We start from the raw sequence: 43,760 nt of genomic DNA, 5'->3' as shown, positions 1-43,760 counted from the left end.
CTGTGCGGCGGGTCTTGCGGTCGGGGCGGTCGACCTCGACCACGACGATCCCGGCGGCGGTCAGGTGCCGGGCCAGGGCGGCGCCGTAGGAGCCGGTGCCCTCCACCCCGACCGCGATCACGGTGCCATGGCCGGACAGCCAGGCAGCGCCGCGTATCCGGCGGCGGTGGCCGGGAACTCCTGGTCGCCCAGGTGCCGGCCGATCGGGTCGATGAGCGCGGCGTGGTGGGTGGCGCCGTGGGTGTCCACGCCGCCGATGACTTGGGGTGTCTGATCGGTCATGATGGTTGTGCCTTCCCCTCTTTCCGGTTCGCATCGGCAAGACGGCGGGCACGCGACCGGGCAGGGCCGGGGACAAGACAGTGACGGGACTTCTAGGCCAAGCTCCTGATTAGGTCACTCCAGCCCGGCCCGGTCGCACACCGCCGCAGACAGCCCTACCGGGCAGGGTGCCAGATCCGAAGAAAGACAGCCTGTGCAAGGCGTCGGTCGCGTCGAGAGACAACCCCACCCGGCAGAACCACCACCACCATCATTCACTGTCGCGTCGGCAGGGCTTCGCCTACAGTGCCGGTGGCCGGGGGTCAAGTTCGCGCTGCACAAAACCGCAGCTTGAGCACCCAACCGCCGCGCGCGGACTTTACCCCCGGACACCGGTGCTGTACCCCCCGGGCTGACGACGCGACCGAGGGGAACGGACCGCACCACCTCAGGAACCGCAGCCGCTGAGACTGACCCGGCCACCCTAGGGAACCGCGCTAGTTTCCCTGAGGTTGCCGAGGCCCGCCGGAGGCCCGGCCCTTCACCATGGGTTTGACCTTGATCTTGCTGTTGATCTTGCTTGTGCCGTTGATCTTGCTCTTGATCTGGCCTGTGCCGTTGATCTTGCCCTTGCTCTGACTTGCTGGAGTTGAAGAGGCCTGAGGTGGGGCGGGGTTGTGAACGCGCGAACCAGCAGCCGACACACAGACTCGCCGCCCCGAACCCCGAACCGGCACAACTACGACCGAAGGCCGTAAAAATCGCCTTTCAACCCACAGCCCAACCGCAACCCGGCCCACAAACTCCAGCCCCAGCAAACTCCACCCGCCGACGGATCCCGCCCGGCGACCGGCACGTCGCGAACAACGTCGCGAACCACGTCACGGACTCCCGGGCAAAGCGCGAACTCCCAGGCAAGCGTTGCCCGACACGGCACTAGCGCCGCCCGCGACGGTTCCGCCAGCCACGGTGCTACCAGCCACGGTGCTACCAGCCACGGTGCCGCCAGCCACAGTGCCACTCGCGGCGGTGCCGCCCGGGCTCACGCTCCGCCGGTAGGAGTAGTAGATGAGCCCGTCGTGGAACCTGCCGACCTTGTCGTAGAGCGCGCGCGCCGGGGCGTCTTCCAAGGTGTTCCAGTAGAGGCCGGGGAACCCGTGGTCCCTGGCCTCCTGCGCGACCCACTCGAGTACCGCCGTCGCCACGCCCCGCCGCCGGGCCTTCTCGTCCACGTACAGGTCAGCCAGATAGCACTTTCCGGAGTACCAGACGCTGGCGTGGAACAAGTAGTGCGCGACGCCGACCATCTCGCCGTCCAGCCGCGCCGCGATTCCGTGGACCTGACCGCCGTCGATCAGCCGGCGCCAGGTCCGCTCGTAGTCGGCGTCGGTTCGCTCGACGTCGAAGTAGGTGTCCTTGCCCCGTGCCAGGGTTTCCCACTCGGCACGGTCGGACTCGGTCAGGAAGTCGATCTCCACCATGGGCCCATTCTGTCCTCCGACGCGCCCCGCCGCATCGGCGAGCGTACGACCCGCGCCTCAGGACCGGTCCTGACCGGACTATGCCAGCGTTCTGCGAAGGCCGCCGCACCGCGGCCCGCCATCAAAACAGGAGAGAGAGGCACATGAGGACCAGAAATCGCGTCGCCGCCGTCGTCCTGGCGACCGGACTCGGGTTGTTCGGCGTCAGCTCCGCCGCCCAAGCCGTGACGGCCGCCCCCGCCACCGGGTTCTGCTCCGGATCTCCCGGCGGCAGCACCTACATCGGGCACTGCTACGGCTACGCCACCGGAAGCTGGTTCCAGTCGTACGCGCACTGTTCCAACGGCATCACCGCCATCGGCGGCCTGGCCCCCGCCGACGGCGCCGGCGGGTTCTCCTACGCCTCCTGCGGCAGCGCGACCGCCCAGTACGGCTGGAACCAGGTGACCTGACCGAACCGCACGCGGCCGCCCGAGCCGCTGTGAGGATCCACCGCGGCCTCGGCGACTGTGTCGAGGCCGCGGCTTCCTCGCCTGTCAGGTTCTTGCAGAGCGCCCCGACGCCTTACGTCAGCCGCACCTTGCGCAGCCACAGCACCCCGCCCGCGGCCAGCACCATTGAGGCGCCGAGCAGCATCGCGGTCTCGATCCCTTGGAACTCCCAGAACCGGTTCGCCGGCTGGTACCGCACGACCTGCCGCAGATCTTGCTGTGCCAGGCAGTCGTCGGTCTGCGCCATCGCCAAGTCCGAGCACTGTGACGCGCCGAGCATGCTGAAGCTGTGCCCATCGGGCTTCACGGTCCGGTCGGTGACGATCCACGCCCCGGGGATGTCGACCGGTACCGTCACCTGTCCCTCGGTCCCGAACTGCGCCGGCTGGAAGGCCGAGGCGGTCAGCACCGGGCCGGTGCGCGCGACCGGCGTGACGAGATCCGGCCGGATCCAGGTCGGCACCGCGAGCTGGATCGCCGCGACCACCACGAGCGTCGCCGCCATCGCCGGAACGGTGCGCCGGATCAGCACCCCGAGCACTACGCCGACGACGAAGCCGAGTGCCGCGTATCCCAGCGGGGCCACGCCCCGCGCGTCGAACACCACCTTCTGGAACCGGCTGAGCTGCGACCCGCCGCCGACCGGGAAGCCGCCGGCGGCGTCGATCGGCGCGGCCCACCAGCTGATCAGGAGACTGATGAGTCCGGCGAACGCCATGCTGGCCAGCCCCAGCAGCGAGATCTTCACCCGGGCCCAGCGGGTCGGCGTGACGCTCTGGTGCCAGACGAAGCGCAGCGTGCGCCCCTCCACCTCGCGCGTGATCATCGGAGCGCCCCAGAACGCGCCGATCACCGCCGGAGCCAGCAGCAGGAGCCCCAGCCCGACGAAGTACAACGCCGGGTACGTGCCGTCCGCCTTCATCGCGGTCAGGAAGTCGGTGGTCGACGTTGTGCACGAGGCGTGGCACGAAGCCAGCCCGCTCCGGGCGTAGAGCCCTGACAGACCCGCGGAGGTACTCACCACCGCGATGCCGAACGCGATCACCACACCGGCGGCTACGATCGCCGACATGCGGAACTGCCGATAGGTCAGCCAGATCATCGCTGTGTCTCCACTTCCGGGTATGCGGCTTCCCGCTGCGCGGATTCCCACTGCGCGGCGCGGCCCATGTGGGCCAGGACGAGGTCTTCGAGGTCGGCCGGCGCGCTGTCCGGACCGGCCGCGGCGTTGTGGGCGGCCAGCAGCTCGTTGACCGGACCGGCCGCCCGGATCCGGGACGCGGTGATCACGATCAGGTAGTCGCAGAACCCCTCAAGGTCTGAGACCAGGTGCGAGGAGAGCATGACGGTCGTGGCCCGCTCGGCGACCGCGTCCGCCAACTCGTCCAGGAACTCGCGCCGGGCCAGCGGATCGAGGGCGGCCACCGGTTCGTCGAGGATCAGCAGCTCGGGGCGCTTGGCGATGGCTATGGTCAGCGCCAACTGCGCCCGCTGACCGCCGGAGAGTCTGCCCGCCTTGCGTCGGGGATCCAGTCCCAGCCGCGCGATCCGTCGCTCCGCATAGGGCCGGTCCCAGTGGGGATTCAGCCGCGCGCCGAGCCGGAGGTGGTCGGCGATGGACAGGCCGAGGTACGTCGGCGTGTCCTGGGCGACGAAACCGACCCTCGCGAGCTGTCCCGAACCGCTGCCGGGCCGGCCGCCGAGGATGGCGATCGATCCGGAGTCGGGTGCCAGATGGCCGGTGGCCAGGTTCAGGAGCGTGGTCTTGCCCGCACCGTTCGGGCCGACCAGGCCGACGACGCGACCGGCCGGGATGCTCAGCGTGCAGTCGGTCAGCGCCCAGCGGCCGCGATAGCGCTTGCCCAGGTGCCGGGTTTCGATCGCGGTGGTTTCGATCGCTGTGGTCATGGGTCTTCTCCTCCTTATTGGCTGCGCACCAAAGTGCCGCTCGCGGCGTCGCGAATCGTCGGACCGGGGGATCGGACTCGGGGACCGGATCTGGCCTGAAGTACCACCGCGCGCATCGGCTCTGGGTACGACGCGGTCCACAGGTCACGCGGGTACCGTCATGGCATGGACGCACACAGCCCACCGCTGGTCACCCGCCTTGCCCGCGTGCGGCTGCGGCCGTGGCAGCGGGTCGCCGTCGACGGTGTGGTCGCCGTGCTGGCGACGACCGCGGGCAAGGTGCCCTACCTCCGCTACCCGGACTGGCTGGCCGTCGTCGTCCTGGCGCTGGCGGCGCTCCCGGTGGTCGTGCGTCAGTTCTGGCCGCGCGCTGTGCTCGCGGTGGTCGTCCTCAGCACGGCGGCGGCCATCGCCGGAACAGCGGTCAACGCGCCGGCGTTCCTTCCGCTCGGCGCTTGCTACGCGGTATCGCTGATCCCACTGCGGTTCCCGCGACGCGAAGCGCTCGGGCTGCTCTGCGGGACGTTGGCCGTGCTGGGAATCGGACTCGCCGTCTACGCCGCCGGATCCGGTTCCGGCGCCAGCGGCGACACCAGCCGATTCGCCGCGGAGTGCGGGGTCTACGTCACGGCCGCCTGGCTGGCCGGGTACGTGGTGCAGCAGCAGCGTTCTTATACAGCGAAGGCGCATGAACAAGCCGCGCAGGAGGTACGCGAACAACTCGCCGAGGCGCGCCGGATCAGCAGCGAGGAGCGGCTGGAGATCGCCCGCGAACTCCACGACGTCGTCGCGCACACCGTCAGCCTGATCGCCGTTCAGGCCGGCGTCGCCAACTATGTGGTGAAGACGAACCCCGACGAGGCGGCGCGGGCGTTGGCGTCCATCGAGACGACCAGCCGCGGCGCGCTGCGTGAGATGCGGGCGCTTCTGGCGATGCTGCGGGCCGACGGGAGCGCGGACGGCGTCGGGCGTGCTGGCGGCGTCGGCCGGGACCGCGCCGAACTGGTGCCCGTTCCGGGACTCGCCGATCTGGACGACCTTCTGGCGCGGACTGCTGAGGCGGGGCTGCTGGTGGATCTGGAAGTGCGCGGCGACCCGAGCGCGGTTTCCGCGGGGATCGACCTGGCCGCGTATCGGGTGATCCAGGAGGCGATCACCAACGTGATCAAGCACGCGGCGACGGACACGTGTCGCGTGACCGTCGGCTACGAGCGGGACGCGCTGTCGGTGGAGGTGACGGACCACGGCAACGCCGAGCCCGGCCGGATCTCGGGCCTGGGCCACGGTCTGGTCGGCATGCGTGAGCGGGTCGGCATGTATGGCGGCGAGTTCCGGGCCGGACCGCTGCCCGGACGCGGGTTCCGGGTGACCGCCCGCCTGCCGCTGACCGAGGCGACGGACCGGACGGGGACCCCCTCATGACCGTCAAGGTGCTGGTCGCGGACGACCAAGCCCTGGTCCGCGGCAGCTTCAGCCTCCTCGTGGACTCGGCGCCGGACCTGACCTCGGTCGGCCAGGCGGCGACCGGCGCCGAGGCGGTCGAGCTCGCCGGACGTCAGCACCCTGACGTCGTGCTGATGGACATCCGCATGCCCGGTATGGACGGCATCGAGGCGACCCGCAGGATCACGGCCGCGCCCGCCGACCAGACAATCAGGATCCTGATCCTCACGACCTTCGACATCGACGAGTACGTCTTCTCAGCCCTGCGCGCCGGCGCCAGCGGCTTCCTGCTGAAGGACACGCCGCCGGCCGATCTGCTGGCCGCGATCCGCGTCGTGGCGGCCGGCGAGGCATTGCTGGCGCCGACCGTCACCCGGCGCCTCATCGAGGAGTTCACACGACGACCGGAACCGGCCCGCCGCCCCCTCGCCGGACTGCCGGACACCACCGAGCGGGAACGCGAAGTGCTCACGCTCATCGGCCTGGGACTGTCGAACGACGAGATCGCGGCACATTTGCACGTCAGCTTGTCCACGGCCAAGACCCACATCGGCCGCCTGCTGATGAAGCTGGACGCCCGCGACCGTGCCCAGCTGGTCATCGCCGCCTACGACGCCGGGCTGGTCAAGCCGGGGTGAGGCTGCGGTACGGGCCCGGGCCCGTACCGTACGTCACTTAGCGGTGCAGGCGTTCTTGAACGCCGGCGTCTGGTTCTTCATGAAGAATTCCGTACCCGTGGCCGTGACGCACCAGTAATACGTGCCCTGATGGCTCGGCGTCAGCGCGGACTTGATCATGTCGTCCGAGGTGTCGTAGACCGGTGTCGGCGGCAGGCCGTGGTGCGGGGCGTAGGTCGAGTACGGGTTGTTCGGGTCCTGGACCTGCGCCGCGCTCGGGAGTTTTCCATTGGGCAGGTGCCCGATCCAGTAGAGCGCGGTCGAGTCGATGCCCAGGTAGTCGTTGTCCTTCAGGCGGGTGTAGACGCCCTCGGCGACCTTCTGGCCGTCGTCGGGGTCGGTGACTTCGCCCTCTGCGATGGAGCCGACAGTGAGCACCTGCTCCGGGGTGCAGTGGGCAGTGCCGCAAGTCAGCGCGGCGGCCTTGGTCTCGAAGTCGATGCTCTTCAGGAACGTCATCCGGTTCGCCACCATCTGGGTCAGCACCGACTGCGGGGTGTCGCTGGCCACCAGGGCGTAGGTACCCGGTTCGAGCATCCCCTCGATCGTGAACTGGCCGGTCAGCGAGTCCTTCGACCAGGCCGGCAGGCCGATGGTGTTGTTCTGGATCGCGGTGTCGAAGTCGGCCTGCTTCCACTTGCGCTTGTCGATCAGGCCGGCGATGACGTCCTTGCCCCACTCGTGGGGCTGCACGATGATCTGCGAGGCGTCGGACAGGTTCGACTTCTTCAGCAGCTCCAGCACCGCGTTGGTGCCGGAGATCCCGGGGCAGACGACGTAGGTGCCGGCGCCGATGTCGGCCGAGCCCTGGTCGTGGTTCGCGGCGTTGATGTAGGCGTCTTCGCTCTTGACGACGCCGGCCTCGAACAGCGCGTGCGCGATGGTCGTGGTGGTCGCACCGCGCGGGACGTCGACCGGCACCTTCACGTTCGCCGCGCAGGTGGCAGCCGCCGAGTAGTCCGGTGCGGATCCGTTCGCACCCGAGGCCGCGCCGGTGCCGGTGCCGTTGTCGTGCGAGAGCCCGACGTAGCCGCTGCCGAACGCCGCCCCGCCGGCTACCACCAGCGTCGCCGTCGCCCCGAGCGCCGTCCGCCGACGTCCCTTGGCCGCCCGCAGATGCCTCCTGGTCATCCCGATCGGGTCGGCGTGGTCCGGATGCCGCAGCGCCCGGGCGTGCAGCATGCGGGAGATCTCGTCCCCGAATCCGCCCGGCTCCCCGGGCTCCTGGTCCTGCATCGACGGTTCCTGCCTTCCTGCCTCAGCATCCTGACTCATCGCGCGGTCACCTCGGCCCGGGCCGCGGACAGCAGCTCGCGCATCCGTACCAGCCCGCGCGAAGCCTGGCTCTTCACCGTGCCGAGCGACTTGCCCAGCAACGCCGCGGTCTCCGCTTCGGTGAGTTCTTCGTAGTAGCGCAGGACGATCACGGCGCGCATGCCCGGCGGCAGCGTGGCCAGCGCGCGCCACAGCTCGTCCTCCCGGTCCACCGCGGCGTGGCCGTCGTGCTCGTCCGGCCGGTCCGGCGGCTGCCACGTGACGTGCGTACGGTGCCGCAGAGCACGGCGCCACCAGGAGTTCGCCAAGTTGACGATGATTCGGCGGACGTACACCTCCGGCTGGTCCGCGCGCTCGATCCGGCGCCAGTTGCGGTGGGCGCGGATCAGCGCGTCCTGGACGAAGTCCTCGGCGTGGCCGTGGTCCCCGGTGAGCAGATACGCGGTGCGCACCAGCTGCTGCCGCCGCCCCGCCACGAACTCCCAGAACGCCTGTTCCTCATGCTCGGTGAGCGCCATTCGGCGGCACCCCGCTCTCCTTTCCTCGCCCCGCGCACCGGAGAACTCGGCGCGCACACTGGGTAGAGCCTCCGGACGGGCAGGAAGTTGAAAGGTGCGCGAAGGTTTTTCCGGGCGCTTTGATTTCAGCGGATCGGGCCGCCGAGCGCGAGTCCCATACATAGCGGCGGCCCCACCGATGTATCCGGTGGAGCCGCCGCGAATCGTTCCGCTATGACAGTCAGCAGGTGGGGTCCGCCGTCAAGGCGGCGTTCCCTGTCAGCAGGTCAGGTTTCCGCCCGGATCCACACCGAGCACCCCGGTGATGCTCTCGTAGTCGTTGACCCGGTCCTGCATCTCGCCGGTGTTCCCGCCGTTGCACTCCACGCTGCCGTTGATGGCCCAGATCGTCTGCCCGAAACCGGCGCCGTTGACCATCGCGTCGTGCGCGGTCATGGTGCCGGGTCCGTTCTGCGTCATCCAGTACCACAGCGCGGTCTCCCACGAGGTGGCCGAGTCGGTGGCGGCCAGGTCGGGGTTGTCGAGCAGGTCGATGCCCAGCGCGTTGCCGGCCGCGTAGTAGTTGAAGTTCCAGCTGATCTGCAGCGGTCCGCGGCCGTAGTAGGAGTACGTGCCCGCCGGGCAGCCGTAGGACTCGCTCGCGCAGTAGTCGCCGGACTGGTCGATCTCGCGGATGTAGACCAGGCCGCCGGTCTCGTGGTCCACATTGGCCAGGAACGCCGCGGCTTCCTGCTGCTGCGTCGCGGTGCTGCCGGTGGTGGCGAAGCCGGGGTAGGCGCTCAGCGCCGCGACCAGGCCGTCGTAGGTGTAGAAGGAGTTCCGGTTCGGGAAGATCTGGTCGAACTGTGCCTCACTGACCACGAAGCCGCCGGTGGTGCCCCCGCCACCGCCGGCCGTGCACGCGCCCTGATCGACCCAGACGTCCTGGCTGTTGTTGCCGGGTATGTCGCCCTGCGTCCACCACTTGGCGGACCAGTTGTCGCCGTTGTAGGAGGCGACCTGGTTGCCGGTGTAGGCGACGGTGGAACTCCACGGCGCCGCACACGTGGTGTCGGCCCGGGCCGGTGCGGCGGGCAGCGCGATCAGCGCCAGACCCAGCACGGCGACCAGCACGGTCAGCAACGCGAGCAGGCGAGTGTGTCTTGATGCGTGAGTAAGGGACATGAGCCACTCCTGTGGGGAAGATGTCGAGTGGTGGCATTTGGAGTGAACTGAATTGGTCCATACCAGTCAAGGCTTTGAGCTGAAATTGGTCCAGACCGCTTGGTTTCGCCACCCGACCGCTACTGGTGCCCGACCGGGTTCGGGACGGGCTCTCGCCGTGCCCCGGGAGGACCTGGGCTAATCAGGGTTCGTGGAACCGCCGCGGACCGGAGGCCGCGGCCGACTGCTGGCCGTCTGGCTCGGATCCTGCGGGTGGACGATGTGCACCGGCCGTGGTGCTTGCGGGGAATCGCTGTACCGCTCGGCACCCACCAGCATCGCGTCGTAGAAGGCTGATGCCGCGGCCTCCACCGCCGGCACCGACCGGTCGGTCAGCCGTCGGCGGAACATCCGCACCAGGTAGGTGCCCGCCACTTCGAGGTCGCACAACGTCGCGCCCGGGGTCGTCGCCGCGATGTACTCCGGCAGCAGCGCCGCCCCGAGTTGTGCGGACACCATCGCGCGGGTGGTCATCTGGTGCACGGCCAGATGCTCGACGCTCGGCGTGATCCCGTGCTTCGCGGCGAACCTGCCGAACGCCCGCACCCGGGCCGAGCCGGCCGGGGCGCCCACCCAGGGACGGCCGTCGAGGTCGGCCGGGCTGGTCGGAGTCGGCCACGAAGCCGGCACCACGATGCGGTACAGCCCCTCGAAGACCACGAACGAATGCAGGCCCGGCGGCACCGGGATCGCCGTCTCCCGGTCGTCGGCCACCAACAGGATGTCGAGGTCGCCGACCCGCAGCGCGGGCAGGCCGTCGTCGGTGTAGGCCTCGACCAGGCGCGGCTCGATGCCGGGATGGTGTTCGGCCAGCCACGGCAACGCGGTCGCGGCGACCTCCGGCACGGCCGCCAGCGGCAGGCCGATGCTCACCGGCCCGGCCGCCTGCTCCGTGTACGCCACGAGTTCGTGCGCCGCGTCGGCCAGCGCCCGCTCCACCCGCTCCCCGAACCCGGCCAACAGCCGACCCGCGACCGTCAGCCGCACACTGCTCGCGCCCCGATCCACCAACGGGAGTCCCAGATCCTGCTCCAGCCGGCTCAGTTGCTGCGACACCGCGGACGGCGTCGTCCCGAGCGCCCGCGCGGCCGGGGCGATGCCGCCGTGCTCGGCTATCAGGGCCAGGGTGAGCAGTCGTTTCGGGTCCAGTTCCACAGGCCTCAGGCTAGCTAATGCCCACCCCCAGGCGGCTCCGCTACCACCGCCGGGCGGCCGGTATGCACACTTGCGCCGTCCAGCCCTCGGATCCGTTCCGCCATGTCCGACTCACCGCCAGGGAACCAGAGGCCATGCCTGCCACAGCTCAGCGTCTGCGCGAGATCGCGGCCTTCGCGCTGCTCGCGTTCGGGATGATCAGCACCCTGTTCAACACCATCACGCTCTTGTTCGGCCCCGACGGCTGCGTCGCCACCGGCATCGGTGCCATGACCCGCACCGGTTCGCAGGGCACGACGATCCCCTTCGCCTACCGGGCGCTCGGCGCGACCGGCTCGCTGTTGAACCCGGTGGTGATCGCCGCCCCGGTCGGTGCGGCCGCGCTGGTGCACGTCCAGGTGCGGCTGCGCAGCTCCAAGGGCATCGCGCTGGTGTCGCTGCTCACCGTGGTCCTGGCCGGGGTCTTCGGCCTGGTCGCGTTGTTCGCCTCCTTCGGTGCGGAGAACGCCACCGGTTACATGAAGACCACCAGCTTCTGCATCGGCCTGACCGAACTGGGCGTCACCGCTGTCGCGGCCTGGCTGATCCTCGGCTACTTCAAGCAGCACGGCCCGGCCCGCGTCGCCGCCCCCTACGGCTTGCAGCCGCCGCCGGGACCGTGGAACCAGCCGCAGCAGCAGCAGCAGTGGCAGCAGCCTCCCGGCGGTGGTCCGGCCTGGGGTCCCGGCGGTGGTCCGGGCAGTGGTCCGGCCTGGGGTCCGTCTCAGCCGCAGTGGGGTCCGCCGCAACAGCAGGGCTGAGGCCGTCGCCGCACTGGCGAGTCGGTTGGCCAATTCATGTCAGACCGGTATCGGCCAAGCAAATCAGAGGTTTTACCCCACCTTTACGGACGCCTCCCAAAGCCCGGTGTCACACTCCGGGAGGTATAGACCAACAGGTCTTCACCAGCCCCGGCCCGCATCCCGGCCGGGGTGAGACGCACCAGAACCCCCAGCTCATCCACAGTTAGGGAGGCATCCATGCGTTCATTCAGACTTCTCGGACTCTTCGCGGCGGTGGCGTTGGCCGCCGCGACGGGGATCGGGAGCGCGCAGGCCGCGGAGCCGGCCGCCGGGCACGTGAGGCCGGCCGCGCACACGCACCACCTCTCGCACGGCGTGGTCAGCCTGCCGGCCCAGCAGCTGCGGCACTTCTCGCATCTGCTGCATTCGCAGCACCCTGCTTCCGCGCACGGTGTCGCCAACCAGACCAGCACCAACTGGGCCGGCTACGCCGCCAACAGCGGGTCGTACACCAGCGTCAGCTCCAGCTGGGTCGAGCCCGACGTCTCCTGCAACTCCGGCGGCATCGTGGCGTTCTGGATCGGTCTGGACGGCTGGGGCAGCAGCACGGTCGAGCAGGACGGCACCGGCGTGGACTGCTCCAGCGGCTCGCCGCAGCAGTTCGCGTGGTGGGAGACGTACCCGGCGAACAGCATCCAGGAGTACGGCGACCCGGTGTCCGCCGGCGACTCGCTGACGTCGACCGTGACCGACACCGGCGGCGGCCAGTACCAGATGGTGCTGACCGACAACACCCAGGGCTGGACCGAGAACCAGACGGTCGGCGCGTCCGGCTCCGACGCCAGCGCCGAGGTGATCGCCGAAGCGGTCACCTCCGGGAGCAGCGTCACCCCGCTGCCGGACTTCTCCTCGGTCAACTTCAGCGGCTCCACGTTCAACGGCTCGCCGATGTCCGGTTCCGGCGCCCAGGCCATCGACATGACGGACAGCAGCGGCAACGTGATCGCCTCGACCGGTCCCGACGACGGCAACGGTGACTTCACCGTCACCTACAGCGGAGGCTGAGCTCAGGGGACGGATCAACCTTCAGAAGGCCTGATCAAGGTCCTGAAGGCCCGATCGGGCCCTATGGCTGGTGATTCTGACAGGCGGCGGACCCTCCGGGGCCCGCCGCCTGTCGGTTTCGGGCCAGTTACAGAGTGCTCACATCAGCGGTGACGTCCGTGGTCATCGAACACTTCGCAATCGCCCTGAGGGTCGAATCTCGGCCACAAGGCGACGATTTACCGCCAAACATCCATCCCTCGGACTAGTTGTATAGGCCAGCTAACCACTGTGTGGGTAAGGGTCCTTCGTCGCCGATCACCCCTGACATCAGGGGCGGGAAACCGGGCGAGGCGGAAAGGAACGACTATGTGTGGGATCACCGGCTGGGTCTCCTACGAGCGCGATCTGCGCGCCGAGGCGCACGTGCTCGACGAGATGACAGCGACGATGGCGTGCCGCGGCCCGGACGACGTGGGCACCTTCATCGACGGCCCCGGCGCGCTGGGACACCGCCGCCTGGCCATCATCGACCTGCCCGGCGGGCGGCAGCCGATGACCGTCGAGGTCGGCGGGCACAAGGTCGCCATCGTCTACTCCGGCGAGGCGTACAACTTCACCGAACTGCGCGCCGAGCTGGCCTCGCGCGGGCACCGCTTCACCACGGAATCGGACACCGAAGTGGTGCTGCGCGGCTACGTCGAGTGGGGGGCGGCCGTCGCCGAGCGGCTCAACGGCATGTACGCGTTCGCGATCTGGGACGGCCGGGACCGCAAGCTCCGGCTGATCCGCGACCGCATGGGAATCAAGCCCCTGTATTACTACCCGACCCCGGACGGGGTCCTGTTCGGCTCCGAGCCCAAGGCGATCCTGGCCAACCCGCTGTCCCGGCGCGCGGTCGGCCTGGACGGTCTGCGCGAGCTGTTCGTGATGGTCAAGACCCCGGGGCACGCCTTCTGGGACGGGATGCACGAGGTCCAGCCGGGCACCGTGGTCACGGTCGGACCCGAGGGCGTGCGCACCGACGTCTACTGGACGCTGTCCACCCACGAGCACCCCGACAGCCGCGAGACCAGCATCGCGCATGTCAGGGAACTGCTGGAGGACATCGTGCGCCGGCAGCTGGTCGCCGACGTCCCGCGCTGCGTCCTGCTCTCCGGCGGCCTGGACTCCTCCACGCTCACCGCGCTGTCCGCGCGGGAACTCGCCCAGACCGGGGAGAAGATCCGCAGCTTCGCCGTCGACTTCGTCGGCCAGGCCAAGAACTTCGTGCCCGACCCGATGCGCGCCGACCCCGACACCCCGTTCGTGCACGCGGTCGCCGAACACTCCAACACCGTCCACCAGGACATCGTGCTGGACGCCGAGGCGCTGACCGACCTGGACGCCCGGCGCACCGTGATCCGCGCCCACGACAAGCCGGTCGGCTTCGGCGACATGGACACCTCGCTGTACCTGCTGTTCAAGGAGATCCGCAGCCACTCCACGGTCGCGCTGTCCGGCGAGTCCGCGGACGAGGTGTTCGGCGGCTACCAGGACTTCTTCAACGAGGACGCCCGGCGCGGCGGCAACTTCCCCTGGCTGGTGCGCTACGCCGAGAACTTCGGCGACGACATGGGACTGCTGCGCCCGGAGCTGAACCAGGCACTGGACCTGCAGAACTACATCGAGAGCAGCTACAACACGGCGGTCGCGGCCGTCGAGCGGCTGCCCGGGGAGAGCGACTTCGAGTTCCGGATGCGGCGGGTCTGCTACCTGTACCTGACCCGGTTCGTGCGGATCCTGCTCGACCGCAAGGACCGGCTCAGCATGGCGGTCGGCCTGGAGGTGCGGGTGCCGTTCTGCGACCACCGGCTCGTGGACTACGTCTACAACGCGCCGTGGGCCGTCAAGTCCTTCGACGGCCGCGAGAAGTCGCTGCTGCGCGAGGCGGCGGGCGATGTGCTGCCCCGCTCGGTCTACGACCGCGTCAAGAGCCCCTACCCGTCGACCCAGGACCCGCGCTACGTCGTCGCGCTGCGCGCCCGGGTCGCCGACCTGCTGGCCGAGCCGGGCCACCCGGTCTTCGACTTCGTCGAGCCGGACACCGTGCGCCGGCTGGTCACCGATGACTCGCCGGGCATCATGCAGGCTTCGCGGCGGGAGTTGGAACGCACGCTGGATCTGGCGCTGTGGCTGGAGATGTACAAGCCGGAGGTCAGCTGGGCCTGATGCGCGAGTGAGGTCAGCCGGGCGAGAGGCGCGGGTCGTGGCCCGATCCCTAAACCGGCGCCTGATCCCTAAACTTGGGTCCTTCGGGCGACCAGGGATCGGTGGGGCGGGATGGCTTCTGACAGCGTTGCCGCGGCGGCGGCGGACTCGGTGGGCTCATCGGATTCGGCAGAATCGGTGGGCTCACCGGATGCTGCGGGCTGGGCAGATCCGGCCGACTCGGACCGTGCCGAAGCTCCGGTCCGCCTCCTGGCGCTGCTGGGATCAGCGCGCCCGGCAGACGTCCCGGCGGTCCTGGCAGCGCTTCCGGAGGGCGATCTGGCGCTCGGCGTCGAGGCCGCCCAGGGCCGGCTCGCCCTGCCGGTCCGCGAGTACATCCTCACCGAGGGCCCGAATTCGGCGCGGGTCGCGCTGGCCCGCGCGACTGCCGTCGTCGGCGGGGTGGGGTCGGTGAACACCGTGGACCGGCTGCTGACGCTCTGCGATCCGGATGTCGACGCCGTGTTCTTCGACGTCGACCCCGCCCGTGCGCTGGTCAGTGGGGCCAGACAGACGGTCCTGCGGGACCGCAAGGGACCGGACGGCCACGCGGTGATCCCGCCCAGCGTCAAGCAGCAGCTGCTCGCCGCGGTCGCCCGCCCCGGACCCTCCGCGCGGCTGCTGACCGAGGTGGCCGCGGCCGACGATCCGGACCTGGTGCTGGCGGTCGTGCCGTACGCGAAGAAGCTGCCCGGCACAGACGCCGCGCGCATCATGCACACGCTGGACACGCATGGCCGGCGGCGTGAGGCGAAGCGTCAGCGTGCGTTGTGGGCGAGGCGGGGGAGCGACTTCGCCCTTCTCGGCTTCCCCCGGTTCGGTCACCTGCTCGAACGCTTCGCGCTCGGCACGAGCTTCGAGGTCCGGGCCAGTGACGACGTCACCGCGATCTCCTTGGACCGGTTCCGTGAACTCGTCGAGCAGCGTCAGTACACTGATCATCACCGCTTCCGCAAACTCCACGAGGCGTCCCAGGTCGCTCTGCGGACCGGGACGATCACGCCCGCCGAGATGCTGGAGCACGCCCGGCCCGCCGCGCTCGGGTTCGCGTTGGCGCTGTGCGATGAGGAAGCAGCCGCGGCGCCGGGCCTGCGGCGCGCGTGCGACGACATGCTCACGCTCATCGCGCGGCACGCCACCGAGCAGCTCGGCGACGACGTGAAGCGGTGGGCCCGGGCGATCGCCTGGGCTGGCTACCATGGGGGCACTGTCCTGGAGTTCCTCGCCGATCGCGATCTGACGCCGGGGCGGCCGATCAACAAAGTCGAATACGCCGCGTTCAACCCCACGGAGTTCTCCCCGGCGAACATCCTGCTCGCGCTGGCGCCGCCGGACGTGGCCACCGCGGCGCTGGTGACCAAGCGGATGAAGAAGTCGATCACCGCCGCCGCGCGCGGGCTGCCGTTGTGCCGGGCGCTGGTGGAGTTCGTCGTCGAGCACGGCACGGTCCCGCAGCGCGGGTTGCTGGCGGCCAACGAGGCGACGCCCGATTCGGTCCTGCTGCGCTTGCTGGCGAAGCCGAAAAACGATGAGGTCATGGCCTCGATCCGGGAACGAGAGCTTGTCGGTCCGCAGATCGGCAAGGCGGCGTTCGTCGGCGTCCCACGCGACCAGAAGCTGCTGGACTGGATCATCGACCACGCGGCCACGGACCCCGTGCTGGCGCTGAACGCGATCCGCGGCACCTCGGAGGACCCGGCGTGGGTGCTCGACGCCCTGCGCGCCACCCTGGACGTATTCCGGGAAGAGGGCCAGGCAGCCGCTTACGTACTACTCGCCGAGGTGGCCGGCGTCGAGGCGGTGTGGGCCCTGGAACTGGACCGCGTCGGAAGCCTGGACTACATAGCCGACCAGGTCCGCGAGTCGATGGCCACCGGCGACGCGGCCCCCCTGCTCGCCGAGGCCGAGGCACACCCGGTCCTGGACACGATCGCGGCGTACTACGCGGAGCCACTGCGCACCGAGGCGGCACTGGACCAGCCGCTGACCGACCCGATGACGCAGCTGATCCGGAGCCGGCTCGACGGCCGTCCCGATCGGTGGCTGGCGTTGGCGGGCAAGCTCCGGGAACGGCCGCAGGCCTCGGATGCGGAGCTCGTCGGGGAGTTCTCGGAGCTGCGACCCGGATACTGAACACCAGTTGCATCCCCTTGCGGCACCCTCGTAAGATCCCCTGACCTGGACTCCGTTGAAGATCACGGTGCGAGGTCGGAGGCTGACACGGGGTGGTCGGGGTGGCAGCCGGGTCATCAAGCGTTCAATCGGGGGGTACGGTGGCAGCCGTCATCAAACTGCCGGGCCAGCGGTCTAGCGGGGACCTGGAGTCGGTCGAGTCGTCGGCCGGCGGGGTCGCAGGGCACGAAGACCCGCCGTCCTGGCGTCAACGCTTCGCGCCGCACCGTCGCGTTATCGCGGTCACCTTAGGCGTCTACACCGGGCTGCACATCGTGGCCGCTCTCGCGGTGTTGTGGATCCTGCACTCGCGCGGCGAGTCGCTCGACAAGTTTCTGCACCAGGGCTGGGACTCGGGTTTCTACCTCGACATAGCGCGTGAAGGCTACAAGCACAGCAACGAATACGCGTTCTTCCCGCTCTTTCCGATGCTGGTCCGCGGGTTCCAGGCAGTCACCGGGCTCACCTTCAACTACGCGGGCGTCCTGGTCTCCGTCGCCGCCGGTTCGACCGCGGCCGTGGGCATCCGTTACGTCGGCGCGCGTGTGGCCAACGCCAGGACGGCGCTGATCCTCGTCGCGCTGTGGGCGGTGGTACCGAGCGCCGTCATTCAGGTCTGGGCCTACGCCGACGCGCTGTTCACGGCTCTCGCCGCGTGGGCGCTGTATGCCTTGCTGCGCCGCGCATGGCTCACCGCCGGCATCCTGACTTTCTTCGCGGGCCTGACTCGGCCGACGGCTTCCGCTCTCATCATCGCGGTCTGTCTTGCCGCTCTCTTCACGATTCTCGGTCGCGGAGGCCACGAGAGCGGTGAAGCCGGCGCGAACCGCGAAGCCGGCGTGAACCGCGAAGCCCGCTGGCGTCCCTGGGTCGGTGCCGCTATCGCCCCGCTGGGCATGCTCGCCTGGATCCTGGCCGTCGGACACCACTTCGGGCGCCTCACCGGCTACTTCAAGATGCAGCACGATGTGTGGAGCAACTGGTTCGACGGCGGCCGCACCACATACGACAACTTCGCGTCCCTGGTCGACGGCCGCGGCGACAACCCGCCGGTGGTGTTCCTGATCTCCTGCGCGACCATGGTCGCCATCCCGTTCCTGCTGGTCCTGGCCTACCGCCAGCGGCTGCCCTGGCCGCTGCTCGTGTACTCCGCGGCGGTGGCCGTCCTCATCCTGGGCAGCCATCGCCAGGGCTTTGTGGTCCCGCGCGAGGTCATGCCGGCCTTCCCGCTGCTCCTGCCGCTGGCGCGGACCCTGTCCCGGTCCCGGAGCCGGGGCCTGATCGTCGCCATGGTGGTGGTCGCCGCGATGTCCGGCTGGTACGCCTGGTTCATGCCGCTCACCTACGGTGCCCCGTAGAAGTCTCATCATTCTGAGGGGCCCGTTGAACCGATCGGGTCTCCGCAACGTGTCGCTACAGCACTTGCCAATACCTCAGACACAGGAGACGACCTGACGATGGCCACCGTTGATCTCGCCGCCACCCAGACCGATGACGAAACGGCTTGCCCGGCTCACTCCGACGGCACCGGAAGGCGGGCCTTCTTCGGGATCGCCGCGGCGGTCGGAGCCGTCTGCGCGGGCTGTTCCTCCTCCAAGAGCAGCACCGCTTCGGCCGGCTCGACCGGCACCTCCACCAGCGCTGCGGGCGGCGGCTCGTCGTCTTCCACGAGCTCGGTGCCCGGGAGCAGCGACTCGACGTCCGGCAGTGGCAGCGACTCGGCATCCGGTTCGACGTCCGCCTCGTCGTCGGGCTCCGGCGGCGGTGGCGCGGCGCTCGCCGCCGCGTCCTCGGTCCCGGTCGGCGGCGGCACCATCCTCGCCGCCCAGAAGATCGTGCTGACCCAGCCCACGGCCGGCACCTACAAGGCTTTCACGGCGGTGTGCACGCACATGGGCTGCATCGTCGGCACGGTCCAGAACGGCCTGATCGTCTGTCCGTGCCACGGCAGCGAGTACCACATCGCCGACGGTTCGGTGGCGAACGGGCCCGCGCCCACGCCGCTCGCGGCGATCCCGATCACGGTCGCGAACGGGCAGATCACCAAGGCCTGAGGCACAGAAACACGACGCGGCCCGGGAGCGATCGCTCCCGGGCCGCGTCGTGTTTCTGTTTGCGTCTACGGCAACGTGCAGGTCTGCCGCAACGCGCCGGTCAGCGCTGCGAGACGTCCACGTCCGCGGCGTTCACCCACACGAACCGGTGGTTGTACTGCACCAGGTAGAACATCGTCGTCCCGACCACCTCGGTGCGGTCATCGGGCGCCGAACCGTCGATGTTGCGCGCGTACCAGTACTCGCCGTGCACCGCCGGGCCGGAGGTGACGTACGACTGGCCCGCCGGGATCGAGTACTTGGTCAGCAGCTTCGGCGTGCGCAGGTCGACCGCGGCGATCGGCGGCGGGTAGGCCGACGCCTCGGGCGCGGCCGTGGCGTAGACCGGGATCGAGGTCAGGCCGGCCTTGGGGGTGACCACCGTCGCGGTGGAGGGCCAGGCCGAGAAGTCCGACCAGGTGCTCTGGAACCAGGCCTCGCGGCCGCCGTACCAGATACCGGTCCACACGCCGTCGGCGTCGATCTTGCGGTCCGCGACCACGAACTTCTCGCCGGTCACCGCCTTGTCGCCCCAGTCGTCGGCGGCGTCGGTGCCCGCGGAGCCGTCAGGGTGCAGATACGGCTCGGACAGCAGCGGAGCGGTCGGGTCCGGGGCGGTGCGCAGCGCGACGAAGTTCGTGGCCTGGGCCGGCTGCTCGCCGCACTGCCCGGGGACCGCGCCGGGGGTCGGGTCGTTGGCGACGGTGCAGCCGTAGACGGCCTGCAGGTTGCCCTTGTAGTCCGGCTTCACGACCACCACCGAGCCCAGCGGGTTGAAGGCCGGGTCGGCCAGCTTCGGGGTGCCCGCCGCGTTGCCGTCCGCGCTGAACGACGGCACGATCGGGGCGCCGAGCAGGTCCATGAAGTGCGACCAGTCCCAGTACGGTCCCGGATCCCAGTGCTGCGAGGTCTGGTTGGCGTCGTTGGAGCCGGGGATCTCGTCGTGGCCGAAGATGTGCTGCCGGTCCAGCGGGATGTTGTAGCGGGCGGCCAGGTAGCGCACCAGATCCGCGGTGGTCTCGTATTCCGACTCGGTGTACCAGGAGGCGCCGTGGATGGCCCAGCCCTCGTGCTCGATCGAGACCGAGTGCTGGTAGATCGACCAGTTGCCGGAGTCCCAGGCGATGTCCTGGGTCGGCACGGTCTGCGTCACCTGGCCGTCGGAGGACCGGATGATGTAGTGCGCCGAGGCGTAGACGGCCGGGTTCTGGAACTCCGCGATCGAGCCGGCGTAGCTGCCCTCGGTGTCGTGGATCGCGATGTAGCGGATCTGCGACTGCGCCGGGCGGTTCGCCGGGTCGTAGTTGCCGTAGCTGGACAGGTCCGAGGGGTTGTTCAGGGCCAGCGCGGCCGGGACGTAGTTGCAGTCCAGGTCCGACGGGCACTCCGGCAGGGGAGTGCCGTCGGCCGACTTGGCGTTCTTGACCGGGGCCGGGGCGGCCAGGTGCAGCGCGCTCAGGGAGGCGGCGTTCACGGTGACGGCCGGGTCGCCGCTCAGCGTGAGCGCGGGGGTCGCGGTGCCGGTCCGCACCGTGGTGAACACCCGGTCGGCGAACTGCTTCGCGGTCGCGGCGTCGGCGCTGGCGCTGTACTTGGCGACCGCCGAGTACCAGTCGCCGGCGGCGGTCGGGAGCTTACCGCCGTTGAGGTTCTTGGCGTAGGAGGCGAGCAGGGCGGCGCCGGCGTGGATGTTCGTCGCGTCGTCGTTCTCGACGGTCCGGGTGTCGGACCCGATCAGCTTCGCCGCGGTCCGCGCCGTGGACAGCGTCGGATCGGCCTCGACCGACGCCGCCTTGGCGCTGGAGGGGTCCAGCCCGTCGATCGTGGCCGGCGAGATGTCGGTGAGCTGCATGATTCCGTACCCGCCGGTGGTCGACGGGGCGCCGCCGTGGCCGTCCCACGCGGACTCCTGATACGCGAGCGCCTCCAGGACGTTCAGCGGGACGCCGGTCTCCTGCGAGGCCGCGGCGAACGAGGCCGGAAGCCCCACCGGATGCGGCGGGGCGGCCGCGCCGGCCTCCTGTGCGGTCGAGACGACGGCGGTGGCGGCCAGGGCCACGGCACACCCGGCGGCCCACAGCCCGGCGGCTCTGCGCGATATGCCGGGCTTGAAGCGATGACTCATCAATGGTCTCCCATAGTGGGGGTGGAAGAAGACGGATCCACTCCAATGACGGTATCGCCCACCCACTCGGGTGCCGTGATCTGGGTCACAGTTCTGAACCCACTGACGCCGCACGATATTGTGTCCGGACATCAACCCTGGTTACGACGGTGGGAGGGGCTGTGGGACAGCACCGGAAGGCGCCCGAGGACGTGGAGAAGGTCTTCCAGACCTTCGATCTGGACGGCGACGGCAAGATCACGGCCGAGGAGCTGAGGGCGGCGCTCGCCGAACTCGGCGAGGACGTCACGGTCGAGGACGCCGCCGAGCGCATCGGCACCGGCGACTCCGACCATGACGGGTCGATCAGCCTGGAGGAGTTCCGGACTTTGATGGCGGGCTGAAGCGCACTTCGCCGCAAACGCCTATTGCCCGGGTTCTGTACAGAACCCGGGCAATAGGCGTTTTTTAATCTAAAGGCGAACCAGCGGCGTCCTACGCCCCGATCAGCTTCGCGATCGCCTCGTCGATCGCCCGCTGCGCGTCGGAGGCGCGGGTGTCCGACATGTGCGCGGTGGCCTCGGCCTTCTGGTAGTTGGCGTAGGCGTTCGCGACGCCGCCCCACTTGGTGGTGAAGGCGCTGACCGCTGCCTGCTCGGCCGGGGTGGCGTCCGGGTCCGCGCCCAGTGCGCGGGACGCCAGGTCCACGTTCTGCATCGCGGTGTAGAGCGCGTTGTCGTCCTTGGCGTCCAGCACCGCCGTCAGCGCGTCGGCCAGCTTGAGCAGCGGGTCGCCGATGTGGGTGTCCGGGTTCTGCTTCACCGCGTTCGTCAGGGCACTGAGGGCGTCCGCGGCGGCGGTGAGCTGATCGGCCAGGATGTTCACCGTGATGGTGACCGCCTCGCGGTCGGTCTTGGCCTGCTTCTGGGCCTGGACCTGGAAGTCGCGCAGGGACTGGATCTGCGGGGCGCCGGCCAGCACGGTGTCGATCGAGTTCTGCACGCCCTGGCTGACCGCGTCGGTGCCGCCGACGATGGTCGTGCCGCCCAGGCCCGGCATCTCCAGCAGCGCACGGGCGGTCGGCAGCGACAGCTTGGCGCCGTCGGTCATCAGCAGCGCGCCCTTGTTGTAGGCCGCGTACACGCCGCCGACCAGCGGGTCGGCGAAGTCGGCGCCGGTGGCGACCACGGCGCTCTTGGCGTCCTTGAGCGCGGACTGGGTGGCCACGGCCTCGGCGGTGGCGTAGCGGTCGGCGCCGGCCAGCTCGGTGTCGTTCACCTTGAGCTTGTGCACGGCGTCGACGGCCGGCTGGCCGACCGAGGTGACCTGCGCGGCGTGCGCGATGAACGCGGCGGTGCCGGCGTCGGTGACGGTCGAGCCGTTGGACAGCACGATCGCCGAGCCCTGATACGCGGCCAGCGGACCGGCGGCGAGCGCGTCGGCGAAGTCGGTGCCGGTGGCGACCACCGCGGTCTTCGCACCGGAGGTGCCGGCGATGTCCAGCGCGGTGGCGTAGCGGTCGGTACCGCCGATCCGCGTGACCTGGTGACCCAGGGCCTTGAGTTGCGCCTCGACCTGCGGGCTGACCGCGTCCGGGCCGCCGAGGATGGTGACGGTCTTGGCGCTGTCCGAGCCCAGCACCCGCTGGATCTCGGTGCCGACGCCGTCGGTCAGCGACTTGCCGTCGGTGAGCAGCAGCGCCGCGTGCTTCGCGGTCGCCAGCGGGGTCCCGGCCAGCGCGTCCACGTACAGATCGCCGCGGGCTATGACCACGCCGTGCGCCGAACCGGCGGTCGGGAAGTCCTTGAGCGAGGCCTGGATCGCGGTCGCGTAGCGGTCGGCGCCGCTGATGCGGACGCTCTTCGCGGCGGTGCCGGCGGTGCTGGCGGTGCTGCTGGTAGCGCTACCGGAGCCGGTGGCGCTGCCGCTGCCGCCGTCGGCGGCGAGAGCCGGGGCGGCGGCGATGGTGCCGGCGGCCAGAGCCGCGGCCACGAGGGCGGCGACAGCCGTCGGACGGTTCTTGGTCATGGGTGGTGATCCCCCGTTGTGAAGTGGGTGGGCTTGCTGAAGCTGCCGCATCCCATCACAAGGATGAGGAAAGCATGAAATCGGCTACGGAAGCGGACAGCACCGCTACCGCCCGGAGCGGGAAATACATGGACACAAGGGAAGTAACTTTCGCCCCGTCCCACAGGCTCACGCACAAGTCTCTTGCTCCAACTGGTTTGTAATGCAAAGCTGACCTCATGGCTGAAGCATCAGTACCCGCGCCTGGCAGCCCCAGGGAAGTCCTGGCCGGTCTCGGCGACTTGACCCGCAGGGTCCGCACCGCGCAACGCGGCACGTGGTTCCCCTTGCTGCTGCTGGGCCTGCTCCTGGCCGGCGGGATCGTCGTCGACCGGCTCACCCACAGCGCCCATGGCTTCCCGTGCCCGCCAGGTGCCGCCACCGGCATCGCGTGCGTCCGCGTCAAGCAGGGCTCGCCGCTGTATTGGTCGCTCGGTCTTGTTCTCGTCTACGCCGCGACGGCGTTCTTCTACCTCCGTCGTGCGCGGAGCCGCGGGGTTCCGCTGCTGGTGCTGTCGTGGATCGAGCGCAACCTCGCGTTGCTGCTGTTCACCGTCGCGTACCTGGTGATCGAGCTGGTGCCGATCACGGTCGCCGCGGGCGGGACCGGTCCTGTCTCGCCGTGGTCGGCGCTGCCGGGACTCGCGGTTCCGGCGGGATTCCTTCTGCTCGGTGCACTCGCCTTCGCGGTGGCTCAGCGGCCGGCGATGCCGCGCACCCCCGCTGCCGTCGAACCCGCCGCCTCATGACCGACCAGCGGACGCCGACCCCCGCGCACAGGCCCGCGCCCACGCCGACGCCCACCGAAGCGCACCCCGTAACAGGGCTCGACGATGTCGTCCATCAACGGGTCCGCCTGGGCATCCTCACGGTCGCGCACCAGGCCCGCCGCGTCGAGTTCGGCTTCCTGCGCACCACCCTCGACCTCACCGCGGGCAACCTCAGCCAGCACCTCACCGTGCTGGAGAAGGCCGAGCTGATCAGCGTCGAGAAGGGCTACGAGGGCCGCTGCCCACGCACCTGGATCGCGCTCACAGACACCGGCCGGGCCGCCCTGGCCGATGAGATCGCTCAGCTCAAGCGGCTCATCAGCCAGGTCGAGCTTCCCGATGCCCGGCCGGACTAGATCTGTTCGGCCTGCTTCTGCGGAGCCGTCACGGTTTCTGCGGAGCCGTCACCATCAGGGATCGCGGGCCCTCAAGCGTCGCGCCGAACCAGCAGCGCGCGCCCCACGCCGAGCAGCACCACCGCATAAAGCGCCACGATCCCGAGCTCTAGCCACGGCGACATACCGAAGTCCTTCACCGGTCGCACCGCCGCCAACGAGTTGCCGACGATCAACTCGGGCATGAACTGCCCCACCGTGTGGCTGCCGGCGCCGATGACGAGCGGCAGCACGAACAACCCGCCGACCAGCGTGGTGACCGCCGCCGCGCTGTGCCGGACGATCGCGCCGATCCCGAGGCCGATCAACGCGATCAGCGCCAGATACGCACCGGTCAGCACGACCGCGCGCAGCACCGCGGGATCGGACAGGGACGGCTGCGGCACCGATGAGCGCAGCGCGGCGGTCCCGGCCAGGAACGAGCCGAACGTGGCCACCTCCCCGGCGACCAGCGCGACCGTCCCGAACACGACGGCCTTGCCGGCCAGCACGAGCGGCCGGCGCGGGATCGCGGCCAGCGTCGCGCGGATCGTGCCGGAGGAGTACTCGCTGCTCATTACCAGCACCCCGAGCACACCGAGCAGCAACTGCCCGAAGATGACGCCGGAGAGCACGTTGCTGGTCACGTCCCCCTTCGGATCGCTGGTGTTCAGTCCGGCCACAGTGCCCAGGGCGATCGTCACCACGAGGCCGGCGGCCAGGATCCAGGTGGTCGAGCGCAGGCTGCGCAGCTTGATCCACTCCATGCGCGCGGCGTGCCGGAGGCGGTAGCCCGGGCGCTCGGCCGCCCGGGTCTGCTGAAGGGCGGTCGCGGTCATCAGAATCCTCCTTCGGTGGCCGCCCGGTACTGGGCGGTGTCGGCGGTCAGCGCGAAGAAGGCGTCCTCCAGGTTGCCCCCGGCGCGCGCGGACAGTTCGGCGACCGTGGTGTCGGCCAGCAGGCGGCCGGCGCCGATGACGATCAGCCGGTCGGCCGTCTGCGCCATCTCGCTGATCAGGTGGCTGGACATGAACACCGTGCGGCCCTCGGCGGCGAGTCGCCGCATCAGCTGCCGGATCCAGCGCACGCCTTCCGGGTCCAGGCCGTTGACCGGTTCATCGAAGAGCAGCACCGCCGGATCGCCGATCAGCGCGGCGGCGATGCCGAGGCGCTGGGCCATGCCCAGCGAGTAGGTGCCCGCGCGGCGGTCGGCCGCGCTTTCCAGGCCGACCATGCCCAGGACTTCCTCGACCCGGGAGCGGGGGACGGCGTTCGCGGCGGCCAACGCCCGCAGGTGGCTGCGGCCGGTGCGGCCGGGGTGGAAGGCGCGCGCCTCCAACAGCGCACCCGCCTCCCGCAACGGCCAGCGCGCCTGCTGGTAGGGACGACCGCCGATGCGGGCCTGGCCGCCGTCGGGGGCGTCCAGGCCCATGACCATCCGCATGGTCGTGGACTTGCCGGACCCGTTCGGGCCGAGGAACCCGGTCACCGCGCCCGGACGGACGGTGAAGCTGAGGCGGTCGACGGCGAGCGTGGCGCCGTACCGCTTGGTGAGGTCTCGTGCATCGATCATGCTGATCACGCTAGGAAGCGCCCCGTGCGTGGCGCGTCACCACCGGGAGCCAACCCGGGCCGGCACCCCCTACCCGGGTATGACGACCGCGGTGGGATTACGCGTCGGTGCCGGCCGACCTACCCTGGAGGGGTGAAGCCGCAGAAACGGGGGTTGACCAGGGCCGTCGGCCGCGCGGTACGCCAGGTGCTGGTGGGCCGGGAGCCGGCCCCGGCCTGGCGCTCGCCCGGCGCCGCCCAGGCCGCGTACGCGGCCGCGCTACTGGCTGCGGTGTTGCTCGCGGCGGCCGCGCTCGGCGGCGTCATGCTCCTGGCCAGATCGTTCGGCGCTCACCCGCACAGCGGCTCGCCCGGGCACTCGCTGGGCCTGCTGGTCGTCTTGTTCGCGGTGGTGGCCGCCCTGGCGCTGACACCGAGGTTCCCGCTCATGGCCTGGCGGATCAGCTACCTCGCGGTGCTGCTCGGCCCGCTCGCCGCCGGAGGCCGCGGCCTGGACGGGGGCGCGGTGACGGTGATGCTGGTGGTGTTTGTGAACGCCGGGCTCCGGCGCCCTCGCGCGCAGCTGTGGACGATGCAGGCCTTCATGCTCATCCCGGCCTGGATCTGGATCGACCGCTGGGCCCCGGCCGCCGTGGTCACGGCCGTGGTCCTCGGCTTCGGTGGGCTGACCGAGGGCATCGGCGCCTGGCACCGGGCCCGGCACGCGCTGGCCGAGCAGACGCAGCGCGCGGACACGTTGCGGGATCGCAGTGCCCTGCTTGAGGAGCGGGCCCGGATCGCGCGGGAGATGCACGACGTGGTCGCGCACCACATGTCGATGATCGTGGTGCAGGCGCAGACGGCGCCGTACCGCCTTGAGGCGGGCACGGTCAGCGAGCCGGTGGCGCGGGAGTTCGCGGCGCTCGGCGAGAGTGCCCGGGAGGCGCTGACCGAGATGCGCCGCCTGCTCGGCGTGCTACGCGCCGACGCCCCGCCCGAGCACGCGCCACAGCCGAAGCTCGCCGACATCCCGGACCTGGTCCACACCGCCCGCCGCGCCGGTGCCCGCGTCGCGTTGTCGATGCCGCCGCAGACGCGGGCGGTGCCGGCCGGGGTGGGGATCGCGGCGTACCGGATCGTGCAGGAGGCGCTGTCGAACGCCGGGCGGCACGCGCCCGGGGCGGCGATCGAGGTACTGGTCGACGTGCGGGAGCCGGCAGTCGAGCTGAGTGTGGTCAACGGCCCGGCCGCGGGCCGCCCGCCGGATCAGGGCGGCGGCCACGGTCTGGCCGGGATGCGGGAGCGAGCGGCCCAACTCGGCGGCTGGTTGCGAGCCGGGCCGGCTCCGGACGGCGGCTTCGCGGTCCGGGCCCGGCTGCCGCTGACCGGAGCCGTCTCATGATCAGCTGCCTGATCGCCGACGACCAGGCGATGGTCCGCGAGGGCTTCGGCGCACTGCTTGCCGCCCAGGACGGCATCCGCGTCTGCGGCTTGGCCGCGGATGGGGCGGAGGCGGTGCGTGAAGCGCAGCGGCTGCGGCCGGACGTGGTGCTGATGGACGTGCGCATGCCCGTCATGGACGGCCTGGCGGCGACCCGCCGACTGCTGCGCACCGCCGCCGGGAACCCCGCCGCCGGGAACTCCGCCGCCGCGAACCCGCGCGTGCTGGTCCTGACCACCTTCGACCTCGACGAATACGTCTACGAGGCGCTGCGCTCCGGGGCCAGCGGCTTCATCCTGAAGGACGCACCCTCCGCCGAACTCGTCCACGCGGTCCGCGTGGTCGCCGCGGGCGAGGCGCTGCTGGCTCCCTCGGTGACCCGCCGCCTGATCGCGGACTTCACCCAACGCCCCCCGAGTCCGCCCCCCGCGGTATCGAACCGCCTTTCTGAGCTGACCCCGCGTGAGGCCGAGGTGCTGCGGCTGATCGCCCGCGGGCTGTCCAACGCGGAGATCAGCGATCTGCTGTTCATCGCCGAGCAGACGACGAAGACCCACGTCGGCAGGATCCTGATGAAGCTCGGGCTGCGGGACCGAGTGCAGGCCGTGGTGCTGGCGTACGAGTCGGGGCTGGTGGAACCGGGGCGGGGCTGAGCCGAACGGCTCGTCGAGCTCGGCACCGCACCGACCACCTGTCGCCGCAGCTGATCTGGAGCGAGCCGCCGGACGGGGCCGCCGAGCTGCTGCTCCTGATCGAGGACGTCGACGTCCCGCTCGGCGCCTACCCGGCCGTCCACTGCCTCGCCGTCATCGCCGGTTCGCGGCCGCATCACCGGCGTTTACGAACGCTGACATCGCCGGTGCCGGGCGATGGCGCTCAGCCGGCCTGCGCGCGGTACTCGGAGCCGCTGGTTGGAACCGGCTGGTCAGAGCCCGGTCCGGCGTCGTGTTAGATCATTGTTATCGGCCTGTTGTGCGGACCCGGAAAGCTCCCGACAAGGAGCTCGATCGCACATGGGGGACAGTGAATTGTCTGTTACCGATGAACGCCCGTCGCCACAACAGGTCTCCGGGCATCAGGCCCAGACCCCCGGTCCCGTGGAGCACGCGCTTGGCCGGACCCCGAGCCTGGCCGAGCGTCGCGCGGAAGCCGCGCGGATCCTGAGCGCCAGCCCGGCGCGCTCCGACCGGGAGGTCGGCCGGGTGGTGGGCCTGTCCGCCGGCACGGTCTCGGCAGTGCGTCGCGGTCTCGGCGAGCAGCGGGCCGCGAGGGTGCGGATCGGCGGGGACGGCCGCGCCCGGCCGGTGAACGCGGACGAGGGTCGGCGTGCCGCGGCTCAGTTGCTCGCCGAGCGTCCCGACATCCCGGTCCGGGCCATCGCGCGGGGCGCGGGTATCTCGCTCGGCACCGCGCACGACGTACGCCGCCGGGTGCTGGCCGGGCTGCCCCCGGTTCCCGCCGGCCGTGCCGTGTCGGCGGAATCCTCGTCGGGCTCGGAGCACGATTCGCAGGGTGCGGCACAGAATTCCGGCTCTGAGCCCGGCTCTGAGACCGGTCCCGGTCCCGGTCCTAGTCACGGTCCCGCGTCCGCGATGTCGCCGGGTCGCCGCCCGCAGTCGTCCGCGGCAGCGGACCGGGCCCTGCGCCACGACCCCGCCGCGGCGCTCGACGCGCTCCGTCGCGATCCGGCGCTGCGCTACTCGGAAACCGGTCGCACGATCCTGCGACGCCTGGACGCGCAGCTGCTCGCGGCCGGCGAGCTGATCGAACTGTGCGCGCACGTCCCCCCGCACTGCGGCGATCAGGTCGAGGCGCTGCTGCGGTACATCGGGGAGGCGTGCGTGGACGCGGCTCGGGTGGTGCAGGGGACGACGCGTGGGCGGAAGCCGCGTCCGGCTGCGTAGATCGCCAGTAGGGCAACCGCCAGTAGCGCTGCCACTGCCTGTGGTTCTGTCTTAGGCGCCCTCGTTTTCAGTCCCGTCGCCAGTCCCGTCTCCACCGGCGCCTTCAGCCTTGTCGGCGCCGGTGATGAATTCCGTCAGCCGCCTTGTCAACGCCACGAACTGCACGCGCTCCTCCGGCGTGAACACCTCGAACGAGCGTGCCTGCCGCTCGCGGAGCCGGTCCCGCATCGTCGCGAGCTTGACGGCCCCGTCCTCGGTGAGGCTGACCAGTACCTGACGCTCGTCCTCCGCCGAGCGCTCGCGCACCACCACGCCCTTGACCTCCAGCTGCTTCAGCATCCGGGTCGCGGTCGGCACGCTCACGTCGGCACCCGCCGCCAGCCGCCCGACCGGCATCCGCTCTTCGCGCATCAACGGTTCGAGCAGCGTCAGCTGCGGGAACGACAGGCCGCTGTCGCGGTGCGCGTAGGAGGCGCGGGAGCGGCGCATCGCGAGGAAGAGGGCGTCGGCGACCTGGGCCAGTTCCTCGATCGCGGTGTCGGTCAGGGCGGCGTCGGCTGCTGCTGCGGCGTCTGCCGCCGCAGCCTTCGCTCCCGCAGCCTTCGCTCCCGCAGTGTCCTTCGCCTGTACAGCGGGCCGGTTGTCGGTGCTTCTCATGAGTGCTAGCTTAGCAAGCAAGCAAATAGTTAGCTTGCTAGAGATTAGGGAGCTAGGGATCATGGCCACCTCGGATCACCCCACCGCCGACCGCACCCCTGCCGCCGACCGCATCGACGTCCACCAGCACCTGTTCCCGCCGTCCTACCGTGAGCTGCTGGGCCGGCTCGGTAAGGACAACGGCGGATGGCCGTTGCCGGGCTGGAGCCGGCAGGAGGCCGTCGCGATGATGGACCGCCGGTCGATCGCGACCGGGATCCTCTCGCTCAGCGCGCCGGGCGTGCACTTCGGTGACGACGCCAAGGCCCGCGATCTCGCGCGTAGCACCAACGAGTACACGGCGGAGCTGGCCAAGGACCGGCCCGACCGGTTCGGGCAGTTCGCGTCCATCCCGTTGCCGGACGTGGCGGGCTCCGTCGCAGAGGCCGTATACGCGCTCGACGAGCTGCACGCCGACGGCGTCGTCCTGCTGTCCAACGCCGACGGCCGCTACCTCGGCGACAAGGAGTTCGAGCCGCTGTGGGCCGAACTCGACGCCCGGTCCGCGGTCGTCTTCATCCACCCGACCGCACCGCAGATGCCGGTCCTCGATCGGCTGCCCAGCCCGGTGCTGGACTTCCCCTTCGACACCACGCGGACCGCGCTGCACATGGTCGCGAACGGCGTGATGAGCCGCTATCCCCGGCTGAAGGTCATCCTGTCGCACGCCGGCGGCTTCCTGCCCTACGCGGCGACCCGCTTCACCTCCGCCGCGCAGTTCACGCCCGGCACCACTCCCGAGGGCATCCTGGCCGATCTGCGCCGGTTCTACTTCGACACCGCGCTGTCCGCGACGCCGTATTCGTTGCCTTCGCTACTCGCCTTCGCCGCGCCCGGCCATGTTCTGTACGGCAGCGACTTCCCGTTCGCGACAGAGCCCTGGGTCTTGCAGTTCGACGCCGGACTCGACGACTACCCCGACTGGAAGCCGGGTCAGCGGCACGCGGTCAACCGGGGCAACGCCGAGGCGTTGTTCCCGCGTCTGGCAAGGCCCTGACTTCATCGCGGTTGGCCGAGACGCTGCCGGGGAGGGGAACTCCCCGGCCTTACTCCTAATGCCCACGGAGTTCCCATGCATAGGCTTCGGCGCTGGATGGGGTCACTGCTGGAGGCTGAGCTGGGATTCTCTGAGGTCGATTCAGGTCGTTTGAGCTGAACTGAAGTGGGATGACGCGGCCGCGGAGGCCTATTGGTCTCCGCGGCCGCGTCTCCTACGTCAACGCCGAACCCGTCGGCGCCCAAGAGCTCCAACCCGACCAAGCCCCACCCGGCGTGGTCTCGTACCGGTTCATGATCGAGCCGTCGCTCTGCACCGCGAACACCTCCACGCGGCCGTCCTGGTGGCGGGTGGCTGTGGTGGCCGTGGTGGTGGTGCCGGTCGGGCCGAAGCCGTTCCAGGCGCTCCAGGGGCCGCTGGGCTTGGTCTCGTACTTGTTCTGGATGCCGCCGCCGGGTGTCACCGCGAAGACCTCCATGCGGCCGTCGAGGTGGACGGCGGCGGAGTCGGTGCCGGGCGAGCCGGTGCCGTCGGCGGTGGTGGTGGGGGAGTAGCCGTTCCAGGCGGACCAGGGTTGCTCGGGGGCGGTCTCGTACTTGTTCTGCATGGAGCCGTCGGCCATCACGGCGAAGACTTCGAGGCGGCCGTCCGAGTGCCGGCCGGTCGTCAGGGTGTCGACGGATGCGGCGGGGCCGAAGCCGTTCCAGCCGGACCAGGCTTGGTCGGGGGCGGTCTCGTACTTGTTCTGGACGCCGCCGGTCGGCGTTACGGCGAACACCTCCAGGCGGCCGTCCTGGTGGACGCCGACCGCTATCGACTTGGCGGTGCCCGCCGGGGCGAAGCCGTTCCAGGCGGACCAGGCCTGGTCCGGTGCCGTCTCGTACTTGTTCTGGATGGAGCCGTCGCTCATGACGGCGAACACCTCGAGCCGGCCGCTGAGGTGCCGGGCCGTTGCGACCGAGACGACGGTGCCCGCCGGGCCGAAGTCGTTCCAGCCGGACCAGGCCTGGTCCGGGGCGGTCTCGTAGCGGTTCCGGATGCCGCCGGCGGGGGTGACGGCGAAGACCTCGACCCGGGAGTCGGCGTGGACGCCGGCGGCGATGCGGCCGCCGGTGCCCTGGGCGTAGGGCGGGCCGAAGGAGGGGACGCCGCCGAGGGCGACGACCAGGGCGGCTTCGGCGCTGGCCTGGGTGCCGGAGGTGGCGCTGCGGAAGGGACCGGCCCAGCTCAGGCCGAGCTGGCCGGCGCTGTTGGTGTCGTGGGCGATGATCGAGTCGGCCTGCGTCTGGAGGAAGCCGTCGTAGGCGGTGGTGTTCGCCGCGGTGGCCAGCGTTCGTAGGCCTCTGACGTAGATTCCTTTGAAGGACGGACCGTCGTTGCCGCAGCTCGGTTCGCAGGGTTCGACGACGACGCCGTTCTGCGTCAGGTGTGCGGTGGAGGCGTTGGCCAACGTCTCGCCGGTGGTCAGCAGCGAGCTGTCATTGTCGGCGCGCGAGAGCTCGGCCAGCCCGGCCAGGACCACGCCCTGGTTGTAGCTCCACACCGTCTGCCCGTTGTTCTGGCAGGTGCTGGTCAGGCCGTCGTTGATCAGGTGCGAGCTGTTGATCATGCCGCTGCCTTCGAACCAGTCCCACTCCGCGTTGGCCCAGCCCAGATACGTGGTGTCGCCGGGGACGCGGTTGTGGAGCGCGGCGGTGAGATCCAGGAAGAGCTCGTTGGGGATGGCGTTCTTGTAGGACTTGGCGGTGCTCCACCAGACCCCGCCGCCACACGTGGAATCCCAGTAGCTGTGGATGTAAGCGGCGTCGGTCTCGGCCATCTGCAGGTACTGGTAGTCGCCCGTGATGTCGTAGGCCTGCACCCACACCAGGGCCCACCACCCGGTGTCGTCCAGGTACGAGTTCTCGAAGTTCGAGCCCTTGTTCGCGTTGAAGGCTCCTGAGATGGCGTAGCTGTATGCCGTGTCACCGGTGGTCTGCTGGTACGTCATCACCGTGCTCAGCGCGACGGCCGAGGTCCACCAGCCGTCGGTGCCGATCAGCCCGGTGCCGGCGTTGTAGCCGGCCATCAGTACCTTGACGCCGGAGGTGGCCGCCGGGCTCGACGCCTGGGGAGCGGCCGCGGGGCGAGCGGCAGCCGGGCTCGACACCCGGGGCGCGGCAGCTTGGGACGTCCCGGCCATCAGACCGACGGCCAGCGCGGCGCCGACGGCGACCGAAGCCAGCGCGGCGGTCAGACTCCTGATTCTTGTTCTCAGCATCTGTGACTCCTGAATCACTCGGTAGCTGGAATCCCTACGGCTTCGCCGTGGCCGCCGGCGCGTAGGAGTTCCACCCCGACCAGGCGGCGTCCGCCTTGGTCTCGTACTTGTTCTGGATGGAGCCGTCGCTCATCACCGCGAACACCTCCAGCCGGCCGTCCTGGTGTTGAGTGACCGTGGTGGCGGTGACGACGCCGGCCGGGCCGAAGCCGTTCCAGCCGGTCCAGGCCTTGTCGGCGGCGGTCTCGTACTTGTTCTCGACCCCGCCGCTCGGGGTGACCGCGAACACCTCCATGCGACCGTCCTGGTGCACGCCGGAGGAATCAGTACCCGGAGAGCCCTTGCCGTTGGCGGTGCCGGCCGGCGCGTAGCCGTTCCAGACGGACCAGGCCTTTTCCGGGGCGCTCTCGTACTTGTTCTGCATCGAGCCGTCGCTCATCACGGCGAACACCTCCAGCCGGCCGTCCGCGTGCTGGCTGGCGGTGACGGCGTCGACGGTCCCGGCCGGGCCGAAGTCGTTCCAGCCGGACCAGGCCTGCTCCGGGGCGGTCTCGTACTTGTTCTGGATGCCGCCGGCGGGCGTCACCGCGAACACCTCCAGGCGGCCGTCCTGGTGGACGCCGACGGTCGCCGACTTGGCGGTGCCGGCCGGGGCGAAGCCGTACCAGTTCGACCACGGCTTGTCGGGAGCGGTCTCGTAGCGGTTCATGATGGAGCCGTCGCTCATCACCGCGAACACCTCCAACCGGCCGTCCGCGTGCCGCCCGGTGGCCACCGCGACCGCCGTGCCGGCCGGGCCGAAGCCGTTCCAGGCCGACCAGGTGCCGTCCGCCGAGGTCTCGTACTTGTTCTCGATGCCGCCGGTCGGGGTCACGGCGAAGACCTCGACCCGGGAGTCGGCGTGCACGCCGGCGGCGATCCGGCCGCCGGTGCCCTGTCCGTACGCCGGCACGGCCGGAGGCGCGAGCTTGGTGTAGTGCTGCGGGTAGTACGTGCCCGAGCCGGAGAAGTAGGGGTACGGGATCACGTGGTACGACGTGCCGTAGCTGCCGGACGGGCCGTGCTGCTCGAAGCCCCAGTACGAGCTGTGGGTGCTGTCGGTCCAGTGGTCGAACATGACCACGTGCCCGGCGTCCCCGGCGCTGGGGTTGTCGAGGATGTCGCCCTGCTGCAGGCTGTCCTTGGCGACGTCCTGGAACCCGTTGGCCTCGTACATGTCGCCGGTGACGAAGGCGTCCAGACCGGTCGGCGTCAGGTGCAGCGCCATCGAGACGAACCCGGAGCAGTCGCTGCGGTAGGGCACGCCGTCCGGGCTGTTGAACGTGGCGCTCTGGTCGTAGATGACGCCGTTGCCGTTGTTGGCGTTCACCCAGTACATCGCGCGCTCGGCGGCCATGCAGCCGGAGATGCTGCCGTCCGGGGTCGAGGTGTCGGTGCAGGTGACCGCGGTGTCGGCCTGGGCCGGTGCGGCGACGGCGATGCCGCCGGCGAGAATGGCCAGGACGGCGGCGGCGCTCAGCGCCATGCCGCGTTGGGATGTGCGCATTCTGATACTCCTACTGGAGAGAGCTCGGAAAACGGGGGAAATCGGCTACAGCTTGCCGACCGGGACGAGGTCGGCCATGACGGCGTTGCCCTGGATGTTCGGGTGGATGTGGTCGCCGGAGTCGTAGACGTGGTTCAGGATCCCGACGCCGTCGCTGGAGTAGCCGCCGAGCGCCGCGTCGAAGTCGGCGTAGCCGTCCTCGTTGCCGCCGGCGCCGCCGCGGACCCAGGAGTTGTAGGCCAGCCGCTGTGTCTCGAAGGTGCTGTTGCACGCGGCTCCGCCGACCCCGCCGCACGGAGTCAGAGTGGTCAGCAGGAACTTCAGCCCTGCCTTGTGCGCGGCGCTCGCGAGCGCGATCTGGGCGGTCTCCAGCCGGGCGGCCGTGACCCCGGCTCGCAGATCATTGATACCGCCCTCTTCGATGACGCTCCGGACGCCGGGGACGTCCAGCACGTCGTGCGTCCAGCGGGTGCTGACCGACGGGTTGCCGGGCTGGTCGGCGATCACCTGGTCCCCGGTCTCGCCCATGTTCACCACGCCGAGCCCGGCCTGGGCGGTGTGCGCGGCCAGGTAGTCGGTCCAGGCCGTGTCGCTGTCGCCGGGGGTGCCCATCGCGGCGGTGATGCTGTCGCCGATCGCCACGACGCTGGACGCGGCCGGGGCGGCCACGTCCACCCCGGCCAGGAACGTGGTGAAGCCGAAGGTGTTGCCGGTCGGGAAGAACTGGTCGCCGGCGGCGTCGACGCCGGTGGCGTTGTACTCGGTCTGCAAAGCGTAGGTGTTCGACGGCGCCGTGCTGATCGGCGAGCCGGACGGGACGTACAGCGAGACGAGCAGCCGGGTCCCGGGCGTGACGTCCATCGTGACCGGATCGGAGGCGACCCGGCCGCCGGCCGGGACGGTGACGGTGCGCGAGCCGCCGTTGAAGGTGACGGTGACCGGCGTGGCCGTCGTGGTGCCGCCGTTCTGCTGGACGCCGATGGTGACGTGGCCGAACGTCGCCGCGCTCGCCTCGCCCGCGTCGGAGAGGTCGACGCGGACCTGGCTGCCGCCCAACGACGTGCGGGCGACCATGCGCAGGGTCTGGTTCTGCCAGGCCGGACTGTTGGTCACGGTCCCGGGCTGGGAGGTGGCCCAGGACGCGGTGAACGCCGGGGTCGCGGTGCTCGCCGCCGACGCGCTGGGCAGGGACGAGGTGCCGAGTAGGGAGCAGGTGCCGAGCACCGCGCACGCGGCGAGAGCGGCGGCGCGGTAGCGCCGGGGGAGGGGCTTCATGATTCTCCTTCTTGCCGACGCTGGAATCAGGCCTTTGCGGTACCGGCCGACGCGAAGCCGTTCCAACCGGACCAGCTGCCGTTTGCGGCGGTCTCGTACCTGTTCTGGATGCCGCCGTTGCTCATCACGGCGAACACCTCCAGCCGGCCGTCCAGGTGCTGGCTGACCGCCGTCGCGGTGGCGGTGCCCGAGGGACCGAAGGCGTTCCAGCCGGACCAGGCGCCGTCGGCCGCGGTCTCGTACTTGTTCTGGATCGCGCCCGACGGCGTGACCGCGAATACCTCCATGCGGCCGTCGAGGTGGACGCCCGCCGAATCAGTGCCCGCAGACCCGCTGCCGTTCGCGGTGCCGGGCGCGGCGTAGCTGTTCCAGCCGGACCAGGGCTTGTCCGGGCCGGTCTCGTACTTGTTCTGGATGGAGCCGTCGGTCAGCACGGCGAAGACTTCGAGTCGGCCGTCTGCGTGCCGGCCGGCGGTCACGGCGTCGACACTGCCGGAAGGGCCGAAGCCGTTCCATCCGGACCAGGCTTGGTCCGGTGCGGTCTCGTACCTGTTCTGAATACCGCCGGCGGACGTGACCGCGAACACTTCCAGCCGACCGTCGAGGTGGATGCCGACGGTCGCGGACTTGGCCGTGCCGGCCGGGGCGAAGCTGTTCCAGCCCGACCACGCGCTGTTCGGCGCGGTCTCGTACTTGTTCTGCATCGAGCCGTCGCTCATCACGGCGAAGACCTCGAGGCGTCCGTCCAGATGCCGGCCGGCCGCCACGGCGACCGCGGTGCCGGAAGGGCCGAAGCCGTTCCAGCCGGACCAGGCCTGGTCCGGTGCGGTCTCGTACTTGTTCTGGATCCCGCCGGACGGCGTGACCGCGAACACCTCGATCCGGCCGTCCTGGTGCACGCCGGTGGCGATCCGGCCGCCGCTGCCCTGTCCGTAGACCCGGGGCCACTGCCCGAAGTCGTCGGTGAAGGCCTGGTCCTTGTCGCAGTCGGCACCGTCGAAGGTGAGGGATCCGGTCTGCCACAGCTGGATCCCGGGGTAGGGGTTGGCGTTCCGGCCGCCGGAGTAAGCAGTCGACTCCGACTGCCAGGCCCACTTGACGCGGCCGGAGCCGAGCAGCCAGCCCAGGGCGTCGTAGCTGGAGTAGGCGCCGGTGCGGGCGGTGCCGATGACCGAGGCGACCCCGTCGAAGTAGGCGTTGACGGCGGTCATGTCAGAGGACTGCACGTCCCAGTCGACGCTGAAGTAGATCGGCCGGTCCGGCGGCGCCCCGCAGGCCGCGGCCTGCTGCTGGGCGGTGGTCGCGTCGGTCACGCCCTGGCTGTAGCCGTTCATCGGCGCCATGGTCGCCGCTTCCCAGTTGCAGACCACTGCGATGCCCGCCGTGTTCAGCGCCTGGGCCTCGGCGGCCGTCAGGTTCTTGGTCGAGTCGTTGCTCAGGTAGCGGATGACGAACTTGTAGCCGGCGGCGGTCAGCGCGCTGGTGCTCGGACGTGGAGCCCAGGCGTAGTCCAGGCCGTAGGCGGTGACCGGCGGGACGGTCGCCGCCGAGGCGCTGTCGGCGACTGCGGCGGCCGTGCTGGCCGTGCTGGCCGTGGCGGCCGTGGCGGCCGAGGCGGCCGAGGCGCTGCCAGCCAAGCGGACGCCGGATACGGCGACTGCGGCCAGGGCACCGGTCCGGGCCAACAATCTGCGTCGGGACAGGATCGGGTTGACAAGGTTCTGATCCATAGCGGGGTGCTGCCTTCCTGCTCTACCAGGGTTCGGATTTGGTCGCAAGCGTGGGGTGGTCAGCCCGTGGCGGCCGGGGCGAAGCCGTTCCAGCCGGACCACGTGCCGTTCGCGGACTGTTCGTACTTGTTCTGGATCGAGCCGTCGGCCATGACGGCGAGCACTTCCAGCCGGCCGTCCTGGTGGGTCGCGGCGGAGACCCGGGTCACCGTGCCGCTCGGGCCGAAGGCGGTGGACCAGCCGGACCAGGTGCCGTTCGGCGCGTTCTCGACGTCGTCCTGCAAGACCCCGTTGGTGCCCGCCGCGAGGATGTCGAGGCGGCCGTCAGCGTGTTGGGCGACGGTGAGGCCGGCGCCGGCCGTCGCCGGGTTGGCGAAGTCGTTCCAGCCGGACCAGGTGCCGTTTGGGGCGTTCTCGTACTTGTTCTGGATCGAGCCGTCGGACATCACCGCGAAGACTTCGAGCCGGCCGTTGGCATGGTTCCCGGCGCGGACCGAGGCGACCTTCCCGGCCGGGCCGAAGCCGCTCCAGTTCGACCAGGCCTGGTCCGGTGCGGTCTCGAACTTGTTCTGCACGCCGCCACCGCTGTTCACCGCGAAGACTTCGAGGCGGCCGTCCTGGTGCATCGCGACGGTGGCGTTCACCGCGGTGCCGGTCGGGGCGAAGCTGTTCCAGCCGGACCAGGTCTTGTCCGGGGCGGACTCGTACTTGTTCTGGATCGAGCCGTCGGACATCACCGCGAAGACTTCGAGCCGGCCGTTTGCGTGCCGCGCGACCTCGACCGACGTGACCTTGCCGGTGGCCGGGCCGAAGCCGTTCCAGCCGCTCCACGGGCCGTTCGGCGCGGTCTCGAAGTTGTTCAGGATGCCGCCGCTCGGCGTGACCGCGAAGTCCTCCAACCGGCCGGACAGGTGGGTCGCCGAGACGACCTGGGTGACGCGGCCCGGCAGCGCGTAGCCGCACCACGGGCTCCAGGGGGCTTCGGGCTTCGTCTCGACGACGCTGTTCACGGCGTTCGTCGGGCTGACCGCGAAGACCTCGACGCGGCCGTCCTGGTGCTGGGCGATCGCGGGGGATCCGTTGCCGCTGGGGAAGACAGCGGCGTAGTTCGGGGTGGTGGCGGCCGGGGTGGCGCCGGTAGAGGCTGAGGTCGGCGCCGATGCCGATGTCTGCTTGTCGGGCTTCGCAGAGGTCTGTGTTGAGAGAATCTCGGTCTTAGCGGTCTGTGTCGGGTTGGCCGTGGCAGTCGCCTTGGCCGCCGCGGCGGACACCCCGCCGGGCATGATCGAGACGGCGCGATACCCGGCGGCCGACCACGGCGACCCGGCGTGCGGCGTGATCGTCACCGTGACGGACGTCTTGCCCGCGGTCGCCGAGGCCGGGATGGCGAATTCGTCGTCGAGCCAGCGGTGATACGGGTTGGCCAGCGGTTCCAGCCAGGTGCCGACAGCGGTCCCGTCGACGCTGACGGCAGCACTCTGGCCGCCGGCGTCCTGGTCGCTGGTCCGTTGCAGGACCACTCCCTGGTTGGCGCCGTTCACCTGGAGCGTGAACGTCGTCGCCGCGGCGCTGTCGTCAACACACTGCGAGACCTCGACCGGCGTGCCGTCGTTGCCTTCGTAGTCCGACGTCAGCGCGTCGGCCGAGGCGCCGGTGCCGACCGCGGTGAGGTCGTGCGCGCTCTCGCTGGCGACGTTGCCCAGCGCGATGCTGTCGGTCTGGGCCTCGGCGGCCGTCGTGCTGCCGTACCACAGGGCCGTGGTGGTGTAGGTGGACTGGACGTCGTCGTGCCCGCCGTGCTCGATGCCGTAGCGGATCTTCGAGCTGAACGGGATGGCCTCGTTGAGCAGCAGCCGGTAGGCGGCGGTGCAGTCCACGCCGCTCGGACAGTCGCCGGTGCCGTCGGCCTCGTCGCCGCTCTCGCCGTTGACCGGGAGCGTGAAGGGGCCGTTCTTGAAGTACCAGCCGCCCTGGAAGTAGTCCTCGGTGCCGGTGCCGTTGATCTCAGGGGACTGGGATCCGTCGGTGTAGGCGCGCTCGTCACCCTCCAGCGTCCCGCGGCTGGTCGGGCCGTTCATGGCCGCGACGACGCCGACGACCTTCCCGTGCCCGGTGGTGTTCAGGAACGTCCAGTCCTGCCCCGGGGTGGTCGCCCCGCTGTCGGACGTCGCATGGAAGTACCCCGCGGCACCGTCGGCGAGGTCTGTGGCCCAGTGCGGATCGGCGGCGGTGGTCAGCGAGTAGTCGCCATAGGTCAGCGGCTGGGACGAGGCGTTGTAGATGCTGATCGAATAGCCGCTGCCGTAAGGCATCGGCCACCACGAGCTCAGCAGCCCGCCCGGACGCGGGTCGATCGAGCTCATCAGGGTCTTGGTGGCGGTGTCAGTGTTCGAACCGAAGAACTGGCCGAGCGGGGCGTTCACGGTCTGCACGCCGTCGAAGCTGATCCGGATGCGGGCCGAGGCCAGCGCCTGGTCCTGGTCCGGATAGGAGTTGGTGCGGCTGCCGGTGAAGGTCGGGGTACCGCTGACGCTGTAGCCGTGCGCGGTCGCGGCGGCCTGGTTCCCGACGCTGAACTGGTCGGTGCGCTCCATCCCTGTGGGCATGTGGCTGTCGACCCAGTAGGAGAACTCGTTGAAGTCCTTGGCCGAGGACACGAAGGTGTTGGTGATCGTGATGCTGCTCTTGCCGGCCGTCACCGAGGCCGGGATCTCCAGCGACTCGTCCAGCCACGAGCCGTTCGGTTCCTGCGGGTTGGCCGTCCAGGTCCCGACCTGGGTCTTGTCGACGCTGACGGAGGCGACCTGACCGGCGATGTTCGGGTCGAGCCGGCGGGTGAGCCGGACCCCGTCGTTGGCCGGGTCGATGGCGACGGTGAACGTCGAGGACTGGCCGCCGGCGAAGGCGTCGCCGGTGTCGGTGACGCTTGCCGGCAGCGGATAGCTGTACATCTGGGTCCCGGACCAGCTCGGCTTGGTCACCGAATAGCGGTGCGCCGCCTCGGTCGCGGCGTGCTCCGGACCGACGTCGACGGTGTCAGCGCTCTGCCACACCCCGCCGACCTGCTCGTCGATCCAGTACGTGAACTCGTTGCAGTCCAGGTCGGTGGCCAGGCAGGTGTTGACGATCGTCGCGCTGGACTTCCCGGCGGTGGCCGAGGCCGGGGCCGCCAGCGTCTGGTCGGCCCACTGGCCGGCGGCGGCCGTGGCCGCGCCGTTGAGCCACTGGCCCGCGGCGGCGCCGTTGACCGTCACGCCCACCTGCTGGTTACCGACGTGCGGGTCGTAGCGGCGGGTGATCCGGATCCCGGTGTTCGCCGGGTTCAGGCTGACGGTGAAGGTGCTGGCGCCGCCCTTCAGGAACGAGTCGCCGTCATCGGTGATCGGCGTCGTCGTGGGGTGCGACAGATGCGGGATCCGCAGGTTCAGCCCGGTGATCTGGCCGCTCCCGGTGCCGCTGGCGATGGTGCTGGTCTGGCCCGGCAGCACCTGGAACGACCCGCCGGTGGTGGTCGCGCCGCTGACCGCGGCCTTGGGGTCGGAGTCTCCCGCCTGCTGGAGCGTGCTGACCACGTCCGAGGCCGCGGCCTGCGGGCTGAACGTGCTCACCCCGGTGGCGTCGGGGAAGGTGCGGTAGGCGACGTGGTAGTAGCCCGGGTCCGCGTCGGTGCTGACCTGCATCGAGGAGGTGAACGGCATCGGCACCTCGATGTAGAACCCGCCCGAGCTCTGGCTGTCGTTGGCGACCAGCGGGTAGGTGAACGCCCCCTTGAGGCCGCCGTTGAAGATGTCCGCGGCCGCGTCGTCCACGACGGTCTGCCCGTCCAGGACGATGCGGAGCTTGCCGGCCGGCGCGACGCCGCCGGTCATCCAGATCGCGTCCACCTCGCCGGGCCCGGAGTGCGCGGCGAGCAGCGTGCCGCCGCCCGGCGCCGGGCCGAGGCTGTTCCCCGTGTCGTTGTTGGCCTGCTGCCGGTCGAAGCTGGAGAACTGGCGGGTGCTGACGCCGTCAGTCAGGTAAGGGAGCTGATCCAGGTTGCGGTAGGTGTCCCAACCGACCGTGTTCTTCGTAGCGGTGACCGCGCTCGCGGTGGTCGAGGCAGTGGCCGTCGAGGCGGCGGCGGGCTGAAGGGCCAGCGCGGCCGTGCCCAGCAGCAGCGCGCTCAAGGCGGTGCCGAGCAGACGTCGGCGGTGCGGCGCCGGCCTTCGGCGGGCGGATCGTGGCAGCGGTGCGCTCGATGTTCGAGGCATGACAAAGTCTTCCCTTCGAGGAACACGGGGCTGGGTCGTGCCGAACCGAGGGAGGCGAGAAGGAATATGAGGGGCGCCGCTACGGTCGCTTCCGCCCCAGAACAACAGTGTGGGGTTGTCCCGACGTGCTCGACAATGTGTTCAACTGTCGATGTCAGTCGATGTCAGGCTGCTGAATATCCCGAGCCGGCAGCCCGCGCAGCAGGACGTCGAGGAACAGCTCGAACCGCGGGCTGCTCTCGCCGAGGTCCAGCGGGTTCTCCTGCACCGCGAGCCAGCTGACCAGGCACGTGATGAAGATGTACCAGCTCTGCTCGGCCAGCTCGCCGGTGGCGCCGTCGTCCGCGAACGCCGCGGTGACCTCCTGGCGCAGCCGCCCGAACGCGTTCGGCGTGTGCCGGTGCGGGCGCGAGATGCGGGTGGCGTAGCCGGGGACGGCCAGGAACGCCTCGTGCATGCCGCGCGCCACCTCGGTGAGCCAGGGGCGCCAGGGCTGCCCGGCGGCGCGGGCCGGCGGCAGCACGCGCTCGATCATCACCTCGTTGATCAGGTCGAACAGCTGGTCCCGGCTGCTCACCCAGCGGTAGAGCGCGCCGTGGCTGACCTCCAGCCGGGCCGCGAGCTCGCGCATCGTCAGCGCGTCCAGGTTCGGCGCCGCCAACGCGGCGTCCACGATCTGCTCGCGGCTGATCTGCGCGGGACGTCCGGGACGTCCGGCACTCCCCGCTCGTCCCCTGCGCGGGCTCGGTGTCGCTGACTCGGCCATGGACAGGACCCTATCGAGGTCCGAGATTAGTGACCAGCGGTCACTAAATGCGCTACGCTCAAACCAGGAGCTCGTCGAGACGCGGCGGCGCTCGGCGTTGGGAGGACGAAATGACGCAGCATGCTGATATCCACGGCACGGTGGCGCCCGGATTCGAGGCGGTACGCACCGAGTTCACGGCGATCGCGGCGGGACAAGGCGCCGAGTACCCCGCGCAGGTGGCGGCCTATCGCGACGGCGCGCGGGTCGTGGATCTGTGGACCGGCCCGGACACCGAGGCCGACACGCTGTTCGGCGCGTACTCGGCGTCCAAGGGCGCCGTACACCTCGTCGTCGCCCTCCTCGTCCAGGAAGGAGTGCTGGACTACGACCAGAAGGTCAGCCACTACTGGCCGGAGTTCGCGGTCGAGGGCAAGCGCGACCTGACCCTGCGCGAACTGACGGCCCACCGGGCCGGCCTCGTCGGCGCCGACACCGGCTTCACTCTGGAGGAACTCGCGGACGACCAGGTCGTGGCGGAGCGGCTCGGCGCGCAACGTCCCTACTGGCGACCGGGCACCGCCTTCGGCTACCACGCCCTGGTCATGGGCGCGCTCAGTGGCGAGGTGGTCCGCCGGGTCACCGGCCGCGGCGTGCAGGAACTGTTCACCGAGCGGATCACCGACGCCCACGACGTCGACTTCCGCCTGGGCCTGCCCGCCGCCCTCGAACCGCGATTCCGTCCCACGCTGCCGATGTACGAGACCCCCGAGCGCCTGGCCGAACTGGCGCGCACCGCGAAGAGCCCGACCAGCGTCAACGGCATCGCCTTCAACCGCACCAACCCGCACACCCCGCAGGTCTGGGAACTGCCCAACCACCAGCCGGTCCGAACCCTGGGCACCGCCTCGTTCGGCGGCGTGGCCTCGGCCCGCGGCCTGGCCAAGATGTACGCGGTCGCGATCAGTGCGGTCGACGGCGCCGCACCGCTGCTGGCGCCGGCCACGATCGCCGAGGTCGGCCAGATCCAGTCCTTCGGGCCGGACGTGGTGCTGGGGATGCCGCGCGCCTTCACGGTCGGATTCCACGCGACCTCCGAGTACTACCCGCAGCTCGGCCAAGGTTCGTTCGGGCACAGCGGCGCGGGCGGACAGCAGGCCTTCGCTGATCCGCGCAACGGGATCGCGTACGGATACACGCGCGGTCGGATGCCGTTCCCGGCGGCGCCGGGGCCGGAGAATGATCGGCTTATTGCGGCCATCTACGGGGCGGGGGCGGCTCTGGGGCGGTGAAGGAG

The 43,760-nt window shown here is 70.3% G+C and carries 35 protein-coding genes and 1 pseudogene; 17 read left to right on the top strand and 19 right to left on the bottom strand.

The genetic code is table 11. From position 1 onward, the window contains the following. Both KGQ19_RS52865 and KGQ19_RS20800 read right to left on the bottom strand, forming a co-directional pair. Window positions 1-282: pseudogene (locus KGQ19_RS52865) on the bottom strand (IS110 family transposase); the annotation flags it as partial. 860 nt (window positions 283-1,142) lie between these two features. Further along, complete coding sequence (locus tag KGQ19_RS20800) at window positions 1,143-1,742, bottom strand: GNAT family N-acetyltransferase (protein WP_212010869.1); 600 nt, start codon at window positions 1,740-1,742, stop codon at window positions 1,143-1,145. 143 nt (window positions 1,743-1,885) lie between these two features. On the opposite strand from KGQ19_RS20800, the gene KGQ19_RS20795 reads away from it, so the two are divergent. Continuing rightward, window positions 1,886-2,194 carry a hypothetical protein gene (locus KGQ19_RS20795; protein ID WP_212010868.1) on the top strand — a complete coding sequence of 103 codons (309 nt, stop codon included), beginning with the start codon at window positions 1,886-1,888 and terminating at the stop codon, window positions 2,192-2,194. Between the two features lie 112 nt (window positions 2,195-2,306). On the opposite strand, the gene KGQ19_RS20790 is transcribed toward KGQ19_RS20795, so the two are convergent. Together KGQ19_RS20790 and KGQ19_RS20785 are read right to left on the bottom strand one after the other, a co-directional pair. Continuing rightward, window positions 2,307-3,335 carry an ABC-2 membrane transporter-related protein gene (locus KGQ19_RS20790; protein ID WP_212010867.1) on the bottom strand — a complete coding sequence of 343 codons (1,029 nt, stop codon included), beginning with the start codon at window positions 3,333-3,335 and terminating at the stop codon, window positions 2,307-2,309. Beyond that, entirely contained in the window at window positions 3,332-4,141 is an 810-nt protein-coding gene (locus KGQ19_RS20785) for an ABC transporter ATP-binding protein (RefSeq protein WP_212010866.1), read from the bottom strand. Before KGQ19_RS20785 ends, KGQ19_RS20790 begins: the two co-directional genes overlap by 4 nt. Before the next feature lie 165 nt (window positions 4,142-4,306). Between KGQ19_RS20785 and KGQ19_RS20780 the strand changes: the two genes are divergently transcribed. Continuing rightward, window positions 4,307-5,563, top strand: a complete 1,257-nt coding sequence (locus KGQ19_RS20780) for a sensor histidine kinase (protein ID WP_212010865.1) — start codon at window positions 4,307-4,309, stop codon at window positions 5,561-5,563. Continuing rightward, window positions 5,560-6,222, top strand: a complete 663-nt coding sequence (locus KGQ19_RS20775; protein WP_212010864.1) for a response regulator — start codon at window positions 5,560-5,562, stop codon at window positions 6,220-6,222. The genes KGQ19_RS20780 and KGQ19_RS20775 overlap by 4 nt, the downstream gene beginning before the upstream one ends. Before the next feature lie 33 nt (window positions 6,223-6,255). On the opposite strand, the gene KGQ19_RS20770 is transcribed toward KGQ19_RS20775, so the two are convergent. From KGQ19_RS20770 to KGQ19_RS20755, 4 genes are all read right to left on the bottom strand, one after another. Beyond that, window positions 6,256-7,497 carry an endolytic transglycosylase MltG gene (locus KGQ19_RS20770; RefSeq protein ID WP_212010863.1) on the bottom strand — a complete coding sequence of 414 codons (1,242 nt, stop codon included), beginning with the start codon at window positions 7,495-7,497 and terminating at the stop codon, window positions 6,256-6,258. A gap of 35 nt (window positions 7,498-7,532) precedes the next feature. After that, window positions 7,533-8,054, bottom strand: coding sequence for a SigE family RNA polymerase sigma factor (locus KGQ19_RS20765; RefSeq protein ID WP_212010862.1), 522 nt, complete (start codon window positions 8,052-8,054; stop codon window positions 7,533-7,535). 258 nt (window positions 8,055-8,312) lie between these two features. Then, window positions 8,313-9,218 carry a glycoside hydrolase family 19 protein gene (locus KGQ19_RS20760; protein WP_212010861.1) on the bottom strand — a complete coding sequence of 302 codons (906 nt, stop codon included), beginning with the start codon at window positions 9,216-9,218 and terminating at the stop codon, window positions 8,313-8,315. A 177-nt stretch (window positions 9,219-9,395) separates the two neighbouring features. After that, the gene (locus tag KGQ19_RS20755) at window positions 9,396-10,412 is read right to left on the bottom strand and encodes a LysR family transcriptional regulator (RefSeq protein ID WP_212010860.1); all 1,017 of its coding nucleotides are present in this window, start codon (window positions 10,410-10,412) and stop codon (window positions 9,396-9,398) included. A gap of 134 nt (window positions 10,413-10,546) precedes the next feature. Between KGQ19_RS20755 and KGQ19_RS20750 the strand changes: the two genes are divergently transcribed. From KGQ19_RS20750 to KGQ19_RS20725, 6 genes are all read left to right on the top strand, one after another. Next, window positions 10,547-11,212 (top strand): hypothetical protein, encoded by a 666-nt coding sequence (locus tag KGQ19_RS20750; protein ID WP_212010859.1) that lies wholly within the window; start codon window positions 10,547-10,549, stop codon window positions 11,210-11,212. Window positions 11,213-11,431: 219 nt separating this feature from the next. Next, entirely contained in the window at window positions 11,432-12,259 is an 828-nt protein-coding gene (locus tag KGQ19_RS20745; protein WP_212010858.1) for a G1 family glutamic endopeptidase, read from the top strand. 348 nt (window positions 12,260-12,607) lie between these two features. Then, the gene (gene asnB / locus KGQ19_RS20740) at window positions 12,608-14,449 is read left to right on the top strand and encodes an asparagine synthase (glutamine-hydrolyzing) (protein WP_212010857.1); all 1,842 of its coding nucleotides are present in this window, start codon (window positions 12,608-12,610) and stop codon (window positions 14,447-14,449) included. A 111-nt stretch (window positions 14,450-14,560) separates the two neighbouring features. Continuing rightward, window positions 14,561-16,621 carry a hypothetical protein gene (locus tag KGQ19_RS20735; protein ID WP_212010856.1) on the top strand — a complete coding sequence of 687 codons (2,061 nt, stop codon included), beginning with the start codon at window positions 14,561-14,563 and terminating at the stop codon, window positions 16,619-16,621. Between the two features lie 140 nt (window positions 16,622-16,761). Continuing rightward, on the top strand, window positions 16,762-18,018 hold the full coding sequence (locus KGQ19_RS20730) for a mannosyltransferase family protein (RefSeq protein WP_212010855.1): 1,257 nt from the start codon (window positions 16,762-16,764) through the stop codon (window positions 18,016-18,018). Between the two features lie 99 nt (window positions 18,019-18,117). After that, the gene (locus KGQ19_RS20725; RefSeq protein ID WP_212010854.1) at window positions 18,118-18,714 is read left to right on the top strand and encodes a Rieske (2Fe-2S) protein; all 597 of its coding nucleotides are present in this window, start codon (window positions 18,118-18,120) and stop codon (window positions 18,712-18,714) included. 100 nt (window positions 18,715-18,814) lie between these two features. Here KGQ19_RS20725 and KGQ19_RS20720 read toward each other — a convergent pair whose 3' ends face one another. Further along, complete coding sequence (locus KGQ19_RS20720) at window positions 18,815-20,878, bottom strand: N-acetylmuramoyl-L-alanine amidase (RefSeq protein ID WP_212010853.1); 2,064 nt, start codon at window positions 20,876-20,878, stop codon at window positions 18,815-18,817. Window positions 20,879-21,039: 161 nt separating this feature from the next. Here KGQ19_RS20720 and KGQ19_RS51975 point away from each other — a divergent pair, with 161 nt between their 5' ends. Next, complete coding sequence (locus tag KGQ19_RS51975; RefSeq protein WP_212010852.1) at window positions 21,040-21,261, top strand: EF-hand domain-containing protein; 222 nt, start codon at window positions 21,040-21,042, stop codon at window positions 21,259-21,261. A 91-nt stretch (window positions 21,262-21,352) separates the two neighbouring features. Here KGQ19_RS51975 and KGQ19_RS20710 read toward each other — a convergent pair whose 3' ends face one another. Then, window positions 21,353-22,885 (bottom strand): cell wall-binding repeat-containing protein, encoded by a 1,533-nt coding sequence (locus KGQ19_RS20710; protein ID WP_212010851.1) that lies wholly within the window; start codon window positions 22,883-22,885, stop codon window positions 21,353-21,355. A gap of 218 nt (window positions 22,886-23,103) precedes the next feature. Between KGQ19_RS20710 and KGQ19_RS20705 the strand changes: the two genes are divergently transcribed. Both KGQ19_RS20705 and KGQ19_RS20700 read left to right on the top strand, forming a co-directional pair. Beyond that, window positions 23,104-23,673, top strand: coding sequence for a hypothetical protein (locus tag KGQ19_RS20705; RefSeq protein ID WP_212010850.1), 570 nt, complete (start codon window positions 23,104-23,106; stop codon window positions 23,671-23,673). After that, the gene (locus tag KGQ19_RS20700) at window positions 23,670-24,050 is read left to right on the top strand and encodes a winged helix-turn-helix domain-containing protein (RefSeq protein WP_212010849.1); all 381 of its coding nucleotides are present in this window, start codon (window positions 23,670-23,672) and stop codon (window positions 24,048-24,050) included. The genes KGQ19_RS20705 and KGQ19_RS20700 overlap by 4 nt, the downstream gene beginning before the upstream one ends. 71 nt (window positions 24,051-24,121) lie before the next feature. On the opposite strand, the gene KGQ19_RS20695 is transcribed toward KGQ19_RS20700, so the two are convergent. Together KGQ19_RS20695 and KGQ19_RS20690 are read right to left on the bottom strand one after the other, a co-directional pair. After that, window positions 24,122-24,907 (bottom strand): ABC transporter permease, encoded by a 786-nt coding sequence (locus KGQ19_RS20695; RefSeq protein ID WP_212010848.1) that lies wholly within the window; start codon window positions 24,905-24,907, stop codon window positions 24,122-24,124. After that, entirely contained in the window at window positions 24,907-25,641 is a 735-nt protein-coding gene (locus KGQ19_RS20690; protein WP_212010847.1) for an ABC transporter ATP-binding protein, read from the bottom strand. The genes KGQ19_RS20695 and KGQ19_RS20690 overlap by 1 nt, the downstream gene beginning before the upstream one ends. A 132-nt stretch (window positions 25,642-25,773) precedes the next feature. On the opposite strand from KGQ19_RS20690, the gene KGQ19_RS51970 reads away from it, so the two are divergent. From KGQ19_RS51970 to KGQ19_RS20675, 3 genes are all read left to right on the top strand, one after another. Continuing rightward, window positions 25,774-27,021, top strand: coding sequence for a sensor histidine kinase (locus KGQ19_RS51970; RefSeq protein ID WP_212010846.1), 1,248 nt, complete (start codon window positions 25,774-25,776; stop codon window positions 27,019-27,021). After that, complete coding sequence (locus KGQ19_RS20680; RefSeq protein WP_212010845.1) at window positions 27,018-27,713, top strand: response regulator; 696 nt, start codon at window positions 27,018-27,020, stop codon at window positions 27,711-27,713. Before KGQ19_RS51970 ends, KGQ19_RS20680 begins: the two co-directional genes overlap by 4 nt. Window positions 27,714-28,073: 360 nt before the next feature. After that, on the top strand, window positions 28,074-28,964 hold the full coding sequence (locus KGQ19_RS20675) for a hypothetical protein (protein ID WP_212010844.1): 891 nt from the start codon (window positions 28,074-28,076) through the stop codon (window positions 28,962-28,964). A gap of 51 nt (window positions 28,965-29,015) precedes the next feature. Here KGQ19_RS20675 and KGQ19_RS20670 read toward each other — a convergent pair whose 3' ends face one another. After that, a complete protein-coding gene (locus KGQ19_RS20670) occupies window positions 29,016-29,621 on the bottom strand; it encodes a MarR family winged helix-turn-helix transcriptional regulator (RefSeq protein ID WP_307856463.1) in 606 nt (201 codons plus the stop codon). Window positions 29,622-29,682: 61 nt separating this feature from the next. Between KGQ19_RS20670 and KGQ19_RS20665 the strand changes: the two genes are divergently transcribed. Continuing rightward, window positions 29,683-30,657 carry an amidohydrolase family protein gene (locus KGQ19_RS20665; RefSeq protein WP_212010843.1) on the top strand — a complete coding sequence of 325 codons (975 nt, stop codon included), beginning with the start codon at window positions 29,683-29,685 and terminating at the stop codon, window positions 30,655-30,657. 214 nt (window positions 30,658-30,871) lie between these two features. Here the strand turns inward: KGQ19_RS20665 and KGQ19_RS20660 are convergent, their stop codons facing one another. The 6 genes from KGQ19_RS20660 to KGQ19_RS20635 form a co-directional block, all read right to left on the bottom strand. Further along, entirely contained in the window at window positions 30,872-32,917 is a 2,046-nt protein-coding gene (locus KGQ19_RS20660; protein ID WP_212010842.1) for a glycoside hydrolase family 76 protein, read from the bottom strand. 34 nt (window positions 32,918-32,951) lie between these two features. Then, complete coding sequence (locus KGQ19_RS20655; protein WP_212010841.1) at window positions 32,952-34,463, bottom strand: DUF8189 domain-containing protein; 1,512 nt, start codon at window positions 34,461-34,463, stop codon at window positions 32,952-32,954. Window positions 34,464-34,508: 45 nt separating this feature from the next. Continuing rightward, on the bottom strand, window positions 34,509-35,738 hold the full coding sequence (locus KGQ19_RS20650) for a GDSL-type esterase/lipase family protein (protein ID WP_212010840.1): 1,230 nt from the start codon (window positions 35,736-35,738) through the stop codon (window positions 34,509-34,511). 26 nt (window positions 35,739-35,764) lie between these two features. Beyond that, on the bottom strand, window positions 35,765-37,468 hold the full coding sequence (locus KGQ19_RS20645) for a DUF8189 domain-containing protein (RefSeq protein WP_212010839.1): 1,704 nt from the start codon (window positions 37,466-37,468) through the stop codon (window positions 35,765-35,767). Window positions 37,469-37,527: 59 nt separating this feature from the next. After that, window positions 37,528-41,718, bottom strand: coding sequence for a DUF8189 domain-containing protein (locus KGQ19_RS20640; RefSeq protein ID WP_212010838.1), 4,191 nt, complete (start codon window positions 41,716-41,718; stop codon window positions 37,528-37,530). A gap of 154 nt (window positions 41,719-41,872) precedes the next feature. Continuing rightward, entirely contained in the window at window positions 41,873-42,484 is a 612-nt protein-coding gene (locus tag KGQ19_RS20635) for a TetR/AcrR family transcriptional regulator (RefSeq protein WP_212010837.1), read from the bottom strand. 110 nt (window positions 42,485-42,594) lie between these two features. Between KGQ19_RS20635 and KGQ19_RS20630 the strand changes: the two genes are divergently transcribed. After that, the gene (locus tag KGQ19_RS20630) at window positions 42,595-43,755 is read left to right on the top strand and encodes a serine hydrolase domain-containing protein (protein ID WP_212010836.1); all 1,161 of its coding nucleotides are present in this window, start codon (window positions 42,595-42,597) and stop codon (window positions 43,753-43,755) included. Window positions 43,756-43,760: the final 5 nt, after the last annotated feature.

This window comes from Catenulispora pinistramenti, assembly GCF_018274385.1.
GTDB classification, from domain to species: domain Bacteria; phylum Actinomycetota; class Actinomycetes; order Streptomycetales; family Catenulisporaceae; genus Catenulispora; species Catenulispora pinistramenti.
Note: the sequence above shows the minus strand (reverse complement) of the source record. Positions and strands in the feature narration are given on the sequence as shown.

Excerpts from the sequence above, each read along its gene's own strand:
- KGQ19_RS20800 (WP_212010869.1), bottom strand. The coding sequence starts at position 1,742 with ATGGTGGAGATCGACTTCCTGACCGAGTCCGACCGTGCCGAGTGGGAA.
- KGQ19_RS20795 (WP_212010868.1), top strand. The coding sequence starts at position 1,886 with ATGAGGACCAGAAATCGCGTCGCCGCCGTCGTCCTGGCGACCGGACTC.
- KGQ19_RS20790 (WP_212010867.1), bottom strand. The coding sequence starts at position 3,335 with ATGATCTGGCTGACCTATCGGCAGTTCCGCATGTCGGCGATCGTAGCC.
- KGQ19_RS20785 (WP_212010866.1), bottom strand. The coding sequence starts at position 4,141 with ATGACCACAGCGATCGAAACCACCGCGATCGAAACCCGGCACCTGGGC.
- KGQ19_RS20780 (WP_212010865.1), top strand. The coding sequence starts at position 4,307 with ATGGACGCACACAGCCCACCGCTGGTCACCCGCCTTGCCCGCGTGCGG.
- KGQ19_RS20775 (WP_212010864.1), top strand. The coding sequence starts at position 5,560 with ATGACCGTCAAGGTGCTGGTCGCGGACGACCAAGCCCTGGTCCGCGGC.
- KGQ19_RS20770 (WP_212010863.1), bottom strand. The coding sequence starts at position 7,497 with ATGCAGGACCAGGAGCCCGGGGAGCCGGGCGGATTCGGGGACGAGATC.
- KGQ19_RS20765 (WP_212010862.1), bottom strand. The coding sequence starts at position 8,054 with ATGGCGCTCACCGAGCATGAGGAACAGGCGTTCTGGGAGTTCGTGGCG.
- KGQ19_RS20760 (WP_212010861.1), bottom strand. The coding sequence starts at position 9,218 with ATGTCCCTTACTCACGCATCAAGACACACTCGCCTGCTCGCGTTGCTG.
- KGQ19_RS20750 (WP_212010859.1), top strand. The coding sequence starts at position 10,547 with ATGCCTGCCACAGCTCAGCGTCTGCGCGAGATCGCGGCCTTCGCGCTG.
- KGQ19_RS20745 (WP_212010858.1), top strand. The coding sequence starts at position 11,432 with ATGCGTTCATTCAGACTTCTCGGACTCTTCGCGGCGGTGGCGTTGGCC.
- asnB (WP_212010857.1), top strand. The coding sequence starts at position 12,608 with ATGTGTGGGATCACCGGCTGGGTCTCCTACGAGCGCGATCTGCGCGCC.
- KGQ19_RS20735 (WP_212010856.1), top strand. The coding sequence starts at position 14,561 with ATGGCTTCTGACAGCGTTGCCGCGGCGGCGGCGGACTCGGTGGGCTCA.
- KGQ19_RS20725 (WP_212010854.1), top strand. The coding sequence starts at position 18,118 with ATGGCCACCGTTGATCTCGCCGCCACCCAGACCGATGACGAAACGGCT.
- KGQ19_RS20720 (WP_212010853.1), bottom strand. The coding sequence starts at position 20,878 with ATGAGTCATCGCTTCAAGCCCGGCATATCGCGCAGAGCCGCCGGGCTG.
- KGQ19_RS20710 (WP_212010851.1), bottom strand. The coding sequence starts at position 22,885 with ATGACCAAGAACCGTCCGACGGCTGTCGCCGCCCTCGTGGCCGCGGCT.
- KGQ19_RS20705 (WP_212010850.1), top strand. The coding sequence starts at position 23,104 with ATGGCTGAAGCATCAGTACCCGCGCCTGGCAGCCCCAGGGAAGTCCTG.
- KGQ19_RS20700 (WP_212010849.1), top strand. The coding sequence starts at position 23,670 with ATGACCGACCAGCGGACGCCGACCCCCGCGCACAGGCCCGCGCCCACG.
- KGQ19_RS20695 (WP_212010848.1), bottom strand. The coding sequence starts at position 24,907 with ATGACCGCGACCGCCCTTCAGCAGACCCGGGCGGCCGAGCGCCCGGGC.
- KGQ19_RS20690 (WP_212010847.1), bottom strand. The coding sequence starts at position 25,641 with ATGATCGATGCACGAGACCTCACCAAGCGGTACGGCGCCACGCTCGCC.
- KGQ19_RS20680 (WP_212010845.1), top strand. The coding sequence starts at position 27,018 with ATGATCAGCTGCCTGATCGCCGACGACCAGGCGATGGTCCGCGAGGGC.
- KGQ19_RS20675 (WP_212010844.1), top strand. The coding sequence starts at position 28,074 with ATGGGGGACAGTGAATTGTCTGTTACCGATGAACGCCCGTCGCCACAA.
- KGQ19_RS20670 (WP_307856463.1), bottom strand. The coding sequence starts at position 29,621 with ATGAGAAGCACCGACAACCGGCCCGCTGTACAGGCGAAGGACACTGCG.
- KGQ19_RS20665 (WP_212010843.1), top strand. The coding sequence starts at position 29,683 with ATGGCCACCTCGGATCACCCCACCGCCGACCGCACCCCTGCCGCCGAC.
- KGQ19_RS20660 (WP_212010842.1), bottom strand. The coding sequence starts at position 32,917 with ATGCTGAGAACAAGAATCAGGAGTCTGACCGCCGCGCTGGCTTCGGTC.
- KGQ19_RS20655 (WP_212010841.1), bottom strand. The coding sequence starts at position 34,463 with ATGCGCACATCCCAACGCGGCATGGCGCTGAGCGCCGCCGCCGTCCTG.
- KGQ19_RS20650 (WP_212010840.1), bottom strand. The coding sequence starts at position 35,738 with ATGAAGCCCCTCCCCCGGCGCTACCGCGCCGCCGCTCTCGCCGCGTGC.
- KGQ19_RS20645 (WP_212010839.1), bottom strand. The coding sequence starts at position 37,468 with ATGGATCAGAACCTTGTCAACCCGATCCTGTCCCGACGCAGATTGTTG.
- KGQ19_RS20640 (WP_212010838.1), bottom strand. The coding sequence starts at position 41,718 with ATGCCTCGAACATCGAGCGCACCGCTGCCACGATCCGCCCGCCGAAGG.
- KGQ19_RS20635 (WP_212010837.1), bottom strand. The coding sequence starts at position 42,484 with ATGGCCGAGTCAGCGACACCGAGCCCGCGCAGGGGACGAGCGGGGAGT.
- KGQ19_RS20630 (WP_212010836.1), top strand. The coding sequence starts at position 42,595 with ATGACGCAGCATGCTGATATCCACGGCACGGTGGCGCCCGGATTCGAG.